This window comes from Actinoplanes sp. NPDC051388 (assembly GCF_055586225.1).
In genome coordinates this window covers 1-56898 of record NZ_JBVJIP010000014.1, presented here as the reverse complement: position 1 = coordinate 56898, position 56898 = coordinate 1, and the positions used below count along the sequence as shown (strand labels likewise).

The 56898-nt window shown below is 71.2% G+C and carries 50 protein-coding genes, 2 rRNA genes and 1 pseudogene (1 of these 53 only partly in view); 18 read left to right on the top strand and 35 right to left on the bottom strand.

What is annotated here, in order from left to right; genetic code table 11:
• The 3 genes from ACZ6TI_RS30995 to ACZ6TI_RS30985 all read right to left on the bottom strand — a co-directional run.
• A protein-coding gene (locus ACZ6TI_RS30995) for a ComEC/Rec2 family competence protein (RefSeq protein WP_465348720.1) crosses the window boundary here: on the bottom strand, positions 1-256 show its start. Its footprint begins 2159 nt before the window's first position; 256 of the gene's 2415 nt are visible here — the first part of the coding sequence; the start codon lies at positions 254-256; the stop codon falls past the left edge of the window.
• Complete coding sequence (locus tag ACZ6TI_RS30990; protein ID WP_465348947.1) at positions 253-1074, bottom strand: ComEA family DNA-binding protein; 822 nt, start codon at positions 1072-1074, stop codon at positions 253-255. The genes ACZ6TI_RS30995 and ACZ6TI_RS30990 overlap by 4 nt, the downstream gene beginning before the upstream one ends.
• 217 nt (positions 1075-1291) lie before the next feature.
• Entirely contained in the window at positions 1292-2626 is a 1335-nt protein-coding gene (locus ACZ6TI_RS30985) for an acyltransferase family protein (protein ID WP_465348719.1), read from the bottom strand.
• A 71-nt stretch (positions 2627-2697) separates the two neighbouring features.
• On the opposite strand from ACZ6TI_RS30985, the gene ACZ6TI_RS30980 reads away from it, so the two are divergent.
• Both ACZ6TI_RS30980 and ACZ6TI_RS30975 read left to right on the top strand, forming a co-directional pair.
• Positions 2698-3456, top strand: a complete 759-nt coding sequence (locus tag ACZ6TI_RS30980) for a putative protein N(5)-glutamine methyltransferase (RefSeq protein WP_465348946.1) — start codon at positions 2698-2700, stop codon at positions 3454-3456.
• 30 nt (positions 3457-3486) lie between these two features.
• Positions 3487-4545 (top strand): hypothetical protein, encoded by a 1059-nt coding sequence (locus tag ACZ6TI_RS30975; RefSeq protein ID WP_465348718.1) that lies wholly within the window; start codon positions 3487-3489, stop codon positions 4543-4545.
• On the opposite strand, the gene ACZ6TI_RS30970 is transcribed toward ACZ6TI_RS30975, so the two are convergent.
• From ACZ6TI_RS30970 to pepN, 7 genes are read right to left on the bottom strand one after another with little or no spacing between them, the layout of a single operon-like run.
• Positions 4542-5387: a DegV family protein gene (locus tag ACZ6TI_RS30970; RefSeq protein WP_465348717.1), complete on the bottom strand. Its 846-nt coding sequence runs from the start codon at positions 5385-5387 to the stop codon at positions 4542-4544. The two genes, ACZ6TI_RS30975 and ACZ6TI_RS30970, sit on opposite strands and share 4 nt — an antisense overlap.
• Positions 5388-5427: 40 nt before the next feature.
• Positions 5428-5874 carry a hypothetical protein gene (locus ACZ6TI_RS30965; RefSeq protein ID WP_465348716.1) on the bottom strand — a complete coding sequence of 149 codons (447 nt, stop codon included), beginning with the start codon at positions 5872-5874 and terminating at the stop codon, positions 5428-5430.
• A 40-nt stretch (positions 5875-5914) separates the two neighbouring features.
• Positions 5915-6547 (bottom strand): histidine phosphatase family protein, encoded by a 633-nt coding sequence (locus ACZ6TI_RS30960; RefSeq protein WP_465348715.1) that lies wholly within the window; start codon positions 6545-6547, stop codon positions 5915-5917.
• Positions 6544-6942, bottom strand: a complete 399-nt coding sequence (gene rsfS, locus ACZ6TI_RS30955; RefSeq protein ID WP_465348714.1) for a ribosome silencing factor — start codon at positions 6940-6942, stop codon at positions 6544-6546. The genes ACZ6TI_RS30960 and rsfS overlap by 4 nt, the downstream gene beginning before the upstream one ends.
• Positions 6943-6985: 43 nt before the next feature.
• A complete protein-coding gene (nadD, locus tag ACZ6TI_RS30950; protein WP_465348713.1) occupies positions 6986-7594 on the bottom strand; it encodes a nicotinate-nucleotide adenylyltransferase in 609 nt (202 codons plus the stop codon).
• Positions 7595-7608: 14 nt separating this feature from the next.
• A complete protein-coding gene (locus ACZ6TI_RS30945) occupies positions 7609-9138 on the bottom strand; it encodes an ATP-binding protein (protein ID WP_465348712.1) in 1530 nt (509 codons plus the stop codon).
• Between the two features lie 54 nt (positions 9139-9192).
• The gene (gene pepN, locus ACZ6TI_RS30940; RefSeq protein WP_465348711.1) at positions 9193-11697 is read right to left on the bottom strand and encodes an aminopeptidase N; all 2505 of its coding nucleotides are present in this window, start codon (positions 11695-11697) and stop codon (positions 9193-9195) included.
• Between the two features lie 321 nt (positions 11698-12018).
• Between pepN and trpS the strand changes: the two genes are divergently transcribed.
• Positions 12019-13002 (top strand): tryptophan--tRNA ligase, encoded by a 984-nt coding sequence (gene trpS / locus ACZ6TI_RS30935; RefSeq protein ID WP_465348710.1) that lies wholly within the window; start codon positions 12019-12021, stop codon positions 13000-13002.
• Here trpS and obgE read toward each other — a convergent pair.
• The 6 genes from obgE to ACZ6TI_RS30905 form a co-directional block, all read right to left on the bottom strand.
• Positions 12991-14511 (bottom strand): GTPase ObgE, encoded by a 1521-nt coding sequence (obgE, locus tag ACZ6TI_RS30930; RefSeq protein WP_465348709.1) that lies wholly within the window; start codon positions 14509-14511, stop codon positions 12991-12993. The genes trpS and obgE overlap by 12 nt on opposite strands.
• A gap of 85 nt (positions 14512-14596) precedes the next feature.
• Complete coding sequence (rpmA, locus tag ACZ6TI_RS30925; RefSeq protein ID WP_465348708.1) at positions 14597-14866, bottom strand: 50S ribosomal protein L27; 270 nt, start codon at positions 14864-14866, stop codon at positions 14597-14599.
• Positions 14867-14878: 12 nt separating this feature from the next.
• Positions 14879-15193, bottom strand: a complete 315-nt coding sequence (gene rplU / locus ACZ6TI_RS30920) for a 50S ribosomal protein L21 (RefSeq protein ID WP_465348707.1) — start codon at positions 15191-15193, stop codon at positions 14879-14881.
• Between the two features lie 175 nt (positions 15194-15368).
• Complete coding sequence (locus ACZ6TI_RS30915; protein ID WP_465348706.1) at positions 15369-15872, bottom strand: hypothetical protein; 504 nt, start codon at positions 15870-15872, stop codon at positions 15369-15371.
• Positions 15873-15959: 87 nt separating this feature from the next.
• Positions 15960-18923, bottom strand: coding sequence for an Rne/Rng family ribonuclease (locus ACZ6TI_RS30910; RefSeq protein ID WP_465348705.1), 2964 nt, complete (start codon positions 18921-18923; stop codon positions 15960-15962).
• A gap of 134 nt (positions 18924-19057) precedes the next feature.
• Positions 19058-19867: a TIGR03936 family radical SAM-associated protein gene (locus ACZ6TI_RS30905; protein ID WP_465348704.1), complete on the bottom strand. Its 810-nt coding sequence runs from the start codon at positions 19865-19867 to the stop codon at positions 19058-19060.
• 33 nt (positions 19868-19900) lie between these two features.
• Here ACZ6TI_RS30905 and ACZ6TI_RS30900 point away from each other — a divergent pair, with 33 nt between their 5' ends.
• Together ACZ6TI_RS30900 and rfbB are read left to right on the top strand one after the other, a co-directional pair.
• Complete coding sequence (locus ACZ6TI_RS30900) at positions 19901-20968, top strand: glucose-1-phosphate thymidylyltransferase (protein ID WP_465348703.1); 1068 nt, start codon at positions 19901-19903, stop codon at positions 20966-20968.
• Entirely contained in the window at positions 20965-21942 is a 978-nt protein-coding gene (gene rfbB, locus ACZ6TI_RS30895; RefSeq protein ID WP_465348702.1) for a dTDP-glucose 4,6-dehydratase, read from the top strand. The genes ACZ6TI_RS30900 and rfbB overlap by 4 nt, the downstream gene beginning before the upstream one ends.
• Here rfbB and ACZ6TI_RS30890 read toward each other — a convergent pair.
• The 3 genes from ACZ6TI_RS30890 to ACZ6TI_RS30880 are packed head-to-tail and all read right to left on the bottom strand — an operon-like array spanning position 21875 to position 24761.
• Positions 21875-22300, bottom strand: a complete 426-nt coding sequence (locus tag ACZ6TI_RS30890) for a GtrA family protein (protein ID WP_465348701.1) — start codon at positions 22298-22300, stop codon at positions 21875-21877. The genes rfbB and ACZ6TI_RS30890 overlap by 68 nt on opposite strands.
• Positions 22297-23007 carry a class I SAM-dependent methyltransferase gene (locus tag ACZ6TI_RS30885; RefSeq protein WP_465348700.1) on the bottom strand — a complete coding sequence of 237 codons (711 nt, stop codon included), beginning with the start codon at positions 23005-23007 and terminating at the stop codon, positions 22297-22299. Before ACZ6TI_RS30885 ends, ACZ6TI_RS30890 begins: the two co-directional genes overlap by 4 nt.
• Positions 23008-23018: 11 nt before the next feature.
• Positions 23019-24761, bottom strand: a complete 1743-nt coding sequence (locus ACZ6TI_RS30880) for a hypothetical protein (RefSeq protein WP_465348699.1) — start codon at positions 24759-24761, stop codon at positions 23019-23021.
• Positions 24762-24839: 78 nt separating this feature from the next.
• On the opposite strand from ACZ6TI_RS30880, the gene ACZ6TI_RS30875 reads away from it, so the two are divergent.
• On the top strand, positions 24840-25841 hold the full coding sequence (locus tag ACZ6TI_RS30875; protein ID WP_465348698.1) for a glycosyltransferase family 2 protein: 1002 nt from the start codon (positions 24840-24842) through the stop codon (positions 25839-25841).
• Here the strand turns inward: ACZ6TI_RS30875 and ACZ6TI_RS30870 are convergent.
• The 6 genes from ACZ6TI_RS30870 to ACZ6TI_RS30845 all read right to left on the bottom strand — a co-directional run bounded on the left by ACZ6TI_RS30870 (position 25764) and on the right by ACZ6TI_RS30845 (position 33440).
• Complete coding sequence (locus tag ACZ6TI_RS30870) at positions 25764-26639, bottom strand: methionyl-tRNA formyltransferase (RefSeq protein ID WP_465348697.1); 876 nt, start codon at positions 26637-26639, stop codon at positions 25764-25766. The genes ACZ6TI_RS30875 and ACZ6TI_RS30870 overlap by 78 nt on opposite strands.
• Complete coding sequence (gene rffA / locus ACZ6TI_RS30865; RefSeq protein ID WP_465348696.1) at positions 26636-27790, bottom strand: dTDP-4-amino-4,6-dideoxygalactose transaminase; 1155 nt, start codon at positions 27788-27790, stop codon at positions 26636-26638. Before rffA ends, ACZ6TI_RS30870 begins: the two co-directional genes overlap by 4 nt.
• A 23-nt stretch (positions 27791-27813) precedes the next feature.
• The gene (locus ACZ6TI_RS30860; RefSeq protein WP_465348695.1) at positions 27814-29766 is read right to left on the bottom strand and encodes a TIGR03960 family B12-binding radical SAM protein; all 1953 of its coding nucleotides are present in this window, start codon (positions 29764-29766) and stop codon (positions 27814-27816) included.
• A 66-nt stretch (positions 29767-29832) separates the two neighbouring features.
• Complete coding sequence (locus tag ACZ6TI_RS30855; RefSeq protein ID WP_465348694.1) at positions 29833-30174, bottom strand: STAS domain-containing protein; 342 nt, start codon at positions 30172-30174, stop codon at positions 29833-29835.
• On the bottom strand, positions 30171-32630 hold the full coding sequence (locus ACZ6TI_RS30850) for a SpoIIE family protein phosphatase (RefSeq protein WP_465348693.1): 2460 nt from the start codon (positions 32628-32630) through the stop codon (positions 30171-30173). Before ACZ6TI_RS30850 ends, ACZ6TI_RS30855 begins: the two co-directional genes overlap by 4 nt.
• Before the next feature lie 18 nt (positions 32631-32648).
• Positions 32649-33440 carry an alpha/beta fold hydrolase gene (locus ACZ6TI_RS30845; protein WP_465348692.1) on the bottom strand — a complete coding sequence of 264 codons (792 nt, stop codon included), beginning with the start codon at positions 33438-33440 and terminating at the stop codon, positions 32649-32651.
• 157 nt (positions 33441-33597) lie between these two features.
• Here ACZ6TI_RS30845 and ACZ6TI_RS30840 point away from each other — a divergent pair, with 157 nt between their 5' ends.
• The 3 genes from ACZ6TI_RS30840 to ACZ6TI_RS30830 are packed head-to-tail and all read left to right on the top strand — an operon-like array spanning position 33598 to position 35063.
• Positions 33598-34590, top strand: a complete 993-nt coding sequence (locus tag ACZ6TI_RS30840; protein WP_465348691.1) for a hypothetical protein — start codon at positions 33598-33600, stop codon at positions 34588-34590.
• 9 nt (positions 34591-34599) lie between these two features.
• Positions 34600-34803: a hypothetical protein gene (locus ACZ6TI_RS30835; protein ID WP_465348690.1), complete on the top strand. Its 204-nt coding sequence runs from the start codon at positions 34600-34602 to the stop codon at positions 34801-34803.
• Positions 34800-35063: a hypothetical protein gene (locus ACZ6TI_RS30830; RefSeq protein WP_465348689.1), complete on the top strand. Its 264-nt coding sequence runs from the start codon at positions 34800-34802 to the stop codon at positions 35061-35063. The genes ACZ6TI_RS30835 and ACZ6TI_RS30830 overlap by 4 nt, the downstream gene beginning before the upstream one ends.
• Here ACZ6TI_RS30830 and ACZ6TI_RS30825 read toward each other — a convergent pair.
• From ACZ6TI_RS30825 to ACZ6TI_RS30815, 3 genes are all read right to left on the bottom strand, one after another.
• Positions 35060-35755 carry a lysophospholipid acyltransferase family protein gene (locus tag ACZ6TI_RS30825; protein ID WP_465348688.1) on the bottom strand — a complete coding sequence of 232 codons (696 nt, stop codon included), beginning with the start codon at positions 35753-35755 and terminating at the stop codon, positions 35060-35062. The genes ACZ6TI_RS30830 and ACZ6TI_RS30825 overlap by 4 nt on opposite strands.
• A 144-nt stretch (positions 35756-35899) precedes the next feature.
• Positions 35900-39010 (bottom strand): isoleucine--tRNA ligase, encoded by a 3111-nt coding sequence (gene ileS / locus ACZ6TI_RS30820; protein WP_465348687.1) that lies wholly within the window; start codon positions 39008-39010, stop codon positions 35900-35902.
• 231 nt (positions 39011-39241) lie between these two features.
• Positions 39242-40741 (bottom strand): alkaline phosphatase D family protein, encoded by a 1500-nt coding sequence (locus ACZ6TI_RS30815; protein ID WP_465348686.1) that lies wholly within the window; start codon positions 40739-40741, stop codon positions 39242-39244.
• Between the two features lie 69 nt (positions 40742-40810).
• Here ACZ6TI_RS30815 and ACZ6TI_RS30810 point away from each other — a divergent pair, with 69 nt between their 5' ends.
• From ACZ6TI_RS30810 to ACZ6TI_RS30785, 6 genes and pseudogenes are all read left to right on the top strand, one after another.
• Positions 40811-41818 (top strand): ArsR/SmtB family transcription factor, encoded by a 1008-nt coding sequence (locus ACZ6TI_RS30810; RefSeq protein ID WP_465348685.1) that lies wholly within the window; start codon positions 40811-40813, stop codon positions 41816-41818.
• 30 nt (positions 41819-41848) lie between these two features.
• Positions 41849-42403: pseudogene (locus ACZ6TI_RS30805) on the top strand (ABC transporter ATP-binding protein); the annotation flags it as partial.
• A gap of 100 nt (positions 42404-42503) precedes the next feature.
• Positions 42504-42821 carry an ATP-binding protein DrrA1-3 family domain-containing protein gene (locus ACZ6TI_RS30800; protein WP_465348684.1) on the top strand — a complete coding sequence of 106 codons (318 nt, stop codon included), beginning with the start codon at positions 42504-42506 and terminating at the stop codon, positions 42819-42821.
• Complete coding sequence (locus ACZ6TI_RS30795; RefSeq protein WP_465348683.1) at positions 42818-43588, top strand: ABC transporter permease; 771 nt, start codon at positions 42818-42820, stop codon at positions 43586-43588. The genes ACZ6TI_RS30800 and ACZ6TI_RS30795 overlap by 4 nt, the downstream gene beginning before the upstream one ends.
• On the top strand, positions 43585-44361 hold the full coding sequence (locus ACZ6TI_RS30790; RefSeq protein WP_465348682.1) for an ABC transporter permease: 777 nt from the start codon (positions 43585-43587) through the stop codon (positions 44359-44361). Before ACZ6TI_RS30795 ends, ACZ6TI_RS30790 begins: the two co-directional genes overlap by 4 nt.
• Before the next feature lie 57 nt (positions 44362-44418).
• A complete protein-coding gene (locus ACZ6TI_RS30785) occupies positions 44419-44859 on the top strand; it encodes a carboxymuconolactone decarboxylase family protein (protein ID WP_465348681.1) in 441 nt (146 codons plus the stop codon).
• On the opposite strand, the gene ndk is transcribed toward ACZ6TI_RS30785, so the two are convergent.
• Entirely contained in the window at positions 44856-45266 is a 411-nt protein-coding gene (gene ndk / locus ACZ6TI_RS30780) for a nucleoside-diphosphate kinase (protein ID WP_465348680.1), read from the bottom strand. The genes ACZ6TI_RS30785 and ndk overlap by 4 nt on opposite strands.
• A gap of 140 nt (positions 45267-45406) precedes the next feature.
• Between ndk and ACZ6TI_RS30775 the strand changes: the two genes are divergently transcribed.
• On the top strand, positions 45407-47854 hold the full coding sequence (locus tag ACZ6TI_RS30775; protein ID WP_465348679.1) for a VOC family protein: 2448 nt from the start codon (positions 45407-45409) through the stop codon (positions 47852-47854).
• 13 nt (positions 47855-47867) lie between these two features.
• Here ACZ6TI_RS30775 and ACZ6TI_RS30770 read toward each other — a convergent pair whose 3' ends face one another.
• Positions 47868-48329 carry a MarR family winged helix-turn-helix transcriptional regulator gene (locus ACZ6TI_RS30770; protein ID WP_465348678.1) on the bottom strand — a complete coding sequence of 154 codons (462 nt, stop codon included), beginning with the start codon at positions 48327-48329 and terminating at the stop codon, positions 47868-47870.
• A gap of 98 nt (positions 48330-48427) precedes the next feature.
• Between ACZ6TI_RS30770 and ACZ6TI_RS30765 the strand changes: the two genes are divergently transcribed.
• On the top strand, positions 48428-50644 hold the full coding sequence (locus ACZ6TI_RS30765) for an MMPL family transporter (protein ID WP_465348677.1): 2217 nt from the start codon (positions 48428-48430) through the stop codon (positions 50642-50644).
• 265 nt (positions 50645-50909) lie between these two features.
• Here the strand turns inward: ACZ6TI_RS30765 and ACZ6TI_RS30760 are convergent, their stop codons facing one another.
• From ACZ6TI_RS30760 to ACZ6TI_RS30750, 3 genes are read right to left on the bottom strand one after another with little or no spacing between them, the layout of a single operon-like run.
• Positions 50910-51287, bottom strand: a complete 378-nt coding sequence (locus ACZ6TI_RS30760) for a DUF4233 domain-containing protein (protein WP_465348676.1) — start codon at positions 51285-51287, stop codon at positions 50910-50912.
• A complete protein-coding gene (locus ACZ6TI_RS30755) occupies positions 51284-52609 on the bottom strand; it encodes a bifunctional folylpolyglutamate synthase/dihydrofolate synthase (RefSeq protein ID WP_465348675.1) in 1326 nt (441 codons plus the stop codon). The genes ACZ6TI_RS30760 and ACZ6TI_RS30755 overlap by 4 nt, the downstream gene beginning before the upstream one ends.
• A complete protein-coding gene (locus ACZ6TI_RS30750; protein WP_465348674.1) occupies positions 52606-55260 on the bottom strand; it encodes a valine--tRNA ligase in 2655 nt (884 codons plus the stop codon). The genes ACZ6TI_RS30755 and ACZ6TI_RS30750 overlap by 4 nt, the downstream gene beginning before the upstream one ends.
• Before the next feature lie 91 nt (positions 55261-55351).
• Between ACZ6TI_RS30750 and ACZ6TI_RS30745 the strand changes: the two genes are divergently transcribed.
• The gene (locus ACZ6TI_RS30745) at positions 55352-56164 is read left to right on the top strand and encodes a hypothetical protein (RefSeq protein ID WP_465348673.1); all 813 of its coding nucleotides are present in this window, start codon (positions 55352-55354) and stop codon (positions 56162-56164) included.
• 374 nt (positions 56165-56538) lie between these two features.
• On the opposite strand, the gene rrf is transcribed toward ACZ6TI_RS30745, so the two are convergent.
• A 5S ribosomal RNA gene (gene rrf, locus ACZ6TI_RS30740) occupies positions 56539-56655 on the bottom strand.
• A 148-nt stretch (positions 56656-56803) separates the two neighbouring features.
• A 23S ribosomal RNA gene (locus ACZ6TI_RS30735) occupies positions 56804-56898 on the bottom strand; the annotation flags it as partial.

Below are 56898 nucleotides of genomic sequence, written 5' to 3'. Positions count from 1 at the left end.
CCACCACGATCCAGACGGCCGCACCTGAAACCAGGTCCACGCGAGACGCCCGGCCCGCACCCGGCTGTCGGCCAGGACCCGTCGCCCGACCAAGAGGCGATGCCCGGCAGAGGCGAGGCAGGGAAGCGCCGGCCGAGGCCAGCCCGAAAGCCACCGCGGCCAGCAAGAACCCAGCGCGAGCAGAGAGAAAGAGACAGGCCAGCGCACTGAGCCAGACCGACACCGCGAACCCGGCCAGCCGCAGATCCGGCGTCACACCGTCACCAGGTCCTTGAGCTGCTCATACCGCGAGCTGCCGATGCCACTCACCTTGCGGAGATCACTCACCGCGCGAAACCCACCCTGCGCATCCCGCGCCTGAAGGATCCGCTGCGCGAGCACCGGCCCGACGCCCGGCAGCCCGTCAAGATCCGCCAGGGTGGCGGTGTTCAGGTTCACCGGGCCGCCCGGTGCGGCCGGAGCACCACCGGCGGCCGTTGCGGGCGCGCCCGGCGGCGGCGTGACACCGACCAGGATGAGCTCGCCGTCGACCACCTTGCGGGCCAGATTGAGCATCGACGGATCGACGCCGGGACGGGCGCCACCGGCCGCGGCCAGCGCATCGGCGACCCGCGATCCGGCCGGCAACCGCACCAGCCCGGGCTTGCCCACCTTGCCACCGACCGCCACCACCACCACCACGTCACCGCCGGGTGCGGCACTCGACGAAAGCGGCACCGGCCCCGGCTCCGGCTCATCCTGGGCAACCGCGACCGGCGGCGGCTCCTCGGGCGCCACCGCGTCCACGCTCGGCCGCGCCCGCCAGGCCAGAAACCCGGCGATGAGCACCACCATGGCGGCCACGGCGGCCAACGCTTTCACCCCGCGCCGACCCACATCGAAGGCACCCGCCGCAATCAGCCTCGGCGGCGAAGCCCAAGCCCCGCGATCCGGCGCAAGAGAAGGCACGACAGAAGGCGAAGACCCAGAAGGCGAAGACCCGGAAGCCAGAGACCCGGAAGGCGGAAAGCCAGAAGGCAGAGAGCCGGCAGGCGAAGAACCGGCAGGCGGCGGAGAATCAGCAGGTGGGGGCAGATCGACGTCGTCCGGCCAGCTCGGGATGAGCTCGGACCAGGCGACCGGCGTGCGGTCCTCGAAGGTGTGGGCGGGAGCGGCCAGCACGGACCGCAATCTCGCCTCGACGAACTCGTCGCTCTCGTCTCGCTTGGGCACGCCGTGAAGCTAGGTGCGCCGACAAGATCAAGTCTGACCGCCTGTGGACAACCACGCACTGTGGATAACTCAGGGCCGGTCAGCGCGACCGTGATAGACCTTTCGTCACACGCCGGCCGAGCCGCTGGAAGGGCAGCTCGATCAGCTTGTAACAGGCCCAGCTGACCAGCAGCAGGATCGCGAGATAAGCGGCGCCCAGCCCGAGCCGTTCGAGCACCGACCCGTCCTGGGCCGGCACCGTCCAGCGTTTGGTGGCATAGATGACCAGGTAGTGCAGGAGATAGACGGAATAGCTGATCGCGCCCAGCCAGGAGAGCACGGCCGGCACCTTGCGATGCCGCAGCAGCATGCCCACGCCGAAGAAGAGGAAGGCCAGCAGGGTGCCGCCCAGCCAGGACCACTGTTCCGGGAAACGCTCGATGTCGACCATGTGCCAGACGCCGGCGTGCACAAAGGCGGAGGCCGCCGACGAGGCGATCACCACCGCGACCGCGACCGCCGCGCGCTTCCAGGAGGTCTGGCCCTGCTCGGCGCGATAGAGCGCGGTGCCGGTGAACATGACCGCCAGGATGATGAAGCCCTCCCAGGGCGCGTTGCGCTGGTTCACGCCGAGCAGCCCGAGCACGAAGACGCCGAGCAGCACGGCGCCCGCGATCACGATGACCCGGCGGCGGTTGCTGACCGCGATCACCCCGACGAAGAGCACCAGGGCGGTGACCACGGTCAGGTTGCGCAGCGACAGCGGGTCGGTGGCGATCATCCGGGCCGGCATGACGCCGCCCAGCGCGAACGCGGCGGCGGCCAGCAGCGTGGCGATCTCCGCGCTGAAACGGTGGATGCCGAAGACGAAGACGACCGTGACCAGCAGATAGAAGACCATCTCATAGGCCAGCGTCCAGAACTGGTGCTGCATGTTCGGCGCACCGAGCACCTCGTGCAGCATCGTCAGGTGCGACAGGATCACGGTGAGTGGCTGCGACCTGAACCCGCCCGGCACCCAGCCGGGCCCGAAACGCCAGATCAGCACGCCGACGCCGATGGCGAAGAGGAACGCCGGATAGAGCCGGAAGACGCGGCCGATCCAGAAGTCGCGCACACTGCCGCGGCGCTCGATCGAGGCCGGCACGATATAGCCACTGACCAGGAAGAAGAGCATCACACCGAAGGTGCCGGCGTGGGCGAAGTTGCTGGTCGCGAACTTCAGGTCGGGCACCAGATATCCGCCGAAGTGCTCATAGACGACGGCCAGCACCGCGATGCCGCGCAGCGCGTCGAGCCACCGGAGCCGGGTCGCCGGGCGCGCGGGCGGCGCCGGGGTCTCAGCCGGTCCGGCCGCGGCGTCGGCCGGCGCGGGCGGATCCACCGGTCCGCCCTGCGGGGGCACGGCCGCCGAGGGCTGCGTTTCGGTCGTCACCGAGGGAAGGTTACTGAGCGCCGAGCCGAATGTGAAAGCGGGATCGCTTCTGCTCGGGGTGTAGACAGGTGATCGTGACCGAATCGGAAGCGGTGTCCGTGCTGCGCCGGGCCGGCTGCGTGTTCGCCGAGGACGAGGCCGCCGTGCTCATCGCCGCGGCGTCCGATGACGCCGCGTTCGCGGCGATGGTCGCGAGGCGCGCGCTGGGCGAACCCCTCGAGCAGGTGGTCGGTTTCGCCGACTTCGCGGGGGTACGCGTCCACCTGCGCCCCGGCGTCTTCGTCCCCCGGGTCCGCAGCGAGCTGCTGGTCGAGCAGGCCGTCCGCCGCACCGCCGAGCGGGCCGTGGTCGTGGACCTGTGCTGCGGCTCCGGTGCCCTGGGCCTGGCGGTCAAGCACCGACGCCCGGGCATCACCCTCCTCGCCGCCGACATCGACCCGATCGCCGTCGCCTGTGCCCGCGACAATCTGGCCGGCCACGGCGAGGTTTTCGAGGGCGACCTGTTCGCACCTCTGCCGCGCGGACTCACCATCGACGTACTCCTCGCGAACGTGCCATATGTGGCGACCCGGCACATCCCCCTGCTGCCCGCCGAGGCCCGCGACCACGAGCCGCACACCGCCCTCGACGGCGGCGACGACGGGCTGGCCGTGTTCCGCGCCGTGCTCGCGGAGGCGCCGCGGTGGCTCGTGCCCGGCGGGGTGCTGCTCTCCGAGGTCACCGCCGCGCAGGTCGCCGCCGCGACCAGCGCGGTGCGGGCCGCCGGGCTGCATCCCGAAGTGATCACGGACGACGATCGAGAAGCGACCGCGGTAATCGGCGTGCGGTAGGGTCCGCACCCGGCAGAGAGGGGCCGCGACGTGGGGCTGCTGCACAGGATCGCCCGAGCCCGGCTGGGCAGCCGGGTGATCAGGCGTCTGCGGCGGGCCGGCATCACCGACGCGCGCTACCAGGCCACGGCGTTCGCGGTGCGGTTCACCCGCCCCGGCGCCGACGAGCCGATCGTCCTGCCGCTCGACAGCCTGCTGGCCACCCGGGCCGGCCGCCGGCGGGCGCGGGTCGCGCAGTTCGTGGCCGGCTATCTCGCCGGACCCGGCCTCCCGGCGACCTGGGCCGAGGTCTCGCCGCTGCTGCGCCCGCTGCTGCGACCCACCCACCTGCGCGGCGGCATCCCGGCCAGCGGCCCGGACGCGCCGCTGCGCCGCGCCTGGCAGGCGTTCCTGTCCGAGTTCGTGGTGGTCGATCAGCCCGAGACGATGACGTACGTGGGCGCGGACCAGCTGGCCGCCTGGGGCGTGACGGCGGACGACGTGTTCGCGACCGCGCGCGGCAACCTCTCCGGTGCGATCCTCCAGGGCGTCGCGGACGCACCGGTGGTCGTGCAGTTCGTCGGCGACGAGAGCGCCTACTGGACGTCGCACCTGCTGCTGGACGGCTGGCTCGCCAAGCTGACCCAGCAGGTCGGCGGGCTGCCGGTGGCGTTCGCGCCGGACCATCAGACGCTGATCGTGGCCGCCGAGAGCAGCACCCACCTGCCGGAACTGTTCCTGCGAGCCGAGGTGACCTATCTGGCTTCGCCCCGCGCGATCACCCCGGCGGCCTATGTGAGCGCGGACGACGGCCGGACGGTGCCCTATCGACCGGCGCCGGGCCACCCGATGCACGACTGCGTGCGCCGGGCCGAGACGATCCAAAAGGTCCAGGAGTACACCCGGCAGGCCGAGACGCTGCCGGACGCGGCGCCGCTCGTGCTGGTGGACGGGATGCGGACCCGCACTGTGTGCACCCCGGACGCGCTGCTGCCGCCGGCCGACGAGGTCGAGGTGGACGGCGCGATCCGCCACTGGGAGGACCTCACGGCCGAGCTGACGCTCGTTTCCGGAGTCGACCCACCCAGGTGGACCAGGAGTGCCGGTTAGCGGCGGTGCACGACCAGGCCGGCGACGCCGGGACCGACGTGCGCGGCGACCACCGCGCCGATCTCGGTGATATAGCAGTCGCGGAGCCGGTCGTCGAGGCGCATGGCGACCGCGTCGGCCAGGGCCGCGGCCCGGTCCGGCGCACCCAGGTGATGCACGGCGATGTCCACCTCGCCGGTGCCGGATGCGTCCACGGCCAGGTCGACGAGGCGGGCCAGGGCACGACCAGCGGTGCGCACCTTGTCGCGGACCACGATCGCGCCGTCCACCACGTGCAGGATCGGCTTGACCGAGAGCGCGGTGCCGAGCAGCGCCTCGGCGGCGCCGATGCGACCGCCCCGGCGGAGGAACTCGAGCGTGTCCACGTAGAACAGGATCGTGGTCTTGGCGGTGTGGTCCATCGCGGCCTCGTGCACTTCGGCGAGCGAGGCGCCCGCGCCGGCCACCGTGGTGGCGCCCAGCGCGACGAAGCCGAGGCCCATGCCGGTGGTCTTGCTGTCCACCACCCGCACCCGGTCGCCGACCTCGGCGGCCGCCAGGCAGGCCGCGTCATAGGTGCCGGAGAGCTGGGCCGACAGGTGGATCGAGACCACCCCGTCGGCGCCCGCGTCGAGGAGCTTGCGATATGCCGCCACGAACTGGGCGGGCGCCGGCCGGGAGGTGCTCACCTGTGACCGGCGCGCGCTCAGTGCCTTGGCGACCTCGGCCGGGGTGACCTCTTCGCCCTCCAGACCCGAGTCGTCGTTGATCACCACGGTCAGCGGGACGACGGTCAGGTCATACGTGCCGCTCAACTCGGCGGGCAGGTACGCGGTGGAGTCGGTGACTACCGCGACGGTCATGCGGGCACCGTAACCGATCGGCCGAGCAACGAGCGAAAGATCAGGCCGGTCGGACCTCCGTGACCACGAACGGTGTGCCCTGCTGGCAGGTCGTCATCATCGAGGGCTCGGCGCGCCCGGTGACGATCACGTCGGCTCCGGCCGCGGCGCGGGCCTTCATCTCGGGATCGTCGAAGATCAGCAGATGGCTGCCGCCGGGCCCGGTGAGGAGCACGCAACCGGGTTCGACGCCGGCCGAGACCTTCCCCGAGATCGTCATCGCGCCGGGCTCGCCGGGAGCCGGTTTGCTCGGGTCGGGCAGCTTGGTGGCCGGCAACTCGGTGGAGGGCGCGGACGACGCCGGCGAGGACGGAACCGGAGCCGGCTCCACGGGGGCGGCGGTGTCGGAGGCCGACGAAGAGGGGGCCGTGTCGTCGCCCCCGGCACACCCGGCGGTGACCAAGGTCGCCAGCAGGACGGCGAGAACGATCGGGCGAGTGATCTTCATGGGTATGAGACGGTACGGCACGGACGTCGGTTCCCGTCGATCAGACCGGCGGCGGGACCGGCCGATCGGACAAGACCCCGACGTTGTACGCCGCGATCTGCCAGCCCCGGCCGGAGTCCAGGGTGAGCTCGACCCAGTGGCAGTTCTGCAGCGCCCGCAATGTCCGCATCTGCTCGCGTGGCCACCCGACCAGGTGACCGATGCCCTGCCGGGCCGCCGCACCGTGCGTGGCGACCACGACCGTGCCACCGGCCGGCACCAGGGCAGCCGCCGCCTGCAGCGCCTCGGACACCCGTTTGCCCAGGTCGTCCAGGGTCTCGACCTCGCCACCGACATCGTCCTCGCCGGCTTTCCAGCGGGCGTATTCGTCGGGCCGGGTCTCGGCGACCTCGGTCATCGCGAGGCCCTCCCACAACCCGAAGTACCGCTCGCGCAGCCGCTCGTCATAACTGACCTCGAGGCCGGTGAGCGCGACCAGCGCGGCCGCCGTGTCCGCGGCCCGGCGCAGGTCGCTCGAGACCAGCGCGTCGGGCCGGAACCGGACCAGCAGCGCGGCCGCCTCGACCGCCTGCCGGTGCCCGAGCTCGTTGAGCGACACGTCGGTCTGGCCCTGGACGCGACTCGCCGCGTTCCAGTCCGTGTTGCCGTGCCGCCAGACGATCAGCCGGGTCACGCCGCGCCGGTGGCGTCGGCGTCGGCCAGGTCACGGTCGACGAACGGCATGGTCGGGCAGTCTTTCCACAGCTTGTCGAGAGCGTAGAACTCGCGCTCCTCGGCGTGCTGGATGTGCACCACGATGTCGATGAAGTCGAGCAGGACCCAGCGGCCCTGCCGCTCGCCCTCGCGCCGGACGGGTTTCGCCTTTTCCGGGAGGTTGAGCAGCGCCTCCTCGACGGCGTCGACGATCGCGGCGACCTGCCGCTCGTTGGAGGCCGAGGCGATCACGAAAGCATCGGTGATGGCGAGTTGGTCGCCGACGTCGATGATGACGATGTCCTGCGCCTTCTTGTCCGCGGCGGCCTGTGCGGCGGCGAGCGCGAGTTCCAGAGCGCGTTCAGTGACGGGCAAGAGCATCCCCTCTGCGGAAGTAGTACCTCGAAGCACAAGGGTCTCACACAGGTGTGACATTCCCTGAAGTCCGATACAGCGACCGCTTGGCGATGTATTGCACGACACCGTCCGGCACCAGGTACCACACCGGTTTGCCGTCGGCCACCCGCGATCGGCAGTTGGTCGACGAGATGGCCATGGCGGGCACCTCGACCAGGGTCACCGACTCGGCCGGCAGGTGCTTGGCGGAGAGCTCGAAGCCCGGGCGGGTGACCCCGACGAAGTGTGCCAGCGACAGCATGGCCAGCGCGTCCTTCCACGAAAGGATCTTGCCGAGGGCGTCCGCGCCGGTGATGAAGTAGAGCTCGGCGTCCGGGCCGTATTCGGCGCGCAGGTCGCGGAGGGTGTCGACGGTGTAGGTCGGGCCCTCCCGGTCGATGTCCGCGCGGCTGACGTGGAACCGTGGGTTGGAGGCGGTCGCGATCACCGTCATCAGGTAGCGGTCCTCCGCCGACGAGACCGCGCTGCCCTTCTGCCACGGGACGCCGGTGGGCACGAACACCACCTCGTCGAGCTCGAAGCGGCCGGCCACCTCGCTCGCCGCGACCAGGTGACCGTGATGGATCGGATCGAAGGTGCCGCCCATGATGCCGATCCGCTTACCGCCCATCGACGAAGCGTAGATCAACCATCCAGGCGGTTGCGGACGGCGGACAGCAGATCGGCCGCCGTGAAGGGCTTCTCCAGCAGCGCCACGCCCGGATCGAGCGTGCCCTGGGAGGCGAGGATCGGCTGGGCGTAGCCGGACATGTAGAGCACCCGGGTGCCGGGCCGCACGTCGGCCATCCGCTCGGCCAGCTCGTTGCCCAGCATGCCGGGCATCACCACGTCGCTGAGCAGCAGGTCGATGGCGCCCTCGTGCAGCGCGGCCAGCTCCAGCGCCTGCCGGCCGCCGTCCGCGGTGAGCACGCGGTAACCGGCGCCGGAGAGGATCCGCCCGGCCACGTCGCGCAGCGCCGCCTCGTCCTCGACCACCAGCAGCGTTTCGCCGTGGCCGCCGGTCGACTCCACCGCCGAGGGCCGCGCGGCGAAGGTCTGTCCGTCCGCGGGCGCCGCGCTGCCGATCGGCAGCAGCACGGTCACCGTGGTGCCCAGGCCCGGCTCGGACTGCATGGTCACCGTGCCGCTGGCCTGCGTGACGATGCCGTAGACGGTGGCCAGGCCCAGCCCGGTGCCCTCGCCGCTGGCCTTGGTGGTGAAGAACGGCTCGAAGGCGCGCTCCACCACCTCGGGCGGGACGCCGCAGCCCGAGTCCGAGACGCGCAGCCGCACCATCTCGTCCTGCAGGGTGGTGTCGATCACCAGCTGGCCGCCGTCCGGCATCGCCTCGCGGGCGTTCACCACCAGGTTGAGCAGCAACTGCTCGATCTGGCCCGGGTCGCAGGTCACCGGCGGCAGGTCACCGGCGAGCCGCACGATCAGGTTGACCTGCTCGCCGATCGAGGAGCGCAGCATCTCCTCGAAGCCGGTGATCACCGCGTTGAAGTCCAGCATCCGCGGGCGCACCACCTCGCGGCGGGCGAAGGCGAGCAGCTGGTGGGTCAGCTCGGTGCCGCGCTGGCCGGCCCGCACCACCTGCTGGGCGTCGGCCACCACCGTGCTCAGATCGGGGTTCGGCGCGGACGCCTCCTCGATCACGAAGTTCGCGTAGTTGACGATCACGCCGAGCATGTTGTTGAAGTCGTGCGCGATGCCGCCGGCCAGCTGGCCCAGACTCTCCAGCCGGTGGTTGCGGTGGGTCTGCGCCTCCAGCCGCAGGCGGGCGTGCTCGGCCAGGGCCCGCTGCCGCTCGGAGCAGTCGCGCACCACGGTGACCACGACCCGGCCCTGCGGCGTGTCGACCGAGGCCAGCGACGCCTCGACCGGGAACTCGGTGCCGTCCCGCCGGCGCGCGGTGATCGCGACCGTGCCCATCGGCCCGGCCTCCGGGTCCTCGCCGCTGCGTCGCAGCAGCCGCGGGATCTCGATGAACGACAGTTCGGTGATCAGCACCTCGGCGTTCTGCCCGAGCAGGTCGGCGCGCGGCCAGCCGAAAAGTTCCTCGGCACGGTCGTTGACCAGCACCACCCGGCCCGCGTCCATCACCACGATGGCGTCCGGGGCGGCCTGCAGCAGACCGCCGGACAGCTCTTCGGACCACTCCACTGCGCTCACCCCCCGTAACCTCAGATTACGGGCTGGAACTGGGCGGAACGGGCGAAACCGCAATCATCCTCGGGCGTGTATCGCCTGACGCATGTCGTCGTCCGCGTCGACCACCACGCGCCGCAGCGTGGTGTTCAGGTCGGGCTGCCCGAGAAGCTCGGCGGCCCGCTCGCGGGTCTCGGGATCAACGGCATATCTCGGGTACGCGGTCGCCGCGATCTTCTCCGCCCCGGAACCACCCCGGACCTGCATCATGCCCGGCATGTCGGCGAAGTACTTGGCGACGTATTCGCTGGTCAGAGCCGCCTGCTCGGGCTGCCAGAAGCCCATCGCGATGGCGTCCGCGAGCCGGGCCGACGTGTCCGCGTCGCCGACGATGGTCGCCCAGGCACGGGCCTTCGCCTCGGCGCTCGGCAGCGCCGCGCGGCAGCGGGCGGCGAACTGCTCCCCCGATGCGGTGCGGTCCCGCGCGTGCTCGGCGTCGATCTCCGCGGCCGTGGCCGCGCCCAGCACCACCAGGCGGTAGAGCACCAGCCAGCGCAGTTCGGCGTCCATCGCCAGGCCGTCCGGCACGCTCTCGCCTGCCAGCCAGCCACGCAGCCGGGCCGAGTCGGTGGTCGCCGAGATCAGTCCGCGCGCCGCGGCGAGCTGCTGGGAGCCGCCGGCCGGTGAGGCGGCGAGCAGCCGGTCGCAGGCCTGCGCGATCATCTCCAGCGCGGCCGGCCGGGTCTCCGGCGTGGAGTAGCGGTCCACCAGGCGCCGGGTCGCGGACACCACGTCCTCCGCGATCACCACCTCGGTCTCCATCGGCAGCGCCGCCAGCACCATCGTGACCAGCTCGGACACCGGCCGCTCGCCGTCGGTCACGGCATCGAGCACGGCCGCCCAGATCACCGCGCGCGCCAGCGAGTCGTCGATCAACGGCAACATCATGGGTACGTTCGCCAGCGAAGCGTCATCCAGCCGGATCTTCGCGTACGTCAGGTCGCCGTCGTTGAGCAGCAGCAGATCGGCGGCCGGCGTCCCGGCCAGCGCGGGCACCTCGGTGCGCTCGACGCCCGCCTCGAGATCCAACTCGACCAGCTCACGCCGCACCACGGCGCCGTCCGGACCGCGGTCGTAGAGCCCCAGGGCCAGCCGGTGCGGCCGCAGCGTCGGGTGGTCGGCCGGCGCCGTCTGCACGATGGCCACCGAGTCGTAGGTGCCGTCCGCGGCCCGGGTCACCTCGGCGCGCAACGTGTTCACCTGGGCCTGGCGCAGCCACGCCTCGGCCCACGCGGACAGGTCGCGCCCGCTCGCCTTGGACAGCGCGCCGAGCAGATCGGCCAGCGTCGCGTTGCCGAACCGGTGTGCCGCGAAGTGGTCGTTGACGCCGGCGAAGAAGGTGTCCGCGCCCAGCCAGGCGACCAGTTGCTTGAGCGTGGAGGCGCCCTTCGCATAGGAGATGCCGTCGAAGTTGAGCAGCGCCAGATCGGTGTCCTCGACGTCGGTCGGCGCCACCGGATGGGTCGACGGGCGCTGGTCGGCGCGCATGCCCCAGGACTTGCGGCCGACCGCGAAGCTGGTCCAGGTGCCGGTGAACCGGGTCGCCTCACCGGCGACGAGGGAGCCCATGTACTCCGCAAAGGACTCGTTCAGCCACAGGTCGTCCCACCACTTCATGGTGACCAGGTCGCCGAACCACATGTGCGCCATCTCGTGCGCGATGACCATGGCCCGCAGTTCGCGCTCGCTCTCGGTGACCGCGGCACGGAACACGAACTCCTCGCGGAACGTGACCAGGCCCGGGTTCTCCATCGCGCCGGCGTTGAACTCGGGGACGAACGCCTGCCCGTAGTGGCTGAACGGGTAGCGGATCTCGAACAGCTCCGAGTATCGGTCCAGGCACTGCTTGGTGACCTCGAACAGCTCGTCCGCCTCGGCGTCGAGGTATTGCGCGAGCCCCTGCCGGGCATAGACGGCCAGCGGCAGACCGTCGTGCTCGTCGGTGCGCACGTGGTAGGGGCCCGCGATCAGCGACATGAAATAGGTGGCCAGCGGCACGGTCGGCGCGAAGATCCAGCGCCCGTCGCGGGCCGGCTCGGCGAGCGGCGCGTTCGCGGCGACCAGCCAGTCCGGCGGCGTGGTGACGCTGAGCGTGAACGGCGCCTTCAGGTCGGGCTGGTCGAAGCACGCGAACACCCGGCGGGCGCCGTCCAGGAACATCGTGGCGGCCAGATAGACCCGCTGGTCCTCGGGGTCGACGTAGCGGTGCAGCGCCTCGCCGTCGTTCGAATAGCCCATCCGCGCGTCCACGACCAGCTCGTTCGCGGCCGCCAGCCCGGTCAACGGCAGGCGCGTGCCGGACAGCGCCGCCGGATCCACCGCTTCACCGTTCAGCGTCACGGAGAGCAGCTCGACCGGCTGGAGATCGACGAACGTCTCCCCGCCCTCGGTCGCGGCGAACCGGATCACGGCTCGCGAACGGAACGAACCGGCCGGATCGGTCAGATCAAGGTCGATCTCGTACGATTCGACGTCGATCGTCGCGGCCCTGGCGGTGGCCTCGGCACGGGTCAGGCTCGGCATGCGGACCATCATGCCGGTACGGGACGTATCACCGCACGGACCACGCTCTGCCGCAGCGAGTTTCATATCACTACGGCTCACTGCGGGGTGACCGGGGCGTTCACCTACGACGTCAGCGAGAACTGACGTAGGATTCGGGTCATGCGCGTGTGCACCTGTGCCTGGTGGCTGCCCTGACGGGCGGCCGCTCTGTTGATCCAGTTCTGGCCACACGCGAAAGTCACTTCGCGGCCGCCTCCACGCAGGCGGCCGTTTTTTGTGCCACGGAAAGCCGGTGTCCTGCGGGTGGAGGTCCCGCGTACCCCAGAAAGGACACCTACCGTGACCATCACCCAGACCCGGACCACCCGCCTGACCGGTTTCAAGCCCACCGGGCACCTGCAACTGGGCAATCTGATCGGCGCCATGCGGCCGCTGATCGCGGCGCAGGGGTCGGCGCTGTCGATCGCGATGATCGCCGACCTGCACGCGATGACCATCGAGCACGATCCCGCGCGGATCCGCGCGCTCACCCGGGAACAAGCGTCGGTGATGCTCGCCGCCGGCGTCGACCCCGATCGGACCGCGCTCTTCGTGCAGTCCCAGGTGCCCGAGCACGCCGAACTGCACTATCTGCTGGAGTGCACGACCGGCTTCGGCGAGGCGGCCCGGATGATCCAGTTCAAGGAGAAGTCGGCCGGCGGCGGGCCGGTGCGGCTCAGCCTGCTCACCTACCCGGTGCTGATGGCGGCGGACATCCTGCTCTACGACACCTGCCACGTGCCGGTCGGTGACGATCAGAACCAGCATCTCGAGCTGGCCCGGGCCGTCGCGCTGCGGTTCAACAAGCGCTACGGCGAGACGTTCGTGGTGCCCGAGGGGGTGCGGCCGGAGTCCGCGCCGCGGGTGATGGACCTCGCCGATCCGACCGCCAAGATGGGCAAGAGCGGCGCGGCCGGCGCCGGGCGGATCGGGCTCCTCGACCTGCCGGAGCAGGTGCGCCGGACCATCGCGCGGGCGGTGACGGACACCGTCGGCGTGGTGCGGCACGATCCGGTGGCCCAGCCGGGCGTGACGAACCTGCTGACCATCCTGTCCGAGCTCGGCGCCGGGCCGGTCGGGCCGTTCACGTCCTATGGCGAGCTGAAACGCTCGGTCACGGACGCGGTCGAGGCGGTCCTCGCGCCGATCCGGGCGCGGCACGCCGAGTTGGTGGCCGACCCCGGCTACGTCGACTCGGTGCTCGCGGCGGGGCGCGAGCGGGTGCGCCCCACCGCTTCCGCCACGGTACGCAGGGCGAAGCGCGCGATCGGCCTACTCGGCTAGCGGCTGGTCCGGGGCATCCTCATCGTCGTCGTCATCCTCGACGAGCACCGGACGGGACGCGTTCGCCATCGTGGTGACCGTGCCGTCCGCCGACATGTGCAGCAACTCGTCGTCGGAGCGCCTGCGCCGTCCCTTGCGGGCGGCCAGGCGCTGCGCGGCGGTGGGCCGGTGGTTCTGCTCCTCGAGGCGGATGTCGGTGCCGCGCGGGCCGGTCACGTACTCCCCCGCGTTCGGCTGCCAGTCGAACTCCTGCGTGCCGATCCGCACCGGGTCGCCGGCCTGCGCGCCCTGCTTGCCGAGCGCCGCCTCCACGCCGAGGCGATCGAGCCGGTCGGCCAGATAACCGATGGCCTCGTCGTTGTCGAAGTTGGTCTGCTTGATCCAGCGCTCGACCTGGATGCCCTTGATCACGAAGACGCCGTCGGCGTCCTTCTCGATCGTGAAGCCCTTCTCGTCCACCGCCCGCGGGCGGACGATCGCCCGGGTCGGCTCGGCCGGCGCGGTGGCCAGCCGGTTCGCCGCCACCGCTTCGGCCAGCGCGAAGGTGAACTCCTTGAGCCCCTCACGGGTGACCGCGCTGACCAGCAGCACCTGGTAGCCCCGGGCCTCGAGGTCGGGCTTGACCATCTCGGCCAGGTCCCGCCCGTCCGGGATGTCGATCTTGTTCAGCACCACGATCCGCGGCCGATCCTCCAGCCCGCCATAGGCCGCCAGCTCGGCCTCGATCGCGTCCAGGTCGGCCAGCGGGTCGCGCTCGATCTCCGGCGCCGCCGCGTCGAGCACGTGCACCAGCACCGAGGTGCGCTCGATGTGCCGCAGGAACTGCATGCCGAGGCCCTTGCCGGTGGCCGCGCCGGGGATCAGCCCGGGCACGTCGGCGACCGTGAAGGTGTGCTCGCCGGCCTGCACCACGCCCAGGTTGGGCACCAGCGTGGTGAACGGGTAGTCGGCGATCTTCGGCTTGGCGGCGGAGATCACCGAGATCAGCGACGACTTGCCGGCCGACGGGAAACCGACCAGGCCGACGTCGGCGACGCTCTTCAGCTCGAGCACCACGTCGAGGCTGTCGCCCGGCTCGCCCAGCTCGGCGAACCCGGGGACCTTGCGCCGGGTGTTGGCCAGTGACGCGTTGCCCCGCCCGCCGCGCCCACCGCGGGCGACCTCGAAGGTGGCGCCGGCGCCGACCAGGTCGGCCAGCACCTCGCCGTCGCTGGTCAGCACGACCGTGCCGTCCGGCACGTTGAGCACCAGGTCGTCGCCGTTCGCGCCGTCCCGGTTGGCGCCCATGCCACCGACACCGCTGGACGCCTTGATGTGCGGGCGGAAGTGGAAGTCCAGCAGCGTGTGCTGTTGCGGGTCGACGACGAGCGTGATGCCGCCGCCGTGGCCGCCGTTGCCGCCGTCCGGACCGCCGAGCGGCTTGAACTTCTCGCGGCGCACCGAGACACAGCCGTGGCCGCCGTCACCCGCCTGCAGGTGCAGCACAACCCGGTCGACGAACGTGGTCATCTCGGTACTCCTGACAAAGCCCAAGTCCTTAAATAGCAGAGCGGGCCGCCGGACCCTGAGGTCCCGCGGCCCGCTGTGGAGAAAGCTAGTTGTCCGCGGTTACCGCGGCAGGCACGATGCTGACCGTCTTGCGGCCGCGCTTGATGCCGAACAGCACGTTGCCGTGCGCCAGCGCGAAGAGCGTGTCGTCGCTGCCGCGGCCGACGAGCTCGCCCGGGTGGAACTTCGTGCCACGCTGCCGCACGATGATCTCGCCCGCGTTGACCAGCTGACCGCCGAAACGCTTGACGCCGAGCCGCTGAGCGGCGGAGTCACGGCCGTTCCGCGAGCTGGAAGCACCCTTTTTGTGAGCCATGGTTACGCCCCCCTACTTCCCGCTGGAGATGCCGGTCACCTTGACGCGGGTCAGCGGCTGACGGTGCCCCTGGCGCTTGTGGTAACCGGTCTTGTTCTTGAACTTGTGGATCCGGATCTTCGGACCCTTGGTGTGCTCGGCGATCTCGCCGGACACCGTCACGCTGGCAAGCTTGGCCGCATCGGTCACCAGGTTGTCACCGTCGACGAGGAGGACCGCGGCGAGCGTCAGCGAGTCGCCGGGAACACCCGCGAGCTTCTCGACCTCGATCACGTCGCCCTCGGCAACCTTGTACTGCTTGCCGCCGGTCTTGACGATCGCGTACATCGGACGCGGACTCCCTGACACTTGTGCAGCCCAGTGCGCTGCTGGCGGATGTAAAAACCTTCGGGGGTCCCGGCTCGGCCTCACAACGATCCTTGAGACCGCACGGGAAACGGGCACCTGCAAAAGCGCCGTTGGCAAGACTACTTCATCGGCCTTCCGGAACCCAAACTGGGGGTTACGCAGTGCCGCACGCCTCATCCAGCGTGCCGCTGATCTTTTCGAGCTTCGACGCATCGATCTTGGTCGGGTCGCCCTTGAGCGCGGTGACCTGCTTGCTCATGTCGGCCAGCGCCTTCTTGACCGCCGGGTCGTCGACCAGCTTCGACATGTCGGCCAGCGCGAACGAATAGCTCTCCACGTCCCGGCTGGTCTTCTTCTTCGCCTGCTCGCTCGCGGCCGGCTCGGACGACGCCGCGGCGTCGATGATCAGCTTGAGATCCTGCGCGAAGGTGGCGGCGAACTGGGTGCTCACCCGGGTCGCCTGGGCGCAGATCGCCTTGGTGTTCCCGGAGAGCGCTTTGTCCGCGTCCGCGGCGCTCGCGGTCGGGGCGACGCTCGAACTTCCGGCGGGCGCCGAGGCGGAGGCCGGCCCGGCGGCAGGGGGCGGCGGGGGCGTCTCCTCGGCGCTCGAGCAACCGGCCACGGCCAGCACGAACAGCACGACAAGAAGGCGTCGCATCGGGGAACTCCTCGGGGCGTCACGGGCGGGCGCCCCGAAGAGTAGCCGATGTCGATGGTTACTTGTTAACTTTCCTTACCGAAAGCCTCAAGGGCGGGTGCGCCGCCGGGTGCCACCCCGCCGTGAACGCCGCCGGCCGGCGGCACCGGCGCCCACGGTCTCGTCCTCGTCGTCCTCTTCGTCGTCCGCCGCGTCCGGGTCGTCGGCGCCGGCCAGCGGGCCCGAGCCGTTCGATCCGTTCGACTCGTAGCGGGACAGGTCGTAGCCGCTCATGTCGTAGTCGTCGTCGCTCTCGCCGGCGGTCACCGCCGCGGGCGGGGCGCTCCCCACGATGCCCGAGCCGGCCACCTGCGGCGGCACGTCGGCAACGATGGCCACCGGGGTTTCCTCCGCCGCGGGCTCCTCCTCGACGATGTCGTCGACCTCGGCCTCGACCTCGACGACCTCCGGCTCGGGGGCCGGCTCGCCGCCACGGCGGCGCCGCGAACGGGTGGCCGGCGGCGGCGTCTCCTTGGTGGTGGCCGCCGCGACGGCCTTCACCTGGTTGACCGCGCCGGACGAGCGCTTCTCCGGCACCGGCTCGGTGTGGATCATCAGGCCGCGGCCCTTGCAGTGGTCACAGGTCTCGCTGAACGCTTCCAGCAGGCCGGCGCCGATCCGCTTGCGGGTCATCTGCACCAGGCCGAGCGAGGTGATCTCGGTGACCTGGTGCTTGGTGCGGTCGCGGCCCAGGCACTCGGTGAGCCGCCGCAGCACCAGCTCGCGGTTGCTCTCCAGCACCATGTCGATGAAGTCGATCACCACGATGCCGCCGAGGTCGCGCAGCCGCAGCTGACGCACGATCTCCTCGGCCGCCTCCAGGTTGTTGCGAGTGACCGTCTCCTCGAGGTTGCCGCCGGCCCCGGTGTACTTACCGGTGTTCACGTCGACCACGGTCATCGCCTCGGTGCGGTCGATCACCAGGTGACCGCCGGAGGGCAGGAAGACCTTGCGGTCCAGGCCCTTCAGGATCTGCTCGTCGATGCGCTTGTCCGCGAAGACGTCCGCGCTGCCGGTGTGCCGGTGCAGCCGGTCCACCAGGTCCGGCGAGACCGAGTTCAGGTAGTTCTCGATCTCCCCGTATGCCTGGTCACCCTGCACGACCAGATCGCGGAAGTCCTCGTTGAAGAGGTCGCGGACCACGCGGATGACCAGGTCGGGCTCCTCGGACAGGGCGACCGGGGCGTGCCCGCCGGCGGCCTTGGCCTGGATGTCCTCCCACTGCGCCTGCAGCCGCTTCACGTCCCGGGCGAGCTCGTCCTCGCTGGCGCCCTCGGCCGCGGTCCGCACGATCACACCGGCGCCGTCCGGGACCAGCTTCTTCAGCACGTCCCGCAGGCGCTTGCGCTCGTTGTCCGGCAGCTTGCGGCTGATCCCGGAGGCGTTGCCGTTGGGCACGTAGACCAGGTGCCGGCCGGAGAGCGCGATGTGGCTCGACAGCCGGGCGCCCTTGTGCCCGATCGGGTCCTTGGTGACCTGCACCAGCACCGAGTCACCGGAGCGCAGCGCCTGCTCGATCGAGCGGGCCCGGCCCTCCAGCCCGGTGGCGTCCCAGTTGACCTCGCCGGCATAGAGCACCGCGTTGCGGCCCCGGCCGACGTCCACGAACGCCGCCTCCATGCTGGGCAGCACGTTTTGCACCTTGCCCAGGTAGACGTTGCCGACCATGGTGCCGGAGGTGGACCGGGACACGTAGTGCTCGACCAGCACGCCGTCTTCCAGCACGGCGATCTGGGTGCGATCCGGCTTCTGCCGCACGACCATCACCCGGTCGACCGCCTCGCGGCGGGCCAGGAACTCCGACTCGCTCAGGATCGGCGGGCGGGTGCGGCGCTGCTCGCGGCCGTCCCGGCGGCGCTGGCGCTTGGCCTCCAGCCGGGTCGAGCCGGAGACGCCCTGCACCTCGTCGCTGCGGGTGCGCGGCTCGCGGACCCGCACCACGGTGTGCACGCCGTCCTCGACGCCACCGGCGTCCTCGGAGCCACCGGCGCCCTTGCGCCGGCGGCGACGCCGGCGCCGGGTGACGCCGTCGCCCTCGTCCGACTCGTCATCCTCCGGGTCGCCCTCGGCGGCGGGCTCGCCGTCCGAGGCCTCGGCGTCCTCGCCGTCCTCGGCCGGGCCCTTGCCGCGGCCACGGCCACGGCGACCGCGACGCCGGCGGCGGCGGGCGCCGTTCTCGTCCAGCTCGTCGCCGTCCTCGTCGGCGTTGTCCTCGACGTCGTCGGCGCTCTCGTCGATCTCGTCCAGCACCGGCGTGTCGGCCGGGGTCTCGACCTCGGCGACCGGCTCGGCCTCGGCGGCTCCGCGGCGACGGCGGCGGGTGGTGGTCTTGCGGGGCGGCTCGTCGGCCTCGGGCTCGGCCGCGACCTCGGCCTCCGCGGCGGGAGCCGGGGCGGCCTCGACGGCCTCGACCGGCTCGGCGGCGGCAGCGCGGCGGCTGCGGCGGCGCGGCGCGGGCGGCTGGGCCTCCACCACCTCGGGCGGCATGAACAGCACGGCGGCCGGGATCGCGGTGGCCCGGGCACGCGGGGCCGGCTCCTCCTCGATGAGCTCGTCGTCCAGGGGCAGCACGCCGATGATCGGGATCGGGGTCTCGGCCGCGGCCGGCTCCTCGGCCTCCTCGGCCTCCTCGATCACCGGGGGCGGCGGGAGCTCCGCGACCGGCTCGGCCGCCTTCTTGCGACGGCTGCGGGTGGTCTTGACCGGCTTCTCCGGTGCTGCTTCCTCCGCCGCCGGCTCGGCGGGTGCGGCAGCGGCCGGAGCAGCGGCCTTACGGCGACGGCGGGCCGGGGCGGGCGCCTCGGCAGCCGGCTCCTCGGCCGGCGGCGGCGCGGCGGCCGCCTCCTCGGCGGGCGGCGGCGCGGCAGCCGCCTTCCGGCGCGGCGCACGGGTGCGGCGCACAGGTGTAGTGGGCTCGGCGGTTTCGGCGGCCGTGGTGGATGCCACGTCCCGTTCACCGCGCTCTGCCGAATTCAGGTCTCCCGAATCGTTCGGGGGCTCGTTATCGAGCATGGCGCTCTCCAGTTCTGGCAACCCCGGGCGCGGGTGAGCGCTGCCACGCAGGGTCGCCGCAAGTTTTTCGGAGCTCCTCCGTCTGTGCGACGGACGAGTACCCGAAGTCTGCCGACGGACGCCAGCCGAATCGGCTAGCGCCCTCCGATGGGTGCGTCCTCGCGATCCGCGTCCAACGGATCGACGAATTCCCCCTGCGCGGTGAGTGAACCCTGGGCCAAGCGCGTCACACGAGGCGGCGCCGGCGGCTCCAGGCCGGCCACCACGCGCAGGCCGGACAAGACATCATCGGGTCGGACGGCGGGCGTGACCTGCCGTACGACAAGGTCGAGTATCGCACACGGTGTGGCAACCGCCCCGGAAGGTGCGCCAGACTCGTCCGCCACGGCGCAGGAGACGACCGCCACCCGCGCGTCGAACGAGCGCCGTCCCTGCTTCGTCATGCGCTCGACCAGCACTTCTTCGGCGCTGAGGAAGTCACTGACGGCAGCCGCGGCGATCTCCTGGGTGACCCCGGGCAGCTCGATCCGCCACTTCGACGCGTCGATCCGCTCGGCCAGGCTGGTGCCCTCGCGGGCCACGACGGCGTCCAGCACGTCCAGGCCGGGCGAGAGCGCCGCGTCCAGGGCGGCGACCAGTTCGGCCGGGTCGACCGCGGCTTGCAGGCCGATCTCCAGGTATTCCGCCTCGCTGGCGACGCCGGTGGGCGCGGCGCTGGCGTACGAGATCTTGGGGTGTGGGGTGAAGCCCTGGGAGAACGCGATGGGCACCAGGGCACGGCGCAGCGCACGCTCGAAGGCGCGGGCGAAGTCCCGGTGCGAGGTGAAACGCAGCGGGCCGCGCTTGGCATAACGGATCCGGATCCGCTGGACGATCGGGGCCTGACCGCCGACCGGCTGGTTCTTGGCGATGGGAGCGACTCCTGTTCGGGAGGGAAGCCCCATCATCGCACCGCACTCCGGATCGTTGAGCGCGGCATGAAAGCACTCGTCCTCGCCGGCGGCCGCGGCACCCGGCTGCGCCCGCTGACCAACACCTCGGCCAAACAACTCTTCCCGGTCGCGAACAAGCCGGTGATGTTCTACGGCCTGGAGGCGATCCGGGCGGCCGGCATCGAGGAGGTCGGCATAGTGGTCGGCGACACCGGCGCCGAGATCCGGGCCGCGGTCGGCGACGGCGCGCAGTTCGGCCTGCGGGTGACCTATCTGCCGCAGGAGGCTCCGCTGGGCCTTGCGCACTGTGTGCTGATCGCCCGCGACTTCCTCGGCGCCGACGACTTCGTCATGTATCTGGGCGACAACTTCCTGGTCGGCGGCATCCAGGAGCTGGTCACCGCGTTCGGCGAGGGCGACTACAGCGCGCAGATCCTGCTCACGCCGGTGGACGACCCCCGCTCGTACGGCGTGGCCGAGCTCAACCGCAGCGGGCAGATCGTCGGGCTCGCGGAGAAGCCGGACGACCCGGCGAGCGATCTGGCCATCGTGGGCGTCTACCTGTTCACCGCGGCGGTGCACGACGCGGTCCGCGCGATCCGCCCGTCCGCGCGCGGCGAACTGGAGATCACCGATGCCGTGCAGTGGCTGATCGACCACGGCCACCACGTGCACTCGCACCTGATCAGCGGCTATTGGAAGGACACCGGGCGGGTGCGGGACATGCTCGAGTGCAACCGCATCGTGCTGGAGTCGATCGAGACCGGCGTCCACGGGTCGGTCGACGCGCGCACCGAGGTGACCGGGCGGGTGGTGATCGAGGCGGGCGCGGTGGTCGAGGGCTCGGTGCTGCGCGGGCCGGTGGTGGTCGGCGCGGACACCAAGATCGTCGGGTCGTACCTGGGCCCGTTCACCTCGATCGGCGCCGGCTGCGTGGTGGAGGACGCGGAGATCGAGTATTCGATCGTCATGAACGACTCGACCGTGCGCGGCGTGTCCCGGATCGAGGCCTCGCTGATCGGCAAGGGCGTCTCGGTGACGCCGGCCCGGCGGGCGCCGAACACCCACCAGCTGGTGATCGGCGACCACAGCACGGTCCGGTTGCGCGGATGAGAATCCTGGTCACCGGCGGCGCCGGCTTCATCGGATCCCAGTTCGTCCGCGACCTGACCACCGGCGCCGCGCCCGGCTTCGAGGGCGCCACGGTGACGGTGCTGGACAAGCTGACCTACGCGGGCAACCGGGCCAACCTGGACGGCTGCGGCAGCTTCGAGTTCGTGCCCGGCGACATCGCGGACCCGCATCTGGTGGCCGGGGTGATGCCGGGCGTGGACGTGGTGGTCAACTTCGCCGCCGAGACGCACGTGGACCGCTCGATCGCCGACCCGACCGCCTTCCTGCGCACCAACGTGCTCGGCGTGCAGACCCTGCTGGACGCTGCCCGGGCCGCCAACGTGTCAACGTTTCTGCAGGTCAGCACCGACGAGGTGTACGGGTCGATCGAGCACGGCTCGTGGCCGGAGACGGATCCGCTGCGGCCCAACTCGCCCTATGCCGCGGCCAAGGCGGGCGCCGACCTGCTCTGCCTGGCCTATCACCGCACCTACGGCATGGACGTGCGGATCACCCGCTGCTCGAACAACTACGGCCCGCGGCAGCACCCGGAGAAGGTGATCCCGCACTTCGTCACGCGCCTGCTGACCGGCCGGAACGTGCCGCTCTACGGGGACGGCCGCAACGTGCGGGACTGGCTGCACGTGGCCGACCACTGCCGGGGCATCCGGATCGCGCTGGCCAAGGGCGCGCCGGGCGAGGTCTACAACATCGGCGGCGGCACCGAGCTCACCAACCTCGAGCTGACCGGGTTGCTGCTGGACGCCTGCGGCGCGGACCGCACCCGCATCGACCACGTGCCGGATCGCCTCGGCCACGACCGCCGCTACTCGGTCGACATCACCAAGATCCAAGCCCTCGGGTACGCCCCGGAGATCGACTTCACCGGCGGCCTCCCGGACACCGTCACGTGGTATCGCGAGCATCCGCAATGGTGGGCCGGAACGCCCACAGCCGCCCCGCCTGGTAGTTGATCAGCGGCCCGAGCAGCATGATCACCGCCTGCGCGACGAGCACGTGCAGACCCAGCACCTCGACCAGCGTCCACAGGCCGCCGAGGCTGAACAGCAGCGCCCACAGGCAGAGCGCGTAGAAACGCAGGAAGCCGCCGATCACCGGGCCGCCGGTGCGAAAGACGACGCAGCGGTAGATCGGGTAGGTGGCCACCGCGCAGAACGTGCTGGTCAGCGCCGCGAGCAGCAGGTAGGGGATCCAGCGGGACAGGGTGAGCCATCCGGCCGCGAACACGACGTAGTAGAGGACGGCGCTGAACCCGCCGGCCGCCACGTACCGGACCCGGCGGTCGGCGGCCAGGCGGGTGAGCGTCGTCATCGGGGCCGGTGCGCGCGCAGCATCAGCGAGACGCCGGGCAGCGACCGCACGGGCAGGTGGCGCTCGGCCCACACCACCGCGCGCAGGGCGGCGTTCACCGGGGCCGGGAGCAGCGCCAGCTCGTTGCCGGTGGCCCGCCGCCGGGTGAGCCGCACGACCGGTCGGAGCAGCACGTTCCAGCTCCACAGCTCGTCCACCTCGAGCCCGGCCTTGACCACCGCGCGTCGCAGGCCGTCGCGGTCGTAGCGGCGGAAGTGGTGACTGGCCACGTCGTGCGCGGACCACAGCCGCATGTCACAGGGCACGGTGACCAGCAATGTCCCGCCCGGCCGGAGGACCCGGCGGATCTCGGCCAGCGCGAGGTAGTCGTCCTCGATGTGCTCGATCACGTCGAACGCGGTGACCAGGTCGATCGTGGCGGCCGCGGCGGGCAGGCCGGTGGCGTCGCCGCGCACCGCGGTGAGCCCGCGCCGCGCGGCCACCTCGGCGCCGTCCACGCTGTACTCCAGCGCGATCGGACGCCACCCGTGCCGGCGCAGCACCCTGGTGTTGCCACCGGCCGCCGCGCCGATGTCGAGGGCGACTCCGGGCACGCCACCGGCGTGCACCAGATCGCGCAGCCAGCGCGCGAGGATCGCCCGGCGCTCCTGGAACCACCAGTGCCGGTCCTCGACGTCGGCCAGCATCTGGATGTCCGAGGCATCCATGGGATCCCCTTTCAGGCCTCGTCGGCCGGGAGATAGACGGTCAGGCCGGCGGTCTCCGTGGCGGGCGCGAGCTGCCGGTAACCGGTCACGCAGTCGCCGAGCACGTCCCGGTCGGCCGGGACCATCGGGCGGTTCATGATGAGCAACGGGCGGCGGTCGTGCCGGTGACACCCGGCCCGGATCCCGGCCGCGGTGCGCGGCCGGTTACCGGGGTCGTACCAGCCCTCGCCGACGGTCCGGCCGCCGAGCAGGAAGACCAGGCCGGGCATCTTGTCGAGGGCGATGATCGGCCGGCCGGGCGGGTCCAGACGCGACCCGAGACGGGCGCGCAGGGTGGCGTAGCGCCGGGCGGACGCCGGGTCGAGTCGCAGCGAGGACAGCGCCGGCACCCCGGCGGCGACCGCGGTGGCCTCGGCGTTCGGCCGTCCCCGGTACGGATGCAACCAGCTCCCGCCGACCGCGATGCAGGCGGCCGCGACCAGGGCTCCGGCGGTGGTCGCGCCGACCAGCACGCGAGCGGCCCGCACCCGGGGCAGCCCGGTGAACGCCGCGATCAGGATCGCCACCCAGATCGCGAACGCGTTCACCGAGACCTTCAGCGGCGTGTTGGACGTGCCGAACGCGTAGCCGACCGGTACCACCGCCAGCACGGCGAGGAACAGCCGGTCGGACCGGATCGCCGCGGCGGCGGCGAGCAGCACGGCCACCGCCGGGGCGAGGAAGGCGTGCACGTTGGTGGCGCCGCCGGCGAGACCGCCGTGCCGCGCGGTGTGCCAGGCCGCCGCCGCGAGGCCGGCCACGCCGAGCGCCGCGCCGGCGAGGCGGGCGACGCGACCGCGGACGCGCACCGTGACCAGCACCGCGAGCAGTAACAGGCCGTAGTGCCGGGCCACCTCGCCGAGCGTGGGCAGGGTGGACGTCCAGTAACGCTCGAGCAGCACCGGCACGGCGAAGCTGGACGCGGCGAGCAGCTTGTTCACGGTGATCAGCGGAGGCAGCGCGGTGCTCAGCGGGATCACCGCGAACTGCAGGACCGCGACGGCCACCGCGAATCCGGCCAGGCACCAGGCGGCGCCGTCGAGAATCGCGCGGAGGCCGCGCGGCCGCAGCACCAGCAACCCGGCCGCGAGCACCAGGACCCAGACCGACACCGCGGCCCACTTGGTCAGCAGCACCGGAACGGTCAGCACGCCGATCGCGGCGGCCGGCCACCACACCCGGGCGCCGGCGCCGAGCGCGCACACCGCGGCGAGGCCGAGCAGTGCCCCGAGCAGCACCACGTCGTTGTACCCGGGAGTGGCCGGCAACCAGCTGTAGGTCAGTCCGCCCGCGGCGAGGATCACGGTCGCTCCGGCGGCCTCCCAGAGCCGGGTGCGCGGCGCATCCGGGCGGCGGATCCGCAGCCAGGCCATGAACGCCGAGCCGAACAGCAGATGCGCCACCACGATCGAGCCGAGCCGGATCAGGCGCAGCCCGGCGACGTCGTGTCCGATCAGGTCGAACACCGGCCCGACGACGTACGCCGAACCGGTGAAATTGCGGTGATCGACCGACCACCACCGATAGGAGAGCAGGTAGAAGCCCTCGTCGGTGAGGTCGAAGCCACGCCCGGAGGCGGCCGCGGTGGCGGTGATCCACACGCCGGCCACCGCGGCGGCGAGGGCCAGCACCACGGCGGGACCCCGGCGGCCCGCGGGCGGCGGGACCTCCTCGGCCGGCGCGGGAGCGGTGCCCGCCTCGAGGGTCGTCGTCATGGCGCCGACCGTACATCACGCAAATGGGTTTAAAAGCGTTGGTACTAGTGCATATACCTTGAGCTGGAGGGAGTCCCCGTGGACGTCTCGGTCGTGGTGCCCTGCTATCGGTCCGCCGAGACCCTGCCCGCGCTGGTCGCCCGGCTCGGCGCGGCGCTGCCTTCGATGACCGGCGACTTCGAGGTGCTGCTCGTGGTGGACGGCCCCGACCGCGCCACCTGGGCCGCTGCCTCCGCCCTGGACCGGGCCCACCCGTTCGTCCGGGCGCTGCGCCTGAGCCGCAACTACGGCCAGCACAACGCGCTGGTCGCCGGGGTGCGCACGGCCCGGCACGAGGTCGTGGTGACGATGGACGACGATCTGCAACACCGTCCGGAGGAGATCGGCGCCCTGCTCGCCGCGCTCACCCCGGAGGTGGACCTGGTCTACGGCGTGGCCGCCGAGGAGGAGCACGGCGCCGCCCGCAGCCTGGCGTCGCGACTCGCCAAGACCGGCCTGGAACGCCTGCTGCGGGTGCCGGGCGCCCGCCGGCTGAGCGCCTTCCGCGCCTTCCGCACCTTCCTCCGGGACGGCTTCACCGGGCTCCGCGGCCCGCACGCCTGCCTCGACGTGGCGCTCTCCTGGGGCACCGACAGCGTCGCCTCGGTGCCGGTGCGGATGGACGAGCGCACCCACGGGCGGTCCGGCTACACCGTGCGGATGCTGATCCGGCACACGCTGAACATGGTGCTCGGCTACTCGGCCGCGCCGCTGCGGCTGGTCACCTATCTCGGCTTCGCGGTCGGCTTCCTCGGCCTGGCGCTGCTCGGCCGGGTGCTCTGGCTCCACTACGCCGGCCAGACGACGGTCGCCGGGTTCACCACGATCGCGTCGATGGTGGCGCTCTTCTCGGCCGCCCAGATGGTCGCGGTGGGCATGCTGGGCGAGTACATCGGACGGATCCACGCGAACGGGATCGGCCTGCCGACCTATGTGGTGCGCCCGTCAGCCCAGCCGGACCCGTCAGCCCAGCCGGACCCGGAAGCGGCGCAGCGGGAGGAGACTGCGGCCGGCCTCGTCGGTCAGCGCATCGAGGCGTAGCAGGCCGGTGCCGCAGACCACGGTCGGCCGGCCCGCGCGCAGGAAGAGGACCTTTCCCGGCGTACGGTTCGCGATCACCACGTCCGGCTCGACGATGACGTCGTGCAGCCGGGCGGGCACACCGTCGAGCAGCGTGCGGGCCCCGGCGTACGGCGGGCCGACCGCCCAGACGAAGTCCCGCAACCAGCCCGCCGGCCGCGCCCAGTCCATCTCGTAGTCGGCGTCGTCCCGCCAGAGGCTGTAGGTCGCGGCGTCGTCGTCCTGCGGCGTGCCGGTCAACTCCTCCCCCGCGGCGATCCGCGCGCCCAGCCCGGCGGCCAGTTCGCCATAGGCGTCCGCGACCAGGTCGATGGCCGCGGCGATCCGCAGTGGCCGGGGCGTCAGCGGCACCCGCACCTGAGCGACGATGTCGCCGCGGTCGTACTCCTCGGCGGCCAGCAGCGCGGTCACCCCGGTCGCGGCGTCCCCGGCCAGCAGTGCGGTCACCAGCGGATTGAAGCCGCGGTAGCGCGGCAGCAGCGAGTCGTGGAAGACCACCAGCGTGGTGCCCGCGCGCTCCGGGATCAGCCAGCGCCAACCGGCCGCGATCGCATAGCGGGTGGCCGGCGCCCGCCCGGCGTCCGCCCGGTCCAGAAAGGACACGCCACGCTCCGCGCACCGGGTGGCCAACCGCTCGTACGCGTCGTCGGCCGTGCCCGGATCCCGCGCGGACACCACCGCGCGCACCAGCCCCGGCGGCAACGCGTCGAACGTGGCGACCCCCTTGGCCGTCATCGCATAGAGCACCACGCCGGTCATGAACGGGCCTCGGCCAGCGCGCCGCGTTGTGCCGGGGTGGCCGGCCGGAACGACCGCACCGCCGCGATCACCCGGTCCACCTCGGCCGATGTCAGCCCGGCCCACAGCGGCAGCCGCACCAGGCGATCCGCCACGTCCTCGGTGACCGGGCAACCGCCCGGACCGGGCCGCCCGAGTCGCAACCCGGCCGGCGCGTCGTGCAGCGGCTGATAATGGAAGGCGCCCTGCACGCCGTGCTCCCCGAGGTGACCGAGCAGTGCCTGCCGGGTGGCCAGGTCGGGCATCAGCAGGTAATACAGGTGCGCCGGGTGGGTCCGGCCGGCCGGCACCGTCATCCCGCGGGCGCCGAACGCCGCGGCGTACGCCTCCCACACCGCGTGGCGCGCCCGCTGGATCTCGTCGAACGCCTCGAGCTGCGCGACCAGCCCGGCGGCGAGCACGTCGGACGGCAGGAAGCTGGAGCCCAGGTCCATCCAGCGGTACTTGTCCACCTGCCCGCGGAAGAACCGGCTGCGGTCGGTGCCCTTCTCTCGGATGATCTCGGCGCGCTCGCGCAGCCGGTCGTCGTTGATCAGCAGGGCGCCACCCTCACCGCAGGACACGTTCTTGGTGGCGTGGAAGCTCTGCGTGGCGAGCGCGCCGAAGGTGCCCAGCGGGCGGCCGCCGAGGGTGGCGCCGAGACCGTGCGCGTTGTCCTCGATCACCGCCAGCCGATGCCGGTCGGCGATCTCCTGGATGACGTCCATCTCGCAGGCCACCCCGCCGTAGTGCACCACCACGACGGCCCGGGTGCGTGGGGTGATCGCGGCCGCGACGGCGCGCTCGTCCAGATTGAGGGTGTCCGGCCGGCAGTCCACGAACACCGGCACCGCGCCGCGCAGCGCGAAGGCGTTCGCGGTGGAGACGAAGGTGAACGACGGCATGATCACCTCGTCGCCCGGGCGCAGGTCGAGCAGCAGACCGCTGAGCTCGAGCGCGTGCGTGCACGACGTGGTGAGCAGCGCGGCGGGCGCGCCGGTCAGCGCGGTCAGCAGGTCGGTCGCGCGCCGGGTGTACGGCCCGTCGCCCGAGGTGCTGCCGGACGCGGCCGCCGCGGCCAGATATTCGATCTCACGGGCGGCCAGGTGGGGACGGTTGAACGGGATCTGCACACCCGTTCAACCGTGCCCGGGCCCTAGTGGGTGTGCTCGGGCGCGCGCAGACCGCCGACCGGGGTCAGCGGCAGCAGCTTCTTGCCGGTCGGGCCGATCTGGATCTCGGTGTCCATGGACGGGCAGACGCCGCAGTCGAAGCACGGGGTCCAGCGGCAGTCGTCCTGCTCGAACTCCGACTTCGAGTCCTGCCAGTCCTGCCACAGCCAGTCCTTGTCCAGCCCCGAGTCGAGGTGGTCCCAGGGCAGCACCTCCAGCTGCTCGCGCTCGCGGGTGGTGAACCAGTCGAGGTCGACGCCGAAGTCCGGCAGCACCTCGGCGGCCGACTCGACCCACCGCTGATAGGAGAAGTGCTCGCTCCAGCCGTCGAAGCGCTGCCCCTTGTCCCAGGCGCGCTTGATCACCGCGCCGACCCGGCGGTCACCACGGGACAGCAGGCCCTCGATCAGGGAGGGTTCGCCGTCGTGGTAGCGGTAGCCGATCGCCCGGCCCAGCCCGCGGTCCGAGTTGATCTCCTGCTTGAGCATCCGGAGCCGCGCGTCGATCACCTCGGGCGTGGCCATCGGGGCCCATTGGAACGGGGTGTGCGGCTTGGGCACGAACCCGCCGATCGAGACCGTGCAGCGAATGTCCTTGGTGCCCGCGGCGATCCGGCCGGCCTTGATCACCTCGTGGGCCATCCGGCCGATCTGCAGCACGTCCTCGTCGGTCTCGGTGGGCAGGCCGCACATGAAGTACAGCTTCACCTGCCGCCAGCCGTTCGAATATGCTGTCACGACGGTCCGGATCAGGTCCTCCTCGGTCACCATCTTGTTGATGACCTTGCGGATCCGCTCGGAGCCGCCCTCGGGCGCGAAGGTGAGACCGGTGCGGCGCCCGTTGCGGGAGAGCTCCTGGGCCAGGTCGATGTTGAAGGCGTCCACCCGGGTCGAGGGCAGCGACAGCGAGACGTTGGTGTCCGCGTACTGCTCGGCCAGGCCGGAGCACATGTCACCGATCTCGGAGTGGTCGGCGCTGGAGAGCGAGAGCAGGCCCACCTCGTTGAAGCCGGAGAACTCCAGCCCCTCCTTGACCATCTGGCCGACCGTGGTGATCGACCGCTCGCGCACCGGGCGGGTGATCATGCCGGCCTGGCAGAACCGGCAGCCCCGGGTGCAGCCGCGGAAGATCTCCACCGCGTAGCGCTCGTGCACCGTCTCGGCGAGCGGCACCAGCGGCTTCTTCGGGTAGGGCCAGGCGTCCAGGTCCATCGTCGTGCGCTTGTGCACCCGGAACGGCACGTCCGGCCGGTTGGGCACCACGCGCTGGATCCGCCCGTCCGGCAGATAGTCGACGTCGTAAAACCTCGGAACATAGATGCTTTCGGTACGCGCGAGGCGCAGCAGCAGCTCGTCCCGGCCGCCCGGGCAGCCCTCGGCCTTCCATGCCCGGATGATCGCGGTGATCTCGAGAACCGCCTCCTCGCCGTCGCCGAGCACGGCGGCGTCGATGAACTCGGCGATCGGCTCCGGGTTGAAGCTGGCGTGCCCGCCGGCCAGCACCACCGGGTCGTCGTCACCGCGGTCGGCGGCGGACAGCGGGATGCCGGCCAGATCGAGCGCGGAGAGCATGTTCGTGTAGCCCAGCTCGGTGGCGAACGAGATGCCCAGCACGTCGAAGGCCTTCACCGGCCGGTGCGAGTCGACCGTGAACTGCGGGACGCCGGCCTCCTTCATCAGCGCCTCGAGGTCCGGCCACACCGCATAGGTCCGCTCGGCCAGCACGTCGGACTGCTCGTTGAGCACCTCGTAGAGGATCTGCACGCCCTGGTTGGGCAGCCCGACCTCATAGGCGTCCGGGTACATCAACGCCCAGCGGACCGTTGTCGCGTCCCACTCCTTGACAACGGCGCCGAGCTCGCCGCCCACGTACTGGATCGGCTTGCTGACCCGGGGCAGCAACTGCTCGAGCTGCGGGAAGACGGAAGTGACGCTCATGGGTAGCAGGTTACGCGGCCTTCAGTCCGGCCAAGGGCGGTGGGCGGGGTGGAGGACGTGCGGCTGCTACTGCAGTTCGGTCGCGGCCTTGTCCAGGTCGGTGGCCAGCAGGTCGTCCCGGAACGCGCAGAGCTGCAGCGTCATCCGGGCGGCGCCGGTCTCCCCGACCACCAGCCGGATCGCCCGCCCATGGTCGTCCAGGTCGCCGACCAGCGCGTCCAGCAGCCGCACCCCGGCGCTGTCCAGGAACGAGACCGCGGTCAGGTCGATCAGCACCGCGCCGTCGCGGGGCACCAGCTGCACGATCTCGCGCCCGATGGTCGGCGCGTTGGCCAGGTCGATCTCCCCCACCAGCGTGACGATCGAGGCGGTGCCCCGCCGGGTGCAGCTGACCGTGTGGTCGGTCACGGGGTCTCCTTCCGGGAGCGCCGCATGGTCACCACGGTGCCGGCGCTGCGGTCGAAGGACACATGATCCATCACCTGGCGGATGAGTCCCAGCCCCCGTCCGCGTGCCAAGTCGGTGTGCGCCGGCCGCCACACGCCCTGATCGGCCACCTGCACCTCCACCGCCTCCTCGGACACCGTGGCGGACACCTCGACCTTGCCGAACGGATCGTCCCGATAACCATGCTCGATCGCGTTGGCCACCGCCTCCGAACAGGCCAGCAGCAGCGCCTGCACGCTGTCGTCGTCCACCCCGTGGGTTTCCAGCCAGCCGCGCAGATCCTTGCGCAGCAGAGCGATCTGCATCGAGTCGGCGCCGATGGACCGTTCCAGCCGCTCCTCGGTGCCGAGCGTGAGGCAGAGCAGGCAGACGTCGTCGCTGTGCTCGCGGCCCACCATCAGGTCGGCGAAGCCCGCGGTCAGGCCGGGCATCGGCGAGTTGCGCCGCCGGGCCCACTCGCGGGCCATCAGGTCTAGGCCGCGGTCGATCGGCCGGCTGCGCCGCTCGACCAGACCGTCCGTGTAGAGCAACAGCCGGCTTCCGGACTGCAGGTGCACCTTCTCCTCGACCCGCTCGCGGCGGCCGGCCCGCGAGCCGAGCGGGCCCGAGCGCGCGCCGAGCAGGTAGCGCGCCTGACTGGCCGGCTCGTGCAGCAGCGGCGGCAGGTGCCCGGCGCAGGCATAGGTCATGGTGTTGGTGGCGAGGTTGATCTCCGCATAGGCCACCGTCGCCATCCGCGCGCTCTCCACCCGCTCGACGAACCGGTCGAGCTTGCGCAGCACCTTGGCCGGTCCCGCGTCGGCGGACGCCAGCGCGCGGACCGCGCTGCGCAGCTGGCCCATCGTGGTGGCAGCGTCGATGCCCCGGCCGACCACGTCGCCCACCACGATGGCCAGCTTGTCCGGCGCGATCTTGAAGGCGTCGAACCAGTCGCCGCCGACCTCCAGATCCAGCGCCGCCGCGTGGTAGTGCGTCTCCACCACGAACCGCGAGTCCTTCGGCAGGTGGCCGGCCAGCAGGCTGCGCTGCAGCGTGCGGGCGATGGCGCGCTCCTGCTCGTAGAGCCGGGCATTTTCCAGCGCCAACCCGGCGCGGTCGGCCAGGTCGACCAGGAAGGCGGTGTCCGACGGCGCGCGCCGGGCGACCTGCATGCGCAGCGCCAGCGTGCCCAGCACCCGGCCGCGGGCGGTCAGCGGCAGCACGGCGCAGCCCGGGTCCGGCCCGTCCACCGGTGTCCAGTGCGGCTCGCCGGACTTGATCACTTCATCGACGTGCCCGGCCAGCCGGTCGGAGTCCGGCGCCGGTCCGCCCGCCTCGGCGAGCAGTCCGGCCGGGCCGACCTGCAACCGGATCGCGGCCCAGTCGGCGACCTCCGGCACCAGGCGCTCGACCAGCCGGCCGGCCCGGGCGGTGAGCCGGTGCGTCTCGTCCAGCTCGCGGGTGACCTCGGCCAGGAAAGTGGCACGGGCCTCGCGGCGGCGCGCCTCGTCATAGAGCCGGGCGCGGTCGAGCGCCTGCCCGGCCTGCTGGCCGAGCAGCCGGACCACCCGCAGCTCGGCGTCGGTGAGCTCGCGTGGGTCGGTGAAGCTGAAGGCCAGCACGCCGCGCACCTCGTCGGCGGCCGGGCCGGTGGTCAGCGGCAGCAGCACCACCGCGTGGCGACCGGCCTGGCGCATCGTCTCGGCCAGCTCGCCGAAGTGCTCCTTGGCCTCGGTGAGCGAGGAGACCACGTGCAGGTCGCCACGCCGGGCCACCTCGGCGACCGCCCGGCTGGACGAGAGCGGGATGTCGTCGGGGCGGTTCGCCGGGTCGGTGCCGGCCACCGCGATCAGCCGGTCGCGATCCGGGTCGACGAGCCAGATGCTGCTGCTGGTGGCGCCGAAGGCCGGTTGCGGCGCCCGGATCACCACGGCCGCGGCCTCGGCCTCAGTGGCCGCGGCGGACAGGTCCGCCACGATCTCCTGGAGTACGCGGACCCGCTGCTCGGACGCCTCGGCGACTCGGCGGGCGGCCAGCAGCTCCTGCTCGTACGCTCGTCTCTCGGTGGCATTGAAGATCGTGGTGCGGATCAGTCTCGGCTGACCGGCCGGATCCCGGCTGAGCACCGAATTGACCAGCGTCGGCAGCCGGCGGCCGTCGGCGCAGACCACGTCGAACGCGACTTCGTGCACGTCGTCCTGCATGCGCAGCAACGGCGCGTAATGGGTCTCGTGGTAGATCTGCCCGCCGGAGCTCAGCAGGTCGCGAAAGCGGCGACGGCCGACCAGATCCGTGCGGGCATGACCGGTCCACGCCAGAAAGGTCTCGTTGACCTTGACGATGGTGCCGTCCGGCATGGTGGTCAGGTATCCGCACGGGGCATGCTCATAGAGCTCCCCGGGATCGTCCTCCCACGGCACGCGGAGATCCTGAGTCACGTCCCGCTCACTCATGACCTACAGATAGGCCTTGATGGCGGCGATCGTCTCCTCCGGCGCGGAGAGATTCGGGCAGTGCCCGCTCGCATTCATGCGCACCAGTGTGCTCCCCCGCAGATGGCGATGCACGTACTCCCCCACCACGTCCGGCGCGATCACGTCGTCGGCGCACTGCAGGATCAGCGCGGGCGTGCGCACCCGCTCGAGGTCTTCGCGGTTGTCGGAGAGAAAGGTGACCCGCGCGAACCGCCGGGCGATCTCCGGGTCGGTGCGGCAGAAGCTGTTGGTGAGCTCCTCGCCGAGCTCCGGGCGGTCCGGGTTGCCCATGATGACCGGGGCCATCGCGCTGGACCAGCCGAGGTAGTTGCTGTCCAGCGCGTCGAGCATCTCCTCGAGGTCGTGCCGGACGAAGCCGCCGACATAACCCTCGTCGTTGACATAGCGCGGCGACGGGCCGATCAGCACCAGTTCGGCGAAGCGCTCGGGCTCGCGGATCGCTGCCAGCATGCCGATCATCGCGCTCACCGAGTGACCCACGAAGACGACGTCGCGCAGCCCGTGCTCGTGCACGATCTCCAGCACGTCGTCGGCGTAGCCGTCCAGCGTGGAGTACTTCTTCTCGTCGTACGCGGAGAGATCGGACCGGCCGTTGCCCACCTGGTCGAAAAGGACGATTTTGTAGGTGTCCTCGAACGCCGGGGTGACATAGCGCCACATGTTCTGGTCGCAGCCATAACCGTGGACGAACATCATCGGCTGACCGGATGCATTACCGGTCACGGTGACGGCATTTCTCGCGGTCGTCTTCATCTCGGGGTCACCTTACGACTCCATAGCGTTCCGCACATCGCCCTCGTTGTCCGCCTTTTGTGAACGGCTGTCCGGTTCGCTGCGTGATTACCGGTGGCACCCCACCTCTAACCTGGGATTCGGCGTGCGCGACGAGCGCGAGGAAGGATTTCGACGGATGGCCGATCGGCCGGGCGAGAACTCCCCGGATCTGCGACCGCCCGACCCGACCAGGGTCGAGGCGGCGGCCGGTGAACCGTCGACCGTGGACGCTCCCGCGCGGTGGAGCGGCTCCGCCGTCGTGCCGCCGCCGGCTCCGAAGCGATCCAAGTGGGCCCGCCGGCGCGGCGGGGTGCCCGAGGAGCAGGACGACCGCGAGTCGATCCCGGCCGTCGACCCGTGGGAGGGGCAGGACACGCCGTGGGATCCGATGCCGCTGCCGCCCGAGGTGCTGCCGCCGACCCGGATCGAGGCGCCGGCGCCTCCTCCTCCGCCGCCGCCCCCGGCACCGGTTGTTCAGCCTCCCCCCAACCGGATCCCGGTGGCGCCCCGGCCGCAGCCGCGTGATCCGCTGCCGCAGAAATACGTGCCGATCAACCCGCAGCAGCGTCCGCTGCCGCCGCCTCGCAAGCGCCGCCGCTGGCCCGGCAACCTCGCCAAGTTCGGCCTGCTGAGCCTGGTCTTCTGCTGCGGCGTGCCGGGCTTCTTCCTCTACCCCGCGTTCACGCAGTACCCGGTCTCCGCCACCCTCCCGGCCAGCATCTCCGACCTCGACCTGCGCGACGACTCGGCCAGCAAGAAGGCCACCGCCAAGCTGGCCGCGGAGCTCGGCGACACCGAGGCGTTCGCCGGCATCTACGGCGACGGCAACGGCAAGAGGGTCACCATCTTCGGCACGACCGGGCTGCGGCTCACCCCGGAGGCCGACCTGGAGGCCCAGATCGGCCGGCTCAGCAGCGACTACGAGCTGCGCGACGTGCAGAGCTTCGACACCGGGGTGAGCGGCCTGCACGAGCAGTGCGGCGTCGGCAAAGCGGGCAAGAACACCGTCGTGGTGTGCGCCTGGGCCGATCACGGCAGCCTGGTCACCGTGCTGCTGACCAGGCGTTCGGTGGACGACAGCGCCGATCTCACGGCGCTTCTGCGGGATGCGGTGCTGCAGCGCGGGTAGACCAGGGAAGTGACCCGCCGATGGCTCTTCGCCGATCAGCTCGGCCCGCACTTCTTGGACGAGCCCGGTCAGCCGGTGCTGCTGATCGAGTCCAAGGGGGTGTTCCGGCGCCGCCGCTTCCACCGGCAGAAGGCGCACCTCGTGCGCGGCCCGCGGGCTGGTCCACCGGCTCGGCGTGCAGGTGCTGCCAGTTCGCCGACGCCGGCCGGATGAGCACGAAGCCCTATGCGGGCGGCGGCGCCTATGTCAACCGGATGAGCGACTACTGCGGCGGCTGCCGCTACGACCCCGCGGTGCGGGTGGGTGACAACGCGTGCCCGTTCACCGCGGGCTATTGGGCGTTCCTGGAGCGCAACGAGCCGAAGCTGCGCGACAACCACCGCATGCGGCAGCCGCTGCGCGGCCTGGGCCGGCTGCGTGACCTGGACGAACTGGTCGAGCAGGAGAAGGCCCGCGGCAGCCGTGCGCCCTAGCTCTTCCCGGGCTTCTCGGGCTTCTCCGGCTTTGCGGGGGCGTAGCGGGACACGTACTCCTGGCCGGTGAGCTTCTGGATCTCGGCCATCACCTCGTCGGTGAGCGCGCGCAGCGAGGTGCGGTCGTCGCTGCGGCCCTCGGTGTCGATCGGCTTGCCGAACTTGACCGTCACCTTGCCCCAGCCGACCAGCTTGGGATAGACCTGCCCGATCGGCTGGACCGTCTCGGTGCCGAGCATGCCGACCGGGATGATCGGCACGCCCGCGGCCACCGCGAGCCGCGCGGCGCCGGTGCGGCCGCGATAGAGCCGGCCGTCCGGTGAGCGGGTGCCCTCGGGATAGACCGCGACCATGTCGCCGGCCTTGAGCACCGGGATCGCGGCGTCGAAGGCAGTCAGCGCGGCCCGGCCGCCGGCCCGCTCGACCCGGATCGCGCCGAGGCCGTGCATCAGCATCTTGGTCAGGTTGCCGCGGATGCCGGTGCCGATGAAGTAATCGGATTTCGCCCAGAAGGCGAGGTGGCGGGGCACCACCGAGCCGAGGAACAACTCATCGGCGACGGACAGGTGGTTGCCCGCGAAAACGGCGCCGCCGGTGGCCGGGATGTGCTCCAGGCCCTCGACCCGCGGACGCCAACCCAAGATCATCGCATTGCCTACGGTGACCTTGCCGATGGAATAGAGCAGCGGCAACGGGCTCCTCCGGTGGGGATGATGCGTGACATGGGGGCGACATGAGGTTATCGGACCGAACCCCAGATCACCGCGTCGATCCCGTCTTGAGGGTCCGAGCATTTGCCGCCTAAGCCGCAAATGCCCGGACTCCCGAGGTCACAATCACACGACGCGGGTCACCGCGACCGTCACGGCCTCGCCGTCGCCGACCTCACCGGCGAACCCGGCGCCGAGTTCCGCGAAGGTCACCGAGGTGGCCAGCGTCTCCGCCGCCACGAACTCGCGGTGCGTCTCGACCGCCGCGACCACCGCGGCGGAGGCCGACACGGTGAGGTCGATCCGGTCGGTGACATCCAGGTCCGCGTCGCGGCGGGCCTGCTGCACCACCCGGATCAGGTCGCGGGCCACGCCCTCCGCGGCGAGCGCCGGGGTCACCGTCGGGTCGAGCACGACCACGCCGCCGGACACCGCCACCGAGTTCTCCGCGTCGGCGGCGACCAGCTTCAGCTCGAACTCACCCTCCTGCAGGGTGACCCCGGCCGCCACCGGCAGGCCGTCGACCAGCTGCCAGTCGCCGGTCTTGACCGCCTTGATCACCGGCTGCACCTGCTTGCCGAGGCGCGGGCCGAGCACCCGGGGCACCACGGTCAGCACCTGCTCGCAATAGGTCGCGACCTCGTCGGTGAAGACCACCTCCTTGACGTTCACCTCGTCCGCCAGCAGGTCGCCGAACGGTCGCAGGGCCGGCGCGTCCGCGGTGGCCACGGTGAGCGTGGCCAGCGGCAGCCGGACCCGCAGCGCCTTCGCCTTGCGCAGCGAGAGCGCCGCCGAGGCGACCTCCCGGATCGCGTCCATCGACTTGACCAGCTCGTGATCGGCCGGGTAGTCCGCCGGGCTCGGGAAGTCGGTCAGGTGCACCGACCGCTCGCCGGTGAGCCCGCGCCAGATCTCCTCGGTGGTCAGCGGCGCCAGCGGGGCCATCACCCGGCACAGCGCCTCGAGCACCGTGCCGAGCGTGTCCACGGCGTCCTGGTCACCGGCCCAGAAACGGTCCCGTGACCGGCGGACATACCAGTTGGTGAGCGCGTCCAGGAACGAGCGCACCGTCTGACAGGCGCCGGAGATGTCGTACTCGTCCATCTGCCGGCGGGTGTCCGCGACCAGCTCAGCGGTCTTGGCGAGCACGTAGCGGTCGAGCAGGTGGGTGCTGTCCGTGCGCTGCTCGGCCGACACGCCCGCCGCGTTCGCGTACAGGCTGAAGAAGTACCAGACGTTCCAGAGCGGGAGCAGCACCTGCCGCACCGCGTCCCGGATCGCCACCTCGGTCACCGGCATGTCGCCGCCGCGCAGCACCGGGGACGACATCAGCATCCAGCGCATCGCGTCCGACCCGTGCGAGTCGAAGACCTTGTAGACGTCCGGGTAGTTGCGCAGGCTCTTGGACATCTTCCGGCCGTCCTCGCCCAGCAGGATGCCGTGGCTCAGGCAGTTCCGGAAGGCCGGCCGGTCGAACAACGCGGTGGCCAGCACGTGCATCGTGTAGAACCAGCCGCGGGTCTGCCCGATGTATTCGACGATGAAGTCGCCCGGGTAGTGGTGCTCGAACCAGTCCTTGTTCTCGAACGGGTAGTGCACCTGGGCGAACGGCATCGACCCGGACTCGAACCAGCAGTCCAGCACCTCGGGAACGCGGCGCATGGTGGACTTGCCGGTCGGGTCGTCCGGGTTGGGCCGGGTCAGCTCGTCGACGTAGGGCCGGTGCAGGTCGGTGACCTTGACGCCGAAGTCGCGCTCGAGCTCCGCGAAGGAGCCGTAGACATCGACTCGCGGATAGTTCGGGTCGTCCGACTTCCACACCGGGATCGGCGAGCCCCAGAACCGGTTGCGGGAGATCGACCAGTCGCGGGCGTTGGCCAGCCACTTGCCGAACGAGCCGTCCTTGATGTGCGCCGGCGTCCAGGTGATCTCCTGGTTCAGCTCGACCATCCGGTCCCGGAACGTGCTCACCGCGACGAACCACGACGACACCGCCTTGTAGACCAGCGGGGTGTCGCAGCGCCAGCAGTGCGGGTAGGAGTGCGTGTAGCCGTCGTGCCGCAGGACCACGCCGCGCTCCTTGAGCGTGGCCGTCACCGGCTTGTTCGCCTCGAAGACCTGCAGCCCCTGCAGATCCGGGACGAGCGCGGTGAAGCGGGTGTGGTCGTCGACGGTCACCACGGTCGGGATGCCGGCCGCGTTGCAGGCGGTCTGGTCGTCCTCGCCGAAGGCCGGCGCCATGTGCACCACGCCGGTGCCGTCCTCGGTGGTCACGAAGTCCGCACCGAGCACCTGGAACGCGTTCGGGCCGCCCTGCTCGACGAGATAGTCGAACAGCGGCGTGTATCGCCGGCCCACCAGCTCACTGCCCAGCACCGTGCCGACCTGCTCAAAACCTTCCAATTCCTTCTGGTACGCCGCCACGCGCGCGGCCCCCAGCAGGTACTTCTGCCCGTCCTTGACGAGCACCGCGTACTCGATGTCGGGCCCCACCGCGAGCGCCAGGTTGGACGGCAGCGTCCACGGCGTGGTGGTCCACACCCCGACCTTCTCGCCGGTCTCCAACTGGAACCAGACGGTCAGCGCCGGATCGGTGCGATCACGGTAGACGTCGTCCATCCGGGTCTCGGTGTTGGACAGCGGCGTCTCGCACCGGAAGCAGTAGGCGAGCACCCGGAAGCCCTCATAGACCAGGCCCTTGTCGCTCAAGGTCTTGAACGCCCACATCACGGACTCCATGTAGTCCGGGTCGAGGGTCTTGTAGTCGTCCGCGAAGTCGACCCAGCGGGCCTGGCGCGTCACATAACGCTCCCAGTCCTGGGTGTAGGCCAGCACCGAAGTGCGGCACGCCTCGTTGAACTGGGCCACGCCGAGCTGAACGATCTCCGCCTTGGAGGTGATGCCGAGTTGCTTCTCCGCCTCGACCTCGGCGGGCAGCCCGTGGGTGTCCCAGCCGAAGCGGCGCTCCACATGCTTGCCGCGCATCGTCTGGTAGCGCGGGACGACGTCCTTCACATATCCGGTGAACAGGTGCCCGTAGTGCGGCAGGCCGTTGGCGAACGGCGGGCCGTCATAGAAGACGTATTCGTTCGCGCCGTCCTTGCCCGCGGGGCGCTGGTCGACGCTGGCCTCGAAGGTCTTGTCAGCCTGCCAGTGCTCCAGCACGGCGTCCTCGACGGCGGGCAGGTCGGGGCTGGCCGGCACGCCGGCCGCATCAGTGTGCTTCGGGTAGGCCATGATCTCCTCGCAGTTCCACAGGGACTGCGAGGACGAGCTTTGGGGCCCGCGGTACCACCTCGCTTGGCGCCCGTTGCCGGACGCCCGCTCAATCGCCGACGTGGTGCGCGTGTCGGTCCGCCCGGATCTAGTGAGGCTTGCGCCCGTTCTCCCGGAGGCTCCCCGGTGATGGCCGGTTCGTCGCCTGCGAGAGACAACGATACCGGCCGGCCGAAGCTTCCTTCACCCGGATTACGGCGCCGCCAGCGTGGTGGTCCAGAGCGAGACGCCCTCCCGGTCCCGCAGGTGCACCGTGAAGGCCTTGCTGCGCCCGTCGATCCGCACCTCGCCGAAGTGCTGGAACCCATCGGCCGGCGAGGTGTTGGCGGCCGGCGGCGTGTTGCTGAAGACCACCCGCGGGCCGAACGTGGCGTCCATCGCGTTCGGGCCGAAGGCGCCCGCGTGCGCCGGACCGGACACGAACTCCCAGAACGGCGTGAAGTCCTGGATCGCGGCGCGGGCCGGGTCGTAGTGGTGTGCGGCGGTGTAGTGCACGTCGGCGGTCAGCATGACGACGCCGGTCACGCCGGCCCGGTGCGCCGAGCGCAGCACCTGCGCGAACTCCAGCTCGCGGCCGAGCGGCACACCCGGGTCGCCCTGCGCGACACCCTCCTGCGCGGCGGCGCCGTCCGGCACCACGATGCCCAGCGGCAGGTCGTTGGCGATCACCTTCCAGGTCGCGGTGCTGCGCGTCAGCCCGCGGATCAGCCACTCGCGCTGTTCCGCACCGAGCAGGCCGCGCTGCGGGTCCGCGTACACATTGCCGTCGTTCTGGTCCTTGAAAGTGCGCATGTCCAGGACGAAGACGTCCAGCAGGGGCCCGTAGGAGAGCTTGCGGTAGACCGTGCCGGACGACATCGGCGTGGGCAACCACTCGTGATAGGCCTGCCGCGCCCGCGCGGCCAGCACATCCACCCGCTTCTCGGTGTAGCGGGCGTCATCGAGGATCTCGCCCGGATACCAGTTGTTGGTCACCTCGTGGTCGTCCCACTGATTCAGCTGCGGCACCTCCGCGGCGAACGCCCGGTACGCGTCGTCCAGCAGGTTGTACGCGTACTGGCCGCGGTACTCCCGGAGCGTCTCGGCGACCTTGGTCTTCTCCTCGGTCACCAGGTTGGTCCAGATCCGCCCGTCGGGCAGAGTCACGCTCGGCAGCAGCGGGCCGTCGGCATAGACCGTGTCGCCGCTGTGCAGCAGGAAGTCGGGACGTCGCCGCCGCATCGACTCGAAGAGCTTCAGCCCGCCGTACGCCGGGTCGATGCCCCAGCCCTGGCCGACCACGTCACCGGTCCAGACGAAGCGGATGTCGTCGCGGCCGGTGGGGGCGGTGGTCAGCTTTCCGCGTACCCCGGGACTGACCAGGCCGGGACGGTCCTGGCTCTCCACCGTCACCCGATAGTGCACCTTCTCCCCCGGCGGGAGGCCGCGCAACCGCACCTTGCCGGTGAAGTCGGTGTCCGGGGTGACCACCGGGCCGCGCACCAGCCGTGCGCCCTTCAGGTCGGGGCGCCGGCTCCACTGCACCCACATCCGGCCGGGCCGGTCCGCGCGGGTCCACACCATCGCCGAGTCCGCGGTCGCGTCGCCGCTCTGCACGCCGTGGGTGAGCGTCGGACGCCCCGACCTGGGCGCCCCGAGCAGCGGAAGCGCCAGCCCCGCCTGCAGCAGGGTCCTTCTCTTGATCGCCGTCATGGTGATGGCCTACCGCCCGGACGTGACGATCCGGGCGTGTTCAGGTGGACGGAGCCTAAACTCGTCCGGGTGATCCGCATCGAGATCGATGAGCCCACGCTGGCCCGCACCCGGATCGCGATCAGCCCGCTGCACGAGCTCGTCATCGGCCTCTATCTGCTGCAGCGCAACCCCGAGGTGCCGTGGCCCTACCAGGCGTGGGCCGTGCGCGCCCGGGAGATCCTGCGCACCGACCCGGCGGTCGCGCCGGTGCACCTCTACTTCCAGCTCGGCTCGGTCTCGCCCGACCTGTTCTCACCGATCCCGCCCGGCCCGCTGCCGACCATCGAGGAGGAGCTGGCCGTGCTGCGGGACACCCCGGCCGAGCTGGTCGAGGAGCAGTTCGCCAAGCACTACCCGCGGGGAGAGCCGGAGTTCCTGCGTCCCTTCCGCAGCGACCGCGCGGCGGCCTTCGCCCGGCTTGCCGACGGCGTTCAGGCCTACTGGGACGCGGCGATCGCGCCCTACTGGCCGGCCATGCGGGCCGCGCTCGACGAGGAGGTCCTGCTGCGCGCCCGCGCGCTGGCCGCCGACGGGCCGGACGCGCTGCTCTCCCAGCTGCACAAGCGGATCAGCTGGGAGCGCCCGGTGCTCACCCTGCACAAGCCGCTCGAGCAGAGCATGACGGCGGTCGACCAGCGGCTGCTGCTGGTCCCGTTGATCTTCTCGCGGGGTGCGCTGGCCTGCTCCGGCGATCACCCCGACGTGATCATGGTGACCTACCAGTCGCGCGGCTCGGCAGTGCTCGCCGACAGTCTTGCGCGCCCGGCCGTCGACCCGGAGGACCGCCTGGCCATCCTGATCGGACGCGGCCGGGCCACCGTGCTGCGCGCGCTGGTCGCCCCGGCCACCACGACCGGCCTGGCCACCGCCCTCGGGCTGGCGCCGAGCACGGTCTCCGAGCACCTCAGCGCGCTGCAGGCGGCGGGCGTCGTGCACCGCCGGCGGGCGGGCCGCCGGGTGGTCTACGGCCTCGAGCCGGCCGGCGTGGCCCTGGTGACACTGCTCGATTCGGGATCCGCCGAATTCGTTTCCTGACCGCCGCGATCGTCGCTACCGTCCCCGGCCATGGGGGACACCATCGAGGCCGCCGGGTTGCGGCGGACCTATCGCGCACGCACCGGGTGGGCCAGACACAAGGGCACCGAGATCGAGGCGGTCCGCGAGGTGGACTTCACGGTCGCCCGCGGTGAGCTGTTCGGCCTGCTGGGCCCGAACGGCGCCGGCAAGACCACCACCATCAAGATGCTGAACACCCTGCTGATCCCGACCGCGGGAACGGCGCGGGTGTGCGGCTTCGACGTGGTCGAGCAGACCCGCGAGGTACGCAGGCGGATCGGTTACGTCTTCGGCGGCGACCGCGGCCTCTACGACCGGCTGTCCGGCCTGGACAACCTGCGCTACTTCGCGGAGCTCTACGCGGTGCCGCCGCGCGACCAGCGCCGCCGCATCGCCGAACTGCTCGACCTGGTCGGGCTGGCCGGGCGGGAGAAGGAGCGCGTCGAGGGATACTCGCGCGGCATGCGGCAACGGCTGCACATCGCCCGCGGGCTGCTGCACTCGCCGGAGGTGCTGTTCCTCGACGAGCCGTCGATCGGGGTCGACCCGGTCGCCGCCCGCGAGCTGCGGCGCACCGTCGCCGACCTGGCCTCGACCGGCACCACGGTGCTGCTGACCACGCACTACATGGGCCGAGGCGGACGAGCTCTGCGACCGCATCGCGGTGATCGCGGACGGCCGCATCCAGGCCATCGGCAGCCCTTCCGACCTGCGCAAACACGCCGACGGGCGCCGGGTGGTCGAGGTGGAGGCATACGGCGTGCCGGACGACACCGTGGCCGGCCTGCAACGGCTGCCCGGTGTCCGCGAGGCCGCGGTCGAGGCGCGCGGGGCGCTGCAGATCCTCACCGTCCAGTCCGATGCCGGGCAGGACGTGCAGGGTGAGGTGCTGCGGGCACTCGGGGGCGTGCGCCTCGGCCGGGTCTCGACCCGCGAGCCGACGCTGGAAGACGCATACGTAGCGATCGTCCGTGCGGCATGAGCACCCTGCGGATGATCGCGGTGGGCTCGCTGCTGCACGTGAAGCAGCTCAGCCGATCGCCCTTCGAGATCGCGATCAGCCTGGTCGTACCGATCGTGCAGGCCACCATGGCGGTCTACCTGTTCCGGGCCGGCGGCGAGTCGCACCGGCTGCTGGACGCGGCGGTCGGCGCCGGGATGATGGGCGTCTGGTCCTCGGTGCTGTTCGGCTCCGGCGGCGCGATCCAGAATCAACGCTGGCAGGGCACCCTGGAAATGATCATGCTGGCGCCGCGCCGGCCGGTGCTGGTGCTGCTGCCGATCACCCTGGCCACCGCGATCACCGGCACCTACGCACTGCTCGCCACGCTGCTCTGGGGCCGGCTGCTCTACGGCATCCGGCTGGACTTCGCGCACCCGTTCGCGTTCGTGCTGAGCGCACCCCTGGTGATCCTGTCGCTGGGCGCGTCCGGGCTGCTGATGGCCGCCACATTCGTGCTGCTGCGCAACGCGAACGCGCTGGCGAACACGCTCGAATACCCGGTCTGGCTGGTGTCCGGGATCCTGGTGCCGATCACCGTGCTGCCCGGCTGGACCACCCCGATCGCGGCCGCCCTGCCGACCACCTATGCCGCCCGGGCGTTGCAGGAGGCGACCGGCGGCGGTCCGGTCTGGCCGTCGGTCGCGACCTGCGTGGCGATCAGCGCCGCCTGCCTGGTGATCGGCGCGTTCGCCCTGGTGCACGTCGAGCAGCGGGCGCGCGCCGCGGCAACGTTGGCGCTCGCATGAGACTTCTCCTGGTCGGCGGGACCATCGCCTATCGCGCGCTGTTCAACTGGACCACGCCCGGCATGTTCGTCGGCACGCTGCTCGTCGGGCCGCTGTTCCAGCTGCTGTTCTTCGCCTATCTGGGACGCCAGCTGCAGGTCGCCGACGACCGCTTCTACATCGTCGGGAACGCCGTGCTCGCGGCGCAGCTGGCCTGCGTGTTCGGCGGCACGATGGCGGTCTCGAACGAACGTCGTTACGGGACGCTCGGGCATGTGCTTCTCTCGCCACGGAGTCGCACCGCGGTGTTTCTCGGGCGCGCTCTCCCGTACGCGGGGAATGGTCTTTTGATCGCGGTCTTCACCCTGAGCGTCGGTGCTCTGCTGCTCGGCCTGCGGATCCCGCTCGGCGCGCTGCCCGGTCTGGCGATCGCGCTGGCCGTGGGCTCGCTGTCCTGCGGTTTCTTCGGGCTGATGCTGGGCGCGCTCGGCCTGCGGTTCCGCGATGTGTGGGTGGTGTCGAACGTGTCGGTGGCGCTGATGCTGCTGCTCACCGGCGTGAACGTGCCCGCGGAGTCGCTGCCCGGCTGGATGGCGGCGATCGGGCGGTTCCTGCCGATCACGCACGCAGCGGAGGCGGCCCGGGTGCTGGCGGCCGGGGACGGGCTGGCCGCGGCGTGGCGGCCGATCGGGCTGGAGACGCTGATCGGCCTGCTCTACGCGGTGCTGGCCGCCCTGCTGCTCAAGATCTTCGAGTTCGAGTCGCGACGGACCGCCAGCCTCGACACGATCTGAGTGTCACGTTTAGCGATGCCACCTCGTCTCCTTCTTGAACCGACCCGAGGAGGAGACATGGCACGGTTGTCATTGGGTGACGTCGCACCCGAGGCCTTCAAGGCCGTCATGGGGATGGAGGTCTACTCCCGCAAGAACAACGATCCGGTGCTCTATGAGCTGGTCAAGGTGCGTGCCTCGGTCATCAACGGCTGCGGTTTCTGCCTCGACATGCACACCACCGAGGCGCTGAAGGCCGGCGAGTCGAGCCGCCGGCTGTTCGCGGTGGCCGCCTGGCGGGAGGCGAGCGCGCTCTTCACCGAGAAGGAACTGGCCGCCTTCGCGCTCACCGACAGCGTCACCAAGCTGGGTGAGCACGGCGTGCCGGACGACGTCTGGGACGAGGCCGCGAAGCATTTCGACAAGGTCGAGCTGGGCAACCTGCTGATGGCGATCGTCACGATCAACGTGTGGAACCGCCTGGCCATCGCGGCGAAGAACGACCTGCCGGACCTTTAAGGCAGGTCGGGGAACCAGAGCTGGAGCTCGCGCTTCGCCGAATCCGGCGAGTCGGAGGCGTGCACCAGATTTTCCCGGTTCGACAGCGAGAGGTCGCCGCGGATCGTCCCCGCGGCGGCCTTGCGCCCGTCGGTGGCGCCGAGCATCGCCCGGACCACCTCGATCACCTCGTCGCCGGAGAGCACCAGCGCGACCAGCGGCCCGCTCGTCATGAACTCCTTGAGCGGCGGGTAGAAGCCCTTGTCCACGTGGTCCGCGTAGTGCTGGTCGGCCAGCGCCGCGTCCATCGACCGCAGGACCATCGCGTCGACGGTCAGCCCCTTGCGCTCGAACCTGCCGATGATCTCCCCGACCAGCCCGCGGCGGACCGCGTCCGGCTTGATCAGGACCAGCGAACGCTCGGACACAACAAGCCCCTCCCAGGGTGGACACGCGGATTGTCAGCCTATCGGTACCGTCCTGGCCACGGGCGGCAACCTCCGGTTACCGCCCTTCCGTTCGGCACACGCCGCCGAATAGCCTGAACGGGACAATCGGGAGGTCCACTGTGGCGAACCAAACCGGCCGCCCCGTCGCGCCCGCGCGCAAGCTGGTGGCGGCGGTGCTGGGCACGTTCGCGGTCTTCGTGATGGTGTTCGGGCTCGGGATGAACACCAGCTGGCCGATCGTCGCACTGGGCGCCGCGCTGCTCGCGCTGGCGATCGCGCTCGGCATGGTCAACGTGGTGCGCCGCGGGGCTCGGGCCTGGGTGGCCGGGCACGGGCAGGTGAAAGCGATCTCCGAGCCGCCCGGTTCGGGGGCCTATGGGCGGGCCGAGCTGCAGCTGGTGGTGGTCGCGCCGGGCCTGCCGGTGACCGAGGTGCTGGTCCGCGACCCGCGGGTGCCGGTCGGCAAGTGGCCGCGCAACGGCGAGACCCTCCCGGTGACGGTGGACGTGGACGACATGCGCCGGGTTCGCATCGACTGGTCCCAGGTCGACGACCGGGCCGACGACGGCGATCCGCCCCCGCCGCCGGGCTTCGAGCAGCAGGAGGAGTTCCTCGACGACGACCTGCTCGGCGAGCCGGAGCCGCCGCCGTGGGTCAACCGCGATCGCCAGTGGGGTCGCGGCCCGGACGAGCAGTCCGCCCCCGAATACCTGGAGGAGGAGCCCCGCTCGTCGTCCGTGGTGGTCGTGCACGACACACCGGAGGGCCCGGTGCTGGAGGGCCAATACGTCGATCACGACGAGGCCGCGCGCGCCCTCCCGCAGCGTGCCCCGCGCCCCGCTCCCGCCGAGGAGCCGGTCCACGCCGCCCGGTCCGCTCAGGCCGAGGAATCGGTCCACGCCGCCCGGTCCGCTTCGGTTCTGGACGACGAGGAGCCGGTCCCGCCGGCCCCGTCGGCGACGGGCCGAAAGCCCAGCCCCCGTCCCCGCCGATCTTCGGAAGAACAATCTTCGGGTACGAGCCACCACTCCCCAGAAGCAACACCGACTCCCGCCGGCCCACCCGCAGGCGTGGTGCCGGAGCAGCGTGCCGCCGGCGTGCCCGGCTCCGACTCGCCCGGCGCCGAGACGGCCGCCACGCCCACCCCACCGTGGGAACACGACGACATCGACCTCCCCCTGGACGCCGACGAGGCCCCGGCCGCCGAGGACGGCCCGCTGCTGACCGACGAACTCCCGCTGACCGGCAACCCGGACACGCCGCCGGAGTCGAGTGCCGACGCCGGCCAGGCCATGGCGAGCGACGTGATCGCCCCACCGGCCGACGCCGAGCCCCGAGCCTGGGTCGCCGGCAGCACCGCAGCCACCCCACCCACCCAACGCACCCCCGAACCCCCAGCTCCCGCTCCCGCTCCCCCTCCCGCGCCCACACCGGAGAGTGCCACCGCTTCCGCCGAGCCCACACCGACCACCTCCACCGCACCGTCAGAGCCGCACGGCGTCGAGTCCACCAGCCCTTTCGACCCGCACGGCGTGGCATCCACCACCCCAGCAGACCCCCAAGGCGTGGCCTCCCCCGAACCGTCCGAGCCCCCCGCCGAGCCGATCGCGGCCGCCCCCGCCGAGCCGGCCGCCCCCGCCGAGCCGGCCGCCCCCGCCGAGCCGGCCATCGCCGCCCCCGCCGAGCCCATCGTCGCGGTGGCCCCGGCCCCTCCCGAGCCCCCTGACGCGGCACCCGCCGACCAGCTCAGCGCGCCCCCTTCCGCGGCTGCGGAAGCGCAGGGTGTGGCTTCCACCGCGCCCGCCGAGTCGCACGGCGTCGAGTCCACAGCCCCCTTCGATCCGCACGGCGTGACATCCGGCGAGCCGCCGGAGCCCTCCAGCGCCGCCCCCACCGGCCCGCTGCCCGGTGCCGCTTCCAGCACACCGCCCAGGCCCCGCAACGCCGCCGACGACACGGATCTCCCGCCGGCGACCGCCCCGAGCCCGTGGCAGATAAGCCGGGAGGAAGCGGCCGCGGCCGCGATCATCCCCGTCCCGGACTCGTCCACCGCACCCTCATCCGCGAGCGAAGCGGACGACAGCGCCACCCCGGCCGGCAGTCCGTGGGCCGACCTGCGCGGCTCCGGCTACGAACCCGACGAGCGTGCCGACGACGTGATCACCGCCTACCCCAGCGCGCGTCCCGGACCGGCCGGCGCCATCCACGGCGTAGGCATCACCGTCCTGGTCACCGACCTGGCCAGGTCTATCGGGTTCTACCGCGACACGCTGGGCTTCTTCCAGATCGACAGCGGCGCCGGCAGCGCGGTGCTGGCCTCCGGCGACACCCGCCTGGTTCTGCGCACCGTCCACTCGCTGGCCACCGACATCGGCCGCCTGATCTATCTGAACCTCGAGGTGGGCGACGTGGAGGCGGTCTACGAGGAGCTGAAGAGCAAGGGCGTGAAGTTCCTGCACGGCCCGCGCGCGGTCAACCGAGGCGACAAACTCGAACTCTGGGCCGCCACCTTCTATGACCCCGACGGCCACAACATCGCGGTGACCCAGTGGCGGGCCATCCGCTGAACCCCGCCACCGATCAGCGCGCCGCGCGCAACTCCGCGGCGTAGTCGGCCAGGATCCCCTGCACCCGGCCGAGCATCTGGGCCAGCAACGCCAACTGCTCGTCCGAGAAATCGCCGGACAACCCGGCGAGCCGCTCCAGCAACCCGTCGAACAGCCCGAACGCCCGCCGCGCCGCATCCGGATCGGCCTCGACCAGCACCCGGCGCCGGTCCGCGGCGTCTCCGCGCCGCCGCACGTATCCCCCACGCTCCAGCCGGTCGATCACCGTGGTGGTCGCCCCGGTGGTGAGCCCGACCGCGCCGGCGAGCTGCCCCGCGGTCATCGCGCCACGCCGGAACAGCACGTTGAGGCAGATCAGGTCGGTCTGATTGATCCCGATCAGCGGCGCCGCGGCACGCCCGACCCCGTCGATGTCGATGGTCAGGTCCAGCACGCCGAAGATCAGCGCGCGATGCGCCGCGGAACTGTCCCGCACCCGATCCGGCTCGTCATACTCGTGCTCAACGTATTCGCTTGACAATCTAACCTCTTGAGAATCAAGATGTCTGGAAATCCAGACTTTCAGGGGTACTCATGATGACCGGACTTACCAGCTGGGTGTTGCGCAACCGCCGTGCCGTCCTGGTTTTGTGGCTGCTCCTGACGGTGGCCGGCGCGCTCGCGGTCACCCCCGCGACCGGTGCGATGACCCAGGACTTCGGCGCGCTCCCCGGCCGCCCGGGCTATGAGACGAACCAGCAGATCCTGCGCACTTATGGCAACGGCGCCGCCGGCGATCCCGTCGTCCTGACGGTCACCGTCCCTCCCGGACAAACCTTCGACACCCCACGGGTACGCGGGGAGTGGACGGCCGTGGTGACCGCGGCGTCGGTGGCGGCCGGTGGGGCACGCTCCGTCGCGTACCCGATGATTGATGATCCTCGCCTGGTCTCCACCGACGGCCGCAGCACCGTGGCCCTGCTCTACCCACCCGCCGCCGAGGCCTTCCCGCCCTTCGCCGAGGCACTCCCCAAGATCACCGCGGCCTTGGCCGGGCAGCGCGTGGCCGGCGCCGAGGTGATGCTGACCGGCACCGACGCGCTGTTCATGCAGGCCGGCGACTCGGACGGACCGGGTCTGCTGGCCGAGGTGACCATCGCCGGCATCGGCGCGCTTCTGGTGCTGGCCGCGGTCTTCGGCTCGGCCGTGGCGGTGCTGCCCCTGATCACCGCGATCGTCGCGATCCTGCTGACCTTCCTGGCGGTCTGGGCCGTGACCGCGGTCAGCGAGGTCTCGTTCGTGGTCCAGTTCCTGATCGGCTTGATCGGCCTGGGCGTGGCCATCGACTACGCCCTGCTGATCACCACCCGCTGGCGCGCCGAGCGCTCCGCGGGCGCCGACAACCACGAGGCGATCCGGCGCTCGATGCGAACAGCCGGCCGGGCCGTGGTGGTGAGCGGCGTCACGGTGGCGATCGCCCTGGCCGGCCTGGTCCTGCTCCCGGTCCCGTTCCTGAGAAGCATGGGCTACGGCGGCCTGCTCATCTCCGTGTGCAGCGTGCTGGTAGCCACCACCCTGCTGCCCGCCCTCCTGTCCACGGTGGCCCCCCGCCTGGACAAGCGCCGCCTGCAAATCCGCCGCCAACCGCAAGCCGGCGGCGGGTCGTCCAGCGATCCGACGTCGTCTCGGGGATGGGCCGCGTGGGGACGGCTGGTGACCCGCCGGCCGGTGTTGACGGCGATCGCGGCGTCGCTGATCCTGGCCGCCCTGATCGCGCCGGTGGCGTCGTTGCGCCTGGCCGCGCCCTCCGCGGCATCGATGGCGTCGTCGGGCCCGGCCCGCGACGGCCTCGACGCGCTCGACCGGTCCGGCCTGGGCGTCGGCGCCCTCACCCCGCTCTACCTGGTGGTTTCCGGCGACCCGGCACCCGCCGCGGCGCGTGCCGCCGCCGTTCCCGGCGTGCAGGCTGTGGTGAGCCCGCGTGACCAGGCCTGGCAGCGCGACGGCATCTCCCTGATCGTGGTCCTCCCCCATGACCAGGCGAGTTCCGCGACCGGCGAGCAGACCCTCAACCGCCTCGAACAGGCTCTGGCCGGGATGCCCGGCGTCCGGCTCGGCGGCTCCGCGATGCAGGGCCGCGACTTCGTCGACGCGGTCTACGACGACGCGCCGCTGGTGCTGACCCTGATCGCGGTGGTCACGCTGGCGTTGCTGATCCGCGCGTTCCGCTCGGTGCTGCTGGCGGTGAAGGCCGTAGTCCTCAACGCCCTCAGCGTCGCCGCCGCGTTCGGGCTGGTCGTCATCGGCTGGCAGAACGGCTATCTGGCCGGCCCGATCTGGGGCATCGACCCGACCGGCGCTCTCACCGAATGGGTCCCGGTGATGGTGTTCGCGTTCCTGTTCGGCCTGTCCATGGACTACGAGGTCTTCATCCTCGCCCGCATCCGCGAGGCCCACGACAAGGGCCGATCCAACCGCGACGCCGTGGTCGACGGCCTGTCCCACACCGGCCGCCTGGTCACGAGCGCCGCGATCATCCTGTTCCTGGCGTTCGTGTCCTTGGCCGCCACCCCGGGAACCGAAGTGAAGATCTTCGCCACCGCACTGGGCCTGGGCATCCTCCTGGACGCCACCATCGTCCGCGCGATGCTGGTGCCGGCCCTGGTGATCCTCTTCGGCCGCTGGAACTGGTGGCTGCCCACCCGCCCCGGATGGCTCTCCCACCGGCGGGTCAGCCCTGACCCATCCGCCGACACAGCACCGGCCGCGAACCCACCGAACTGCCCGACCGCCCACTGCCGAACCCCCTGACCCAGCCGGCTCCCCCCGCAGAATCCAGCGGTGAGACATCCCGCCGAGCGCCCTACCCGTGGCCCCGGCCAGATCCGCCCTGGACAAACCAGCCAGAACGGCGCCAACCGAGCGTATTGGCCCCTGCCGCACCTCGCTCTCAGCAACCACCGGCGCGGACCAGGGCGGCGAGGGCTCCGGCGGCGGCGCGGATGTCAGCCATGCGGCACCGCCGAGCGCGCTGGTGCCGCGCCCCTCCGGGCGCGTGGCGTTCCGCCGACGCGACCTAACTCAGGATGGTGTGGCGGACGTAGGTCGCGTAGGCCCAGGCCGCCCCGAAGATCAACCCCAGGGCGAACAACGACCAGTGCAACAGCCCCGCCGCCAGCAGCAGGACCTGCAGCGCACTGCCGACATGCCACGCCCACGGACGCTTGATCACGCCGGCCAGCGCCATGCACAACACCGCCAGGGTCACCACCGCCGCAATCCCCCAGCCGCTCAGGTCGCCACCCAGGATCCGGATCGGCTGGATCGCCAGCAGCAGCACGATCGCCTCCAGGGCAAGCGTGCCCGCCCCGAGCCCGCGTACCGCAGCAGCCGGATTGCGCAGACCCGACCGCCGCGGCTCGGCGCCGGAGTCTTCCTCCGGTGGCGTGGTCACCTCTTGAGCAGCTTCCGAGCATCGGCGACCGTCACGATCGACCCGGTGACCAGCACGCCGACGCCGCTCAGCTCGCCGTCGGTGTCGGACTCGGCGATCACCACCGCCTCTTCGATCGCATCCGGCATGTTGTAGGCCACGGTCACCCGGTCCTCGCCGAAGATCTCCGTCGCGATCTGGGTCAGCTCCTCCAGCGGCATCGACCGCGGCGAGCTGTTGACGGTCACCACGATCCGCGCCGCCACCGGTTCGAGCAGGTCGAGCAGCCCTTCCGCGTCCTTGTCGCCGAGCACCGCCACCACGGCGACCAGGTGCCGGAACTTGAACTCCTCCTCCAGCGCCGCCACCGTCGCGGCCATGCCGTGCGGGTTGTGTGCGCCGTCCAGCAGGATCGTCGGCGCGCTGCGGACGCGTTCGAGCCGCCCGGGCGAGTCGACCGTCGCGAAGCCCTCGCGCACGACCTCGATCTCGAGTTGTTTGTCCTTGCCCGCGCCCAGGAACGCCTCGACGGCGGCCAGCGCCAGCGCCGCGTTCTGCGCCTGATGCGCTCCGAACAGCGGCAGGAACACCTCGTCGTAGATGCCGCCGAGCCCCTGCAGGGTGAGCATCTGCCCGCCCACCGCCAGGTCCCGCCCGACCACCCCGAACTCGCTGCCCTCCCGGGCCAGCGTCGCGTTCATCTCGATGCTGCGCTCCATGATCGGGCGCATCGCCTCTTCGGTCTGCACCGCGCTGATCACGGTCGCGCCCTTGTGGATGATGCCGGCCTTGGCCCACGCGATGTCCTCGATCGCGTCGCCGAGCCACTCGGTGTGGTCCAGCCCGATCGGCGTGATCACACAGACCCCGGCCTCGATGACGTTGGTCGCGTCCTCCTCGCCGCCCAGCCCCACCTCGACCACGGCCACGTCGACCGGCGCGTCGGCGAACGTCGCATAGGCCATCGCGGTGGTCATGTCGAAGTAGGTCAGCGGCTCGGACACCCGCGCGTCGATCAGCTCGGCCAGCGGCTCGATCTCGTCATAGACCATCGCCAGCCGCTCCTCGGAGATCGGCTCGCCGTCCAGGCTGATCCGCTCGCGCACGGTCTCCAGGTGCGGGCTCGTATACCGCCCGGTGTGCACCCCGTGCGCCCGCAGCAGCGAGTCGATCATCCGCGCGGTCGACGTCTTGCCGTTGGTCCCGGTCAGATGGATCGACGGGTACGCCCGCTGCGGGCTGCCCAGCACGTCCATCAGGTCGCGCATCTTCTGCATGTCGAAGTTCATCCGGGTGAAGCCGCGCGCGAGCAGGCCGGCCTCAACCTCGTTGTAGTCGCTCATGCTGAGCCTGCTCCGGTGACGAGCAACGCCTCGAGTGCGGCGGCGATTCTCGTCAGGTCGACCTCCGCGGTGGCCAGCCTGTCCTTGATCTTCGCCACCACCGCTTCCGGCGCCTTCCCGATGAACGCGTCGTTGCCGAGTTTGGCCCGGCACTGCGCGGCTTCCTTCTCGGCCGCCGCGCGGTCCTTTTCGAGCCGGGCCCGCTCGGCCGCCACGTCGATCGTGCCGCGGGTGTCCAGGTCGACGGTGACGCCGCCGGTCACCGCGAGCGTCGCCGTCGCGGTGAACTCCGCACCCGGCGCGTCCAGCCGCACGAGCGACCGGATCAACGTCTCGTGCGTGTCGATGCCGACGTTGCCCAGGCCGGTGAGCGCGGCGCTGACCCGCTGGCCGGGTCGCAGCCCCTGATCGGACCGGAACCGCCGCACCTCGGTGACCACCTTCTGCAGCGCGGCCAGCTCGTCCTCGGCCGCGTCGTCGACGCGTGCCTGGTCGGCGACCGGCCAGGCGGCGGTGACGACGGTCTGCTCGCCGGTCAGCCCGGTCCACAGCTCCTCGGTGACGAACGGGATCACCGGGTGCAGCAGCCGCAGCAGCTGCTCGAGCACATGCCCGAGCACCCGCCGAGTCTTGTCCGCCTCGGGCCCGCCGGCCGCCAGCACCGGCTTGCTCAGCTCGACGTACCAGTCGCAGACATCGTCCCACGCGAAGTGGTAGAGCGTGTCGCACACCTTCGCGAACTCGTAGGTCGCGAACTGCCCGTCCACCTCGGTGGTCACGTGCTGCAGCCGGGACAGGATCCACCGGTCGACCGTGTTGAGCTCGGCCTGAGCCGGCAGCTCACCGGCGACCGTGGCACCGTTCATCAGCGCGAACCGGGTCGCGTTCCACAGCTTGTTGCAGAAGTTGCGGGAGCCCTGACACCACTCCTCGCTGATCGGCACGTCCGAGCCCGGGTTCGCGCCGCGCGCCAGGGTGAAGCGGGTGGCGTCCGCGCCGTACCGCTCGATCCAGTCCAGCGGGTCGACCACGTTGCCGAACGACTTCGACATCTTCTTGCCGTGCCCGTCGCGGACCATCCCGTGCAGGCTGACCACGTCGAACGGCTGCCGGCCGTCCATCGCATAGAGCCCGAACATCATCATCCGGGCCACCCAGAAGAACAGGATGTCGTAGCCCGTGACCAGCACCGACGTGGGATAGAAACGCTCCAGCTCGACGGTCTGGTCGGGCCAGCCCATCGTGGAGAACGGCCACAGCGCCGAGGAGAACCACGTGTCCAGCACGTCCTCGTCCTGCCGCCAGCCCTCGCCGGTCGAAGCCTCGTCATCCGGTCCGACGCACACCACCTCGCCATCCGGCCCGTACCAGACCGGGATCCGGTGTCCCCACCACAGCTGGCGCGAGATGCACCAGTCGTGCATGTTGTCCACCCAGGAGAAGTAGCGCTTGCTCAGCTCGACCGGCTCGATCGCCACCCGCCCGTCGCGCACCGCGTCACCGGCGGCCTTGGCCAGCGGCCCGGTCGACACGAACCACTGCAGCGACAGCCGCGGTTCGACGGTCGTCTTGCACCGCGAGCAATGCCCCACCGAGTGCTGGTAGGGCCGCTTCTCCGCGACGATCCGCCCCTCCTCCCGCAGCGCGGCGACAACCGCCGGACGGGCTTCAAACCGATCAAGACCTTCAAACGGCCCGGGTACGGTGACCACGGCGCGCTCGTCCATGATCGTGATGCTCGGCAGTCCGTGCCGCTGCCCGATCTCGAAGTCGTTGGGGTCGTGCGCCGGCGTCACCTTGACCGCGCCCGTGCCGAAGCTCGGATCCACGTGCTCGTCCGCGACGATCGGGATGCGCCGCCCGGTCAGCGGCAGCTCGACCTCGGTGCCGATCAGGTGGCGGTAGCGCTCGTCGTCGGGGTGCACGGCCACCGCGGTGTCGCCGAGCATCGTCTCGGTCCGCGTGGTGGCCACCACGATCGAGTTGTCACCCTCGCCGTAACGGATCGAGACCAGCTCGCCGTCGTCCTCGGTGTGCTCCACCTCGATGTCGCTCAACGCCGTCAGACAGCGCGGACACCAGTTGATGATCCGCTCGGCGCGGTAGATCAGCTCGTCGTCATAGAGCCGCTTGAAGATCGTCTGAACGGCCCGGGACAGCCCCTCGTCCATCGTGAACCGCTCGCGTGACCAGTCGACGGAGTCGCCCAGCCTGCGCATCTGCCCGAGGATCGCCCCGCCGGACTCCTCCTTCCACTGCCACACCCGCTCCACGAACGCCTCGCGCCCGAGATCGTGCCGCGACTGCCCCTGCGCGGCCAGCTGCCGCTCCACCACGTTCTGCGTGGCGATGCCGGCGTGGTCCATGCCCGGCAGCCACAGCACCTCGAACCCCTGCATCCGCTTGAGGCGCGACAGGGTGTCCTGGATGGTGTGGTCGAGCGCGTGGCCGACGTGCAGGGAACCGGTCACGTTCGGCGGCGGGATGACGATGGAGAAGGCCGGCTTGTCGCTTTTCGGGTCGGCCGTGAACAGCCCGGACGATACCCACGACTCGTACCGCCGCTGCTCTACCTCACCCGGCTGGTACTGGGCGGAGAGTCCACCGGTGGGACGGCTGTCGGGGGTTCGTGTCTCGGCTGCTTGGCTCACCCGGCAATTCTACGGAGGTAGGTGGGGTGGGCTGCGCGCGGATTACCGCGCCTGTGGATAACTCGGCGACCGGGGTTGTTACGCTCCCCGGATGCCTGAGCGCACCGGCGGTCCGACCGACCCGAAACCCCTGGACGCGGGTCAACCCCCGGGGCCTGTCGGCGACCACCCCGCACCCACCGGCTGGGAGCGCCCCACGGCCTCGGTTTCCGAACCGGCATCGGCTGGCCCTCACCCCGAGGTCGACCGTCCGATCGAAGCGGTGCAGGCCATCGAGGTGGGCGAGGGACCGTTCAACCTGACTGCCGAGTCCTCCGCCGAGGGCGAAGACAAGCCCGACCAGAAGTCCCGCCTCCGCAACCGGGTGCTCGTCGGCCTGCTCGCACTGGGCCTGGCCGGCGCTGCGGTGCTGGCCGTGGCGGGCTGGCGCATCAGCTCGCAGAAGGACGCCACCCTGGCCACCCCGCCCCAGATCGGCGCGCTGGCCATCGACGAGACGGCCGAGGGCAAGGCGACGGCCGACTACCTGACCACGGCATTGGCGGCCGAAGTCGACTTCGAGCAGACGGTGGGCGCCGTCTATCGCGATCCCGGCTTCCCGAACAAGGCGGTGCTCCTGTTCGGCGGCACCACCCTGATCTGGTCACCCGGCAGCGACCTGGACACCGCCTTCGAACTGATGGCCGACGACCAGGGCGCCGTGGACAACATCCACGACGTGGACGCCGGCAAACTCGGCGGCAGCATGAAGTGCGGCATCACCAAATCCGCGGACGGCGACTTCACGGTCTGCGGCTGGGCCGACCACGGAAGCCTGGCAATGGCGCTCTTCCCCGAACGCTCCGAATCCGAGTCCGCCACCCTCCTGCGAACAATCCGCGACGCCGTCCAAACCCGCGACTAGCACCAGTTCGGGCCGCCCAAGCTCTGGCCGAACTCTGCAGCTCCAGGCCGCCGACGTTCCGCCCCAGCGTCTGCGCACCCGCATCCCGATGCAGCGCATCGCTTCTCTGTAACGCGGCCCGTGGGTACGCGGCCCGTGACCGCGGGGAGGCCCGCCGTTCGCCTTCCCCCGCCAGCCCAGAAGTGGCCTTGCCCCGCCGGGTAGGCCGAAAGACAAACGCGTAAGAAGGGCCGATCCCCGCCGGGGTAGGCCATTGCAGCGCCTTCTCTGAGCGCACAAAAAATGGCCTACCCGCCGGGGTAGGCCATCAGACAACAGGGTGTGGAAATGGTTGAGGCCCACCCCCAGCCGGGGGTGGGCCTCAACAACGTTGAGTCCGGCGGCGTCCTACTCTCCCACACCCTCCCGAGTGCAGTACCATCGGCGCTGGTGGGCTTAGCTTCCGGGTTCGGAATGAGACCGGGCGTTTCCCCACCGCTATAACCACCGAAACAACCTTCAACAACACAACCAACCACGCCACCCCCCACACCGTGTGCCACACCCCGACGTTTTCGCCGGGGCCGGCACCCACCATGGGGGTGGGGTTTGTTGTTTGCTGTGAATCACACAGTGGACGCAACCATCAAGTTTATGGGTGTGGTTAAGCCCTCGGCTTATTAGTACCGGTCAACTGAACACGTTACCGTGCTTACATTTCCGGCCTATCAACCCAGTAGTCTAGCTGGGAGCCT

Bases quoted from the DNA above. Each gene is read 5' to 3' on its own strand.
- ACZ6TI_RS30970 (WP_465348717.1), bottom strand. From the start codon at position 5,387: ATGACCGTCGCGGTAGTCACCGACTCCACCGCGTACCTGCCCGCCGAG.
- ACZ6TI_RS30965 (WP_465348716.1), bottom strand. From the start codon at position 5,874: ATGAAGATCACTCGCCCGATCGTTCTCGCCGTCCTGCTGGCGACCTTG.
- nadD (WP_465348713.1), bottom strand. From the start codon at position 7,594: ATGGGCGGTAAGCGGATCGGCATCATGGGCGGCACCTTCGATCCGATC.
- pepN (WP_465348711.1), bottom strand. From the start codon at position 11,697: ATGCCGAGCCTGACCCGTGCCGAGGCCACCGCCAGGGCCGCGACGATC.
- obgE (WP_465348709.1), bottom strand. From the start codon at position 14,511: ATGACCACGTTCGTCGACCGGGTTGTGCTGCACCTGCAGGCGGGTGAC.
- rpmA (WP_465348708.1), bottom strand. From the start codon at position 14,866: ATGGCTCACAAAAAGGGTGCTTCCAGCTCGCGGAACGGCCGTGACTCC.
- rplU (WP_465348707.1), bottom strand. From the start codon at position 15,193: ATGTACGCGATCGTCAAGACCGGCGGCAAGCAGTACAAGGTTGCCGAG.
- ACZ6TI_RS30915 (WP_465348706.1), bottom strand. From the start codon at position 15,872: ATGCGACGCCTTCTTGTCGTGCTGTTCGTGCTGGCCGTGGCCGGTTGC.
- ACZ6TI_RS30910 (WP_465348705.1), bottom strand. From the start codon at position 18,923: ATGCTCGATAACGAGCCCCCGAACGATTCGGGAGACCTGAATTCGGCA.
- ACZ6TI_RS30905 (WP_465348704.1), bottom strand. From the start codon at position 19,867: ATGGGGCTTCCCTCCCGAACAGGAGTCGCTCCCATCGCCAAGAACCAG.
- ACZ6TI_RS30900 (WP_465348703.1), top strand. From the start codon at position 19,901: ATGAAAGCACTCGTCCTCGCCGGCGGCCGCGGCACCCGGCTGCGCCCG.
- rfbB (WP_465348702.1), top strand. From the start codon at position 20,965: ATGAGAATCCTGGTCACCGGCGGCGCCGGCTTCATCGGATCCCAGTTC.
- ACZ6TI_RS30890 (WP_465348701.1), bottom strand. From the start codon at position 22,300: ATGACGACGCTCACCCGCCTGGCCGCCGACCGCCGGGTCCGGTACGTG.
- ACZ6TI_RS30885 (WP_465348700.1), bottom strand. From the start codon at position 23,007: ATGGATGCCTCGGACATCCAGATGCTGGCCGACGTCGAGGACCGGCAC.
- ACZ6TI_RS30880 (WP_465348699.1), bottom strand. From the start codon at position 24,761: ATGACGACGACCCTCGAGGCGGGCACCGCTCCCGCGCCGGCCGAGGAG.
- ACZ6TI_RS30870 (WP_465348697.1), bottom strand. From the start codon at position 26,639: ATGACCGGCGTGGTGCTCTATGCGATGACGGCCAAGGGGGTCGCCACG.
- ACZ6TI_RS30860 (WP_465348695.1), bottom strand. From the start codon at position 29,766: ATGAGCGTCACTTCCGTCTTCCCGCAGCTCGAGCAGTTGCTGCCCCGG.
- ACZ6TI_RS30845 (WP_465348692.1), bottom strand. From the start codon at position 33,440: ATGAAGACGACCGCGAGAAATGCCGTCACCGTGACCGGTAATGCATCC.
- ACZ6TI_RS30840 (WP_465348691.1), top strand. From the start codon at position 33,598: ATGGCCGATCGGCCGGGCGAGAACTCCCCGGATCTGCGACCGCCCGAC.
- ACZ6TI_RS30830 (WP_465348689.1), top strand. From the start codon at position 34,800: ATGAGCACGAAGCCCTATGCGGGCGGCGGCGCCTATGTCAACCGGATG.
- ileS (WP_465348687.1), bottom strand. From the start codon at position 39,010: ATGGCCTACCCGAAGCACACTGATGCGGCCGGCGTGCCGGCCAGCCCC.
- ACZ6TI_RS30815 (WP_465348686.1), bottom strand. From the start codon at position 40,741: ATGACGGCGATCAAGAGAAGGACCCTGCTGCAGGCGGGGCTGGCGCTT.
- ACZ6TI_RS30795 (WP_465348683.1), top strand. From the start codon at position 42,818: ATGAGCACCCTGCGGATGATCGCGGTGGGCTCGCTGCTGCACGTGAAG.
- ACZ6TI_RS30790 (WP_465348682.1), top strand. From the start codon at position 43,585: ATGAGACTTCTCCTGGTCGGCGGGACCATCGCCTATCGCGCGCTGTTC.
- ACZ6TI_RS30785 (WP_465348681.1), top strand. From the start codon at position 44,419: ATGGCACGGTTGTCATTGGGTGACGTCGCACCCGAGGCCTTCAAGGCC.
- ACZ6TI_RS30765 (WP_465348677.1), top strand. From the start codon at position 48,428: ATGATGACCGGACTTACCAGCTGGGTGTTGCGCAACCGCCGTGCCGTC.
- ACZ6TI_RS30755 (WP_465348675.1), bottom strand. From the start codon at position 52,609: ATGAGCGACTACAACGAGGTTGAGGCCGGCCTGCTCGCGCGCGGCTTC.
- ACZ6TI_RS30745 (WP_465348673.1), top strand. From the start codon at position 55,352: ATGCCTGAGCGCACCGGCGGTCCGACCGACCCGAAACCCCTGGACGCG.